The sequence below is a fragment of the Streptomyces sp. NPDC057099 genome (assembly GCF_042671245.1).
Classification (GTDB): Bacteria; Actinomycetota; Actinomycetes; order Streptomycetales; family Streptomycetaceae; genus Streptomyces; species Streptomyces purpurascens.
Map to the genome: position 1 here is coordinate 56,755 of NZ_JBHUTX010000015.1, position 57,671 is coordinate 114,425.

General features: G+C 70.2%; 46 protein-coding genes and 1 tRNA gene (2 of these 47 only partly in view). 22 read left to right on the forward strand and 25 right to left on the reverse strand.

Annotated features, from left to right (window positions below; genetic code table 11):
• From ACFT4A_RS20580 to ACFT4A_RS20605, 6 genes are all read left to right on the forward strand, one after another.
• A protein-coding gene (locus ACFT4A_RS20580; RefSeq protein WP_382832182.1) for a HEAT repeat domain-containing protein crosses the window boundary here: on the forward strand, positions 1–288 show its 3' end. The gene continues 933 nt to the left of window position 1, outside the view; the window shows 288 of its 1,221 coding nt (coding positions 934–1,221); its start codon lies off the left edge, out of view; its stop codon occupies positions 286–288.
• A 71-nt stretch (positions 289–359) separates the two neighbouring features.
• Positions 360–2,171: an ABC-F family ATP-binding cassette domain-containing protein gene (locus tag ACFT4A_RS20585; protein ID WP_382832183.1), complete on the forward strand. Its 1,812-nt coding sequence runs from the start codon at positions 360–362 to the stop codon at positions 2,169–2,171.
• Positions 2,172–2,363: 192 nt separating this feature from the next.
• On the forward strand, positions 2,364–4,139 hold the full coding sequence (locus ACFT4A_RS20590) for a PQQ-binding-like beta-propeller repeat protein (RefSeq protein WP_382832185.1): 1,776 nt from the start codon (positions 2,364–2,366) through the stop codon (positions 4,137–4,139).
• 61 nt (positions 4,140–4,200) lie between these two features.
• Positions 4,201–6,045, forward strand: coding sequence for a PQQ-binding-like beta-propeller repeat protein (locus ACFT4A_RS20595; protein ID WP_382832186.1), 1,845 nt, complete (start codon positions 4,201–4,203; stop codon positions 6,043–6,045).
• Positions 6,046–6,283: 238 nt separating this feature from the next.
• On the forward strand, positions 6,284–6,994 hold the full coding sequence (locus tag ACFT4A_RS20600) for a LuxR C-terminal-related transcriptional regulator (protein WP_382832188.1): 711 nt from the start codon (positions 6,284–6,286) through the stop codon (positions 6,992–6,994).
• 313 nt (positions 6,995–7,307) lie between these two features.
• Positions 7,308–11,837, forward strand: a complete 4,530-nt coding sequence (locus ACFT4A_RS20605; protein WP_382832190.1) for a ricin-type beta-trefoil lectin domain protein — start codon at positions 7,308–7,310, stop codon at positions 11,835–11,837.
• Between the two features lie 856 nt (positions 11,838–12,693).
• On the opposite strand, the gene ACFT4A_RS20610 is transcribed toward ACFT4A_RS20605, so the two are convergent.
• Together ACFT4A_RS20610 and ACFT4A_RS20615 are read right to left on the reverse strand one after the other, a co-directional pair.
• Positions 12,694–12,903 carry a DUF397 domain-containing protein gene (locus tag ACFT4A_RS20610; protein WP_382832191.1) on the reverse strand — a complete coding sequence of 70 codons (210 nt, stop codon included), beginning with the start codon at positions 12,901–12,903 and terminating at the stop codon, positions 12,694–12,696.
• The gene (locus ACFT4A_RS20615) at positions 12,900–13,772 is read right to left on the reverse strand and encodes a helix-turn-helix domain-containing protein (RefSeq protein ID WP_382832193.1); all 873 of its coding nucleotides are present in this window, start codon (positions 13,770–13,772) and stop codon (positions 12,900–12,902) included. The genes ACFT4A_RS20610 and ACFT4A_RS20615 overlap by 4 nt, the downstream gene beginning before the upstream one ends.
• An 848-nt stretch (positions 13,773–14,620) precedes the next feature.
• Between ACFT4A_RS20615 and ACFT4A_RS20620 the strand changes: the two genes are divergently transcribed.
• Positions 14,621–15,076 carry an ATP-binding protein gene (locus ACFT4A_RS20620; RefSeq protein WP_382832331.1) on the forward strand — a complete coding sequence of 152 codons (456 nt, stop codon included), beginning with the start codon at positions 14,621–14,623 and terminating at the stop codon, positions 15,074–15,076.
• A gap of 880 nt (positions 15,077–15,956) precedes the next feature.
• Complete coding sequence (locus ACFT4A_RS20625; RefSeq protein WP_382832195.1) at positions 15,957–16,361, forward strand: hypothetical protein; 405 nt, start codon at positions 15,957–15,959, stop codon at positions 16,359–16,361.
• Positions 16,362–16,406: 45 nt separating this feature from the next.
• On the opposite strand, the gene ACFT4A_RS20630 is transcribed toward ACFT4A_RS20625, so the two are convergent.
• Positions 16,407–16,727, reverse strand: coding sequence for a hypothetical protein (locus ACFT4A_RS20630; RefSeq protein ID WP_382832196.1), 321 nt, complete (start codon positions 16,725–16,727; stop codon positions 16,407–16,409).
• 21 nt (positions 16,728–16,748) lie between these two features.
• On the reverse strand, positions 16,749–18,428 hold the full coding sequence (locus ACFT4A_RS20635) for a sodium:solute symporter family protein (RefSeq protein WP_382832198.1): 1,680 nt from the start codon (positions 18,426–18,428) through the stop codon (positions 16,749–16,751).
• 164 nt (positions 18,429–18,592) lie between these two features.
• Here ACFT4A_RS20635 and galT point away from each other — a divergent pair, with 164 nt between their 5' ends.
• The 3 genes from galT (at position 18,593) to galK (ending at position 21,860) form a co-directional block, all read left to right on the forward strand.
• The gene (gene galT / locus ACFT4A_RS20640) at positions 18,593–19,654 is read left to right on the forward strand and encodes a galactose-1-phosphate uridylyltransferase (protein WP_382832200.1); all 1,062 of its coding nucleotides are present in this window, start codon (positions 18,593–18,595) and stop codon (positions 19,652–19,654) included.
• Positions 19,651–20,613: a UDP-glucose 4-epimerase GalE gene (galE, locus tag ACFT4A_RS20645; RefSeq protein WP_382832202.1), complete on the forward strand. Its 963-nt coding sequence runs from the start codon at positions 19,651–19,653 to the stop codon at positions 20,611–20,613. The genes galT and galE overlap by 4 nt, the downstream gene beginning before the upstream one ends.
• 80 nt (positions 20,614–20,693) lie before the next feature.
• Entirely contained in the window at positions 20,694–21,860 is a 1,167-nt protein-coding gene (galK, locus tag ACFT4A_RS20650; RefSeq protein WP_382832203.1) for a galactokinase, read from the forward strand.
• A 68-nt stretch (positions 21,861–21,928) separates the two neighbouring features.
• Here the strand turns inward: galK and ACFT4A_RS20655 are convergent, their stop codons facing one another.
• The 3 genes from ACFT4A_RS20655 to ACFT4A_RS20665 all read right to left on the reverse strand — a co-directional run bounded on the left by ACFT4A_RS20655 (position 21,929) and on the right by ACFT4A_RS20665 (position 24,143).
• The gene (locus tag ACFT4A_RS20655; protein WP_382832205.1) at positions 21,929–22,954 is read right to left on the reverse strand and encodes a hypothetical protein; all 1,026 of its coding nucleotides are present in this window, start codon (positions 22,952–22,954) and stop codon (positions 21,929–21,931) included.
• Positions 22,942–23,598, reverse strand: a complete 657-nt coding sequence (locus ACFT4A_RS20660) for a hypothetical protein (RefSeq protein ID WP_382832207.1) — start codon at positions 23,596–23,598, stop codon at positions 22,942–22,944. Before ACFT4A_RS20660 ends, ACFT4A_RS20655 begins: the two co-directional genes overlap by 13 nt.
• A gap of 86 nt (positions 23,599–23,684) precedes the next feature.
• Entirely contained in the window at positions 23,685–24,143 is a 459-nt protein-coding gene (locus ACFT4A_RS20665) for a GNAT family N-acetyltransferase (protein ID WP_382832208.1), read from the reverse strand.
• Between the two features lie 301 nt (positions 24,144–24,444).
• On the opposite strand from ACFT4A_RS20665, the gene ACFT4A_RS20670 reads away from it, so the two are divergent.
• Positions 24,445–25,212 carry a LuxR C-terminal-related transcriptional regulator gene (locus ACFT4A_RS20670; RefSeq protein WP_382832209.1) on the forward strand — a complete coding sequence of 256 codons (768 nt, stop codon included), beginning with the start codon at positions 24,445–24,447 and terminating at the stop codon, positions 25,210–25,212.
• Here ACFT4A_RS20670 and tamR read toward each other — a convergent pair.
• Positions 25,171–25,668, reverse strand: coding sequence for a MarR family transcriptional regulator TamR (tamR, locus tag ACFT4A_RS20675; RefSeq protein ID WP_382832332.1), 498 nt, complete (start codon positions 25,666–25,668; stop codon positions 25,171–25,173). The genes ACFT4A_RS20670 and tamR overlap by 42 nt on opposite strands.
• A 146-nt stretch (positions 25,669–25,814) precedes the next feature.
• On the opposite strand from tamR, the gene ACFT4A_RS20680 reads away from it, so the two are divergent.
• Positions 25,815–26,633: a trans-aconitate 2-methyltransferase gene (locus ACFT4A_RS20680; protein ID WP_382832210.1), complete on the forward strand. Its 819-nt coding sequence runs from the start codon at positions 25,815–25,817 to the stop codon at positions 26,631–26,633.
• 9 nt (positions 26,634–26,642) lie between these two features.
• Here ACFT4A_RS20680 and ACFT4A_RS20685 read toward each other — a convergent pair whose 3' ends face one another.
• The 4 genes from ACFT4A_RS20685 to ACFT4A_RS20700 are packed head-to-tail and all read right to left on the reverse strand — an operon-like array spanning position 26,643 to position 28,874.
• A complete protein-coding gene (locus ACFT4A_RS20685; RefSeq protein ID WP_382832212.1) occupies positions 26,643–26,891 on the reverse strand; it encodes a type II toxin-antitoxin system RelE/ParE family toxin in 249 nt (82 codons plus the stop codon).
• On the reverse strand, positions 26,888–27,139 hold the full coding sequence (locus tag ACFT4A_RS20690) for a type II toxin-antitoxin system Phd/YefM family antitoxin (RefSeq protein ID WP_382832214.1): 252 nt from the start codon (positions 27,137–27,139) through the stop codon (positions 26,888–26,890). Before ACFT4A_RS20690 ends, ACFT4A_RS20685 begins: the two co-directional genes overlap by 4 nt.
• Positions 27,140–27,180: 41 nt before the next feature.
• Positions 27,181–27,858, reverse strand: a complete 678-nt coding sequence (locus ACFT4A_RS20695; protein ID WP_382832215.1) for a TetR/AcrR family transcriptional regulator — start codon at positions 27,856–27,858, stop codon at positions 27,181–27,183.
• Positions 27,855–28,874 (reverse strand): acyl-CoA desaturase, encoded by a 1,020-nt coding sequence (locus ACFT4A_RS20700; protein ID WP_382832216.1) that lies wholly within the window; start codon positions 28,872–28,874, stop codon positions 27,855–27,857. Before ACFT4A_RS20700 ends, ACFT4A_RS20695 begins: the two co-directional genes overlap by 4 nt.
• Before the next feature lie 292 nt (positions 28,875–29,166).
• On the opposite strand from ACFT4A_RS20700, the gene ppc reads away from it, so the two are divergent.
• On the forward strand, positions 29,167–31,899 hold the full coding sequence (gene ppc / locus ACFT4A_RS20705) for a phosphoenolpyruvate carboxylase (protein WP_382832218.1): 2,733 nt from the start codon (positions 29,167–29,169) through the stop codon (positions 31,897–31,899).
• A gap of 76 nt (positions 31,900–31,975) precedes the next feature.
• On the opposite strand, the gene ACFT4A_RS20710 is transcribed toward ppc, so the two are convergent.
• From ACFT4A_RS20710 to ACFT4A_RS20735, 6 genes are all read right to left on the reverse strand, one after another.
• Entirely contained in the window at positions 31,976–32,479 is a 504-nt protein-coding gene (locus tag ACFT4A_RS20710; protein WP_382832333.1) for a hypothetical protein, read from the reverse strand.
• Between the two features lie 42 nt (positions 32,480–32,521).
• A complete protein-coding gene (pth, locus tag ACFT4A_RS20715; protein WP_382832220.1) occupies positions 32,522–33,124 on the reverse strand; it encodes an aminoacyl-tRNA hydrolase in 603 nt (200 codons plus the stop codon).
• 69 nt (positions 33,125–33,193) lie between these two features.
• Positions 33,194–33,790, reverse strand: a complete 597-nt coding sequence (locus ACFT4A_RS20720; RefSeq protein WP_382832221.1) for a 50S ribosomal protein L25/general stress protein Ctc — start codon at positions 33,788–33,790, stop codon at positions 33,194–33,196.
• Between the two features lie 186 nt (positions 33,791–33,976).
• Positions 33,977–34,957, reverse strand: coding sequence for a ribose-phosphate diphosphokinase (locus ACFT4A_RS20725; RefSeq protein ID WP_215120928.1), 981 nt, complete (start codon positions 34,955–34,957; stop codon positions 33,977–33,979).
• 147 nt (positions 34,958–35,104) lie between these two features.
• Positions 35,105–36,550 (reverse strand): bifunctional UDP-N-acetylglucosamine diphosphorylase/glucosamine-1-phosphate N-acetyltransferase GlmU, encoded by a 1,446-nt coding sequence (gene glmU, locus ACFT4A_RS20730; protein WP_382832223.1) that lies wholly within the window; start codon positions 36,548–36,550, stop codon positions 35,105–35,107.
• A 124-nt stretch (positions 36,551–36,674) separates the two neighbouring features.
• A tRNA-Gln gene (locus tag ACFT4A_RS20735) sits at positions 36,675–36,746 on the reverse strand.
• Between the two features lie 320 nt (positions 36,747–37,066).
• Between ACFT4A_RS20735 and ACFT4A_RS20740 the strand changes: the two genes are divergently transcribed.
• Positions 37,067–38,365, forward strand: coding sequence for a sensor histidine kinase (locus ACFT4A_RS20740; RefSeq protein ID WP_382832225.1), 1,299 nt, complete (start codon positions 37,067–37,069; stop codon positions 38,363–38,365).
• A gap of 13 nt (positions 38,366–38,378) precedes the next feature.
• Here ACFT4A_RS20740 and ACFT4A_RS20745 read toward each other — a convergent pair whose 3' ends face one another.
• Entirely contained in the window at positions 38,379–38,873 is a 495-nt protein-coding gene (locus ACFT4A_RS20745; RefSeq protein ID WP_382832226.1) for an SUKH-3 domain-containing protein, read from the reverse strand.
• Positions 38,874–38,961: 88 nt separating this feature from the next.
• Positions 38,962–39,582, reverse strand: a complete 621-nt coding sequence (locus ACFT4A_RS20750; RefSeq protein WP_382832228.1) for a YwqJ-related putative deaminase — start codon at positions 39,580–39,582, stop codon at positions 38,962–38,964.
• 346 nt (positions 39,583–39,928) lie between these two features.
• Between ACFT4A_RS20750 and ACFT4A_RS20755 the strand changes: the two genes are divergently transcribed.
• The 4 genes from ACFT4A_RS20755 (at position 39,929) to ACFT4A_RS20770 (ending at position 45,310) form a co-directional block, all read left to right on the forward strand.
• Positions 39,929–40,933: an SMI1/KNR4 family protein gene (locus tag ACFT4A_RS20755; RefSeq protein ID WP_382832230.1), complete on the forward strand. Its 1,005-nt coding sequence runs from the start codon at positions 39,929–39,931 to the stop codon at positions 40,931–40,933.
• An 8-nt stretch (positions 40,934–40,941) separates the two neighbouring features.
• Positions 40,942–43,638, forward strand: a complete 2,697-nt coding sequence (locus ACFT4A_RS20760; RefSeq protein ID WP_382832232.1) for an SUKH-4 family immunity protein — start codon at positions 40,942–40,944, stop codon at positions 43,636–43,638.
• Between the two features lie 163 nt (positions 43,639–43,801).
• Positions 43,802–44,263, forward strand: a complete 462-nt coding sequence (locus ACFT4A_RS20765; RefSeq protein ID WP_382832233.1) for a carboxymuconolactone decarboxylase family protein — start codon at positions 43,802–43,804, stop codon at positions 44,261–44,263.
• 144 nt (positions 44,264–44,407) lie between these two features.
• Positions 44,408–45,310 carry a cellulose-binding protein gene (locus ACFT4A_RS20770; RefSeq protein ID WP_382832235.1) on the forward strand — a complete coding sequence of 301 codons (903 nt, stop codon included), beginning with the start codon at positions 44,408–44,410 and terminating at the stop codon, positions 45,308–45,310.
• Positions 45,311–45,415: 105 nt separating this feature from the next.
• Here ACFT4A_RS20770 and ACFT4A_RS20775 read toward each other — a convergent pair whose 3' ends face one another.
• From ACFT4A_RS20775 to ACFT4A_RS20795, 5 genes are all read right to left on the reverse strand, one after another.
• Positions 45,416–47,029 (reverse strand): cation acetate symporter, encoded by a 1,614-nt coding sequence (locus tag ACFT4A_RS20775; protein WP_382832237.1) that lies wholly within the window; start codon positions 47,027–47,029, stop codon positions 45,416–45,418.
• Positions 47,026–47,460, reverse strand: a complete 435-nt coding sequence (locus tag ACFT4A_RS20780) for a DUF485 domain-containing protein (protein ID WP_382832239.1) — start codon at positions 47,458–47,460, stop codon at positions 47,026–47,028. Before ACFT4A_RS20780 ends, ACFT4A_RS20775 begins: the two co-directional genes overlap by 4 nt.
• Positions 47,461–47,530: 70 nt before the next feature.
• Positions 47,531–50,026, reverse strand: coding sequence for a hypothetical protein (locus tag ACFT4A_RS20785; RefSeq protein WP_382832241.1), 2,496 nt, complete (start codon positions 50,024–50,026; stop codon positions 47,531–47,533).
• Positions 50,027–50,107: 81 nt separating this feature from the next.
• Complete coding sequence (locus tag ACFT4A_RS20790) at positions 50,108–50,617, reverse strand: GNAT family N-acetyltransferase (protein WP_382832243.1); 510 nt, start codon at positions 50,615–50,617, stop codon at positions 50,108–50,110.
• Positions 50,618–50,637: 20 nt separating this feature from the next.
• A complete protein-coding gene (locus tag ACFT4A_RS20795) occupies positions 50,638–52,131 on the reverse strand; it encodes an MFS transporter (RefSeq protein WP_382832245.1) in 1,494 nt (497 codons plus the stop codon).
• A gap of 455 nt (positions 52,132–52,586) precedes the next feature.
• Between ACFT4A_RS20795 and ACFT4A_RS20800 the strand changes: the two genes are divergently transcribed.
• From ACFT4A_RS20800 to mfd, 3 genes are all read left to right on the forward strand, one after another.
• Positions 52,587–53,375 (forward strand): ABC transporter ATP-binding protein, encoded by a 789-nt coding sequence (locus ACFT4A_RS20800; RefSeq protein ID WP_382832247.1) that lies wholly within the window; start codon positions 52,587–52,589, stop codon positions 53,373–53,375.
• The gene (locus ACFT4A_RS20805) at positions 53,372–55,951 is read left to right on the forward strand and encodes an ABC transporter permease (protein WP_382832248.1); all 2,580 of its coding nucleotides are present in this window, start codon (positions 53,372–53,374) and stop codon (positions 55,949–55,951) included. Before ACFT4A_RS20800 ends, ACFT4A_RS20805 begins: the two co-directional genes overlap by 4 nt.
• A 328-nt stretch (positions 55,952–56,279) precedes the next feature.
• Positions 56,280–57,671 carry the beginning of a transcription-repair coupling factor gene (gene mfd / locus ACFT4A_RS20810; protein WP_382832249.1) on the forward strand. Its footprint extends 2,166 nt past the window's final position, so only the first 1,392 of its 3,558 coding nucleotides appear in the window; it begins with the start codon at positions 56,280–56,282; its stop codon lies off the right edge, out of view.

A 57,671-nucleotide genomic window follows, 5' to 3' on the forward strand; every position in this document is an offset into this window, starting at 1 on the left:
GCCCTGGCCCGTGACGAGGACCCCGGCGTACGCGAGGCGGTGTGCCACTGGCTCGCCCACCTGCGGGGGAGCGAGCCCGAAGTCGGGGACGCGCTGCTCGCCCTCACCCATGACGAGCGGCAGCCGATCCGCATCTGCGCCGTGTCCGGGCTGGCGTACCGCGACGATCCGCGCTGCGTGGAGGCCGAGCACCGGATCGGCCCCCTCGATCCGGAGCTGCCGTTCGACGAGAGGCTGATGGACGTGTGGCGCTACCAGCGCCGCCGGGAAGCCGCGGACGGCGGCTGACCGCCCCGGCTGGAGCACCCCCGCGCGCGACTACCCTGGAAAGTCGATCCATCCCCCTTGTCAGGAGAGTAATGGCCGTCAATCTGGTCAATGTCGAGAACGTCAGCAAGGTGTACGGCACCCGCGCCCTGCTCGACGGCGTTTCCCTCGGCGTCTCCGAAGGGGACCGCATCGGCGTCGTCGGCCGTAACGGCGACGGCAAGACCACCCTGATCCGGATGCTCGCCAAGCAGGAGGAGGCCGACACCGGGCGCGTCACGCACTCCGGCGGACTGCGCAGCGGCGTGCTCACCCAGCACGACTCGCTCGACCCCGAGGCGACCGTCCGCCATGAGGTCATCGGCGACATGGCCGACCACGAGTGGGCGGGCGACGCCAAGGTCAGGGACGTGCTGACCGGCCTGTTCGGCGGGCTCGACCTGCCGGGCTTCCCCGCGGGCCTGGACACCGTCATCGGGCCGCTGTCCGGCGGTGAGCGGCGCCGTATCGCGCTGGCCAAGCTGCTCATCGAGGAGCAGGACCTGCTCGTCCTCGACGAGCCCACCAACCACCTCGACGTGGAGGGCATCTCCTGGCTGGCCCGCCACCTCCAGGTCCGCCGGTCCGCCCTCGTCTGCGTCACCCACGACCGCTGGTTCCTCGACCAGGTCTGCACCCGCATGTGGGACGTCCAGCGCGGCGCGGTCTACGAGTACGAGGGCGGCTACTCCGACTACGTCTTCGCCCGGGCCGAGCGCGAGCGCATCGCCGCCACCGAGGAGGTCAAGCGGCAGAACCTCGTCCGCAAGGAGCTGGCCTGGCTGCGGCGCGGGGCCCCCGCCCGTACGTCCAAGCCGCGTTTCCGCGTCGAGGCCGCCAACGAGCTCATCAAGGACGTACCGCCGCCCCGCGACAGCAGCGAGCTGATGAAGTTCGCTTCCACCCGGCTGGGCAAGACCGTGTTCGACCTGGAGGACATCACCGTCCAGGCGGGCCCCAAGGTCCTCCTCAAGCACGTCACCTGGCAGCTCGGGCCCGGCGACCGGATCGGTCTCGTCGGAGTCAACGGCGCCGGGAAGACCTCCCTGCTGCGGGCCATGGCCGAGGCGTCCAGGACGGACGGCGAGGCGCAGCCCGTGGGAGGGCAGGTCAAGGTCGGCAAGACCGTCAAGCTCGCCTACCTGTCCCAGGAGGTCGCCGAACTCGAGCCGAGCACGCGGGTGCTGGAGGCCGTGCAGCAGGTGCGCGAGCGCGTCGACCTCGGCAAGGGCCGCGAGATGACCGCCGGGCAGCTGTGCGAGACGTTCGGCTTCACCAAGGAGAAGCAGTGGACGCCGGTCGGCGACCTGTCCGGCGGTGAGCGCCGCAGGCTCCAGCTGCTGCGCCTGCTCATGGACGAGCCCAACGTCCTCTTCCTCGACGAGCCCACCAACGACCTCGACATCGAGACGCTGACGCAGCTCGAGGACGTGCTCGACGGCTGGCCCGGCTCGATGATCGTCATCTCCCACGACCGGTTCTTCATCGAGCGCACCACCGACCGGGTGTTCGCCCTGCTCGGCGACGGCGCCCTGCGGATGCTGCCGCGCGGCATCGACGAGTACCTGGAGCGGCGCCGGCGCATGGAGGAGGCCGCGGCCGCCTCCGCACCCGCCGCCGCGGCGCAGCAGAGCGCCGCCCCGGAGAAGAGCGCCGCCGACCAGCGGGCCGCCAAGAAGGAACTCCAGAAGATCGAGCGGCAGCTCGACAAGGTCTCCGAGAAGGAGACCAAGCTTCACTCCCAAATCGCCGAAAACGCCACGGACTTCGCGAAGGTGGCCGAACTGGACGCCGAACTGCGCGAGTTGGCGGGTCAGCGCGAAGAACTGGAGCTGCGCTGGCTGGAACTCGCCGAGGACGCGTGAAGGGTGCGTGAAGGCGCATAACGGCGGCATCACGGGCCGGTCCTCCCTTGGGAACAGGGGGCGATACGGCCCGGTCCGTTGTTGGAACGGGGTGATAGAAAGAGCCGTCTTAGAACTTTATGAAACGACTCTGAGCCCATCGCGTACCTCAGGGCGTGGCTAAAAATCAGTGATCGAACGGGGGAGCCGCTGATGACTCAGCCGCCCAGTCAGCCACCGCACGGTGGCTTCGGAGCACCGCAGAACCAGCCGCCGCAGGGCGGTGGCTACGGGGCACCGCAGACCCCGCCACCGCCCCAGGGCCCGCCCCAGATGCCGCCGCCTCCGCAGGGCCCGCCGCAGACGCCGCCGCCTCCGCAGCCGGGGTACGGCTATCCGCAACAGCCCGGTCAGCCCGGGCCTTACGGACAGCCGGGCCCGTACAACTCCGGCCCCTACGGCCAGCCCCAGCAGCCGGGTCCGTACGGCCAGCCCGGCTACGGCTACCCGCCCCAGCCGCAGTACCCCGGCGCGCCCGGAACCCCGCCCGGGGGCGGCTCGGGCAACCCCTTCAAGGGCAAGCCCGCCCTGATCATCGGTGCCGCGGTCGCCGCGCTGCTGGTGGTCGGCGGCACGGTGTGGGCGGTCACCAGCGGCGACGACGGCAAGGGCAAGAAGAAGCCCGTCGCCCAGCAGAGCAACGGCAAGTCCGGCGCCTCCGACCCGGTCAACCCCGGTGACGGCCGAGGCGACGGCGGCGACGACCCGGAGAACCTCAACGAGGGCCGTCAGGCCGGCGAGTCCAAGGTCCTCTGGTACAAGGAGGCGCCCGACGCGCCCGGCTCCGGCGCCGACGCCCCCGGCATGTGGATCACCGAGAAGTCCGCGGTGAAGGCGGCGTACAAGCAGCTCTTCGCCTACAACGTCGGCGACGGCAAGCCGGCCTGGGACCCGATCACCTTCCCCCAGAAGATCTGCGCGACCACTCCGGAGCAGACGGCCGAGGGCAAGATCGTCGTCGCCTACATGAGCGGCAGCAGCGACCGCGCCAAGTGCAACCAGCTCCAGGAGATCGACCTCGACACCGGCGAGAAGGGCTGGAAGGAAGAGGTCGCCGACGGCGCCCTGTTCGACTCCACGCTCTCCGTCGAGCTGTCCGTCACCGGCACCACGCTGATGGTGGGCCGCTCCCAGTCGGGCACGGCGTACGACGTCACCAACGGCGACAAGCTCTTCGACAAGAAGCGCTACGGCGACTCCTGCTTCCCCGCCGCGTTCGCGGGCGGCGAGAAGCTGATCGCCGTCTCCTCCTGCGGTGCCGGCGGCAACAACGAGCACGACGAGGTGCAGCAGCTCGACCCGCGCACCGGCAAGGTCCAGTGGACCCAGAAGTTCGACAAGGGCTGGCGGGTCGCGCGCGTCTACTCCGTGAGCCCGCTGGTCGTCTACAGCACCAACGAGGAAAAGAAGTCCTGGAACATCTCCGCCTTCACCTCCGGCGGCAAGTTCCGCTCGCAGGTGGGCTTCGACGAGGACTTCGCCCCCGAGTGCGGCTGGGCCATCCTCGAGCGTGACCTCCAGGGCTGCCAGGGCGTCGCCGCCGACGACTCCACGCTCTACCTGCCGACCGAGGCGACCACCGGCGCCAACGAGATCGTCGCGATCAACCTCGCCGACGGCAAGGAGAAGTGGCGCGTCAAGTCCCCGGTGGACGAGTCGATGCTGCCGATGAAGACCGAGGGCGGAAAGCTCATCGCCTATGTGCAGCCGTCGTACGACTCGGGCGGCCAGGTCGTGTCCATCCCGACCGGCGGCAGCAGCCACAAGCCGGCCAAGCTGCTGCAGAACCCGCAGGGCGCGGCGGAGATCGAGGACGGCTTCTTCTCGAAGGACATCGACTGGGCCGGCGGGCGCTTCTACATCTCGACCACCCGGCTGAGCGGAAACGAGGAGACGAAGGAGAAGTTGATGCTCGCCTACGGCAAGTGACTCTTCCTCCCCTTCCTCCCTCTTCGTCGTCGTCCCTCCCCTTCCCCGAGGTGCTCACGTCATGACCCAGCCGCCGCCCCCGCCACCCCAGCAGCCCCCGCCCGGGGGAGGCTTCGGGCCGCCCCAGGACCAGCCCCCGCAGCCGGGGTACGGCTATCCGCAGGCTCCGCAGGCTCCGCAGGCTCCGCAGGCTCCGCAGGCTCCGCAGACGCCCCCGCCGGCGGCTCCGCAGACGCCGCCCCAGCCGCCGCAGGCTCCGCAGGGTCCGCCGCCGGGGTACGGCTATCCCGGTCAGCAGCCGCAGGCGCCCTACGGGCAACCGGGGTACGGGCAGCCGCCGCAGGCGCCTTACGGGCAGCCGGGGCAGCCGGGGCAGCCGGGCTATGGGCAGCCCGGTTACGGCTATCCGCAGGGGACCATGCCGCTCCAGCCGCAGCCCGGCCACCCGGGACAGCCCGGCGGCGGCAAGAAGTTCAACGCGCAGCTGGCGATCATCGTCGCCGCGGTCGTGGCGATCGCCCTGATCATCGGCGGCGGCGTCTGGTACTCCTCGTCCAAGGACGACGGCAAGAAGGACGACACCGCCAGCTCCGGCGGCAGCACCGGCGGTACGGACGACGACAACGGCGGCACCACCTCCGGCGGCAAGGAGAAGGCACCGTCCGACCCCGGCGCCAAGGTCCTCTTCCAGGTCCCGGCGCCCGAGGTGAAGAACGACAGCACGGTCGTCGTCTCCGGCTCGTGGCTCACCGACAAGACGTACGCCAAGAGCGGCATCGCCCAGATCGTCGGCTACGACCGCGACACGGGCGGCAAGCAGTGGACGATCCCGCTGGACGGCCCCGTCTGCCAGGCCAGCCGCCATGTCACCGACGACAACAAGACGGCGATCCTCTACCAGCCCGCGATGCCGACCAAGGCCGACCCGTCGCACGGGTGCAGCCAGGTCGCCGTGATCGATCTCGACGCGGGCAAGGAGCTGTGGAGCAAGACCGTCAAGACCGGTGACCAGCTGATCAGTTTCGACAACGTCACGGTCAGCGGCAAGACCGTCGCCGTAGGCAGCAGCAGCGGCGGCGCCGCCTTCGACATCTCCGGCAAGCCGCTGTGGAGCCCGAAGCCGAGCGACTCCTGCTACGACGCCGGGTACGGCGGCGGCGAGAAGCTGGTCGCGGTGCGCAAGTGCGGCTCGTACGAGCAGCGGCAGCTGCACATCCAGACCATCGACCCGAAGTCCGGGAAGGTGATCTCGGAGTACAAGATGGCCGAGGGCATCGAGTACGCCAGTGTCGTGTCGACCAACCCGCTCGTGGTGGCCGCCGACGTCGGCGACTCCGCGGGCGACGGCAGCGGCATCTCGGACTTCTTCTCCATCGACAACAAGACCGGCAAGCTGCGCACGCGCATCTCGGCACCGGGCGAGCAGTTCGCGGCGCGCTGCGAGGGCATCACGCGCATCGAGTACTGCAACCAGCTGGCCGTCGGCAACGACCGGCTGTACATCCCGACCGAGGAGCACGACGGCAAGGGCGAGTACAGCCAGACCAACGAGATCGTCTCCTTCGACCTCGCCACCGGCAAGCAGACCGGGCAGCGGGCCGACGCGGGGGACGGCTACACGATCTCGCCGCTGCGCATGGACGGAGGCAACCTGATCGCGTACAAGCGGCCGCCGTACGACAAGGGCGGGCAGATCGTGAGCATCGACGGGGGCAGCTTCAAGGAGACGAAGCTGCTGGAGAACCCCGCGTCGGAGCAGGTGCGCGACGTGGAGGCCAGCATGTCGCCGGACTACTCGGAGCTCCTGTACGCCGAGGGGCATCTGTACATGTCCAAGGTGTACGCGAGCAAGCGCTCTTCCACGGGTGACAAGGAGTACCTGGCGGTCGGGTTCGGTACGAGCTGATCGTCCGATGATCATCTGGTGATCGACTGAGGTTCCTTTCGGTCCCGTCCCTGTTCAGGGGCGGGACCGTTCGCGTTTGGCTCAGTCAACCTCGAATGAGAGGAATTTCGGCGATCCGGGGCGATTCTCGCGGGTAGGGGAGCGCAACGTCGAACAAGCGTGTAGCTTCCGGGGGCATGAAGGCGGGGGAGCCGGGGGGCTTCCATTGGGGGGACTGGGGTGACTGGGGGGTTGCTCGATGGGAGTGCGGCTCATGGTGGTCGACGACCACCGATTGCTGGCCGAGGCACTGGCCTCGGCGCTGAAGCTGCGGGGCCACCGGGTGCTGGCCGCGGCCGCGCCGGCCGCGGGGGCGGCGGAGCTGGTGATCACACGGGCGCCGGAGGTGTGCCTGCTGGGGACGGCCACGCCGGCGGAGCCGGGCATCTTCGACCCGGTGGTACGCATCAAGCGCGAGCGGCCGCAGGTGGCGGTGCTGGTGCTGGGGCCGGTGCCGAGTCCGCGCGGCATCGCGGCGGCGTTCGCGGCCGGGGCGGCCGGGTACGTCCGGCATGACGAGCGCATAGAGGGCGTCGAGCGGGCCATCATGAAGGCCCGGGCCGGGGAGGCGGCGGTGGCACCGCAACTCCTCCAGGGCGCCTTCAGCGAACTGCTGAACCCAGCGGCCCAACCGGACGACGAGGGCCAGCGCCTGCTCCAGATGCTCACGCCCCGCGAGGTCGAGGTCCTGGTCCGCGTAGCCGACGGCGAGGACACCCGCCTCATCGCAGCGGGCATGGGCATCGCACCGTCGACCGCCCGGACGCACGTCCAGCGGGTACTGATGAAACTGGGCGTGGGCTCCCGCCTGGAGGCGGCGGCACTGGCCGCACGGACGGGGTTGCTGGACAGGGCGGGGCCGGTGTCGCGGGCGGTGACGCCGGATCAGGGGACGGGGCGGGAGGCCTGACCTGAGCAGCTGCACTTGAACGTTGGGGCATCACGGGCTTACGTCGTCCGGTCTGGCGAAGTCCTGTGGCTCGTTTCGCGCTACGCCGTAAGAAACCCCCTGGCCTTATCGAACACTTGTACCTAAAGTGATCGTCGCGCCCGGCAGAGCTGACCACTCCGCCACAGCGCGCGTCAATCGGCGACCGGGGGGACACCGTCGCCACGGTGAGGGACGTGCTGTCACGCCGCGAAACCGGCTCTTCGCACATCTCCTCCGCCTCTTCTGACGGGCACCCCTTGATGCCTTCCTTTGCGATGAGGGGGATGCTTCCTTGCGCCCAAGACCAGGGCCCTTACTGCCCAGAACCCGTCTCGTTCCCAGATCCGGCAGGCCCGGGTTACTGACCTCCGTCGTCACGTCCGCGGCGGCCCTGGCCGTACTGGCGGGCCTGGCCGTCCAGCCCGAGGTGCTGGATCGGCTCACCGGCACGGAGGCAGCCGCCCCGGCGAACGACTCGAACGACTGGTCCGAGGACACGGCAGCCGAACAACTGCGGCAGGACCAGTGCCTGATGGCGGATGTGCTGCGCCTGGGCGGCACGAGCATGGCCGCCACCGCCCAGGACGGCCTCAACCAATCCCCGGACAGGCTGCATGCCTTGGCTGACCGCGACCGCTGGGAGGACACCCAGCTGGCCGTTGCATACCAACAGGACAGGGACGCGGCCTCGAAGGAACTCGATGCCGCCTACGCCCTTCGGAACGAATGGGCGAAGCCCCTCGACGGCCTGGAGACTCCAGGCGGGTTCACCGTCTCCGACTTCCACTGGCCGCCTGGAGGGCCAGGTGATGAGGAGAAGGACTTCCACACCCAGACCGGTCTGACCCAATGGATCGCCGACAGGTTCTGGAGGGACGAGGGCGACTTCTACGAGGACCCCACCCCCAAGGCCGATGAGAAGACTCTCAAGGTCATTACCGATCTGGGTGCCCCGCTCTACGGCGACAAGCCCTACGACCCGGACCTGCCTAGTGAGGAGCGGCAGCGCCAGTACGAGGAACGGCGTGCGTTCCAGGGGTTGTTCGACACCTTCGACGGCAACGGCGCTGACGACGCCCGTATGTTCCTGGCCGCCGGCGGATTTCCCCGCACCGCTCCAGAGCCCGGTACCGCCGAGCACCGGATCGCGGTCGAGGACATGAAGACCAGGTACGCGTCATGCGCCTGGCGGGACCCGATCGACCCGAGCAGGGTCCTGGGTGGCATAGCTGACACGGCCGCTTCGGAGTGGCAGCAGGAAATCACCTCGCAGGCCGTCCAGCGCAACCAGATCCTGAAGTTCAACCGAGACGCCACCAACGCACTCACCGCCGGAGCGAAGGCGTTGGGGAACATGCTGGGGCACTCGTGGGTCGCCGATCGCCTGACCCGTTGGCAGGACTATTGGGCTCCCGGCGGTGCGGGCTGGATCGGCGACTCCCCGGCAGTCATCCAGGTCGAGGCGGCCAAGGGCAAGTGCCTGGACGTGCAGGGAGGCAAGACGACCTCCGGCACCCCGGTGCAGATCTACACGTGCAACGACTCCTCGGCGCAGCAATGGCGGCTGCGCGGTTCCGGAGATGACTACGACCTCGTCAACGTCAAGTCCCAGAAGTGTCTGGACGTCGAGAACAGCAATCCTGCCAACGGCACGAAGATCCAGATCTGGACGTGCAACGACAGCAAGGCGCAGCAGTGGAAGTTCGATGTCCGAGCCGTCGGCGAGCTGCGCAACGTCGCCACGGACAAGTGCCTGGACCTGAACAAGTTCGATAACAGTCAAGATGCCTGGCTGTGGGGGTGCAACGGCACGAACCCGCAGAAGTTCCGGATCGTCCCGAAGGGCCACAGCGGCACGGACACCCAGTTCTACCCGGACAAGGCGCAGTTCGACCAAGCCAAGAAGAATGTCGCGGCGGCGCAGGCACAGGCGAAGAAGCAGCTCGACGTTCTCAAGGCTTATGCGGGCAAGGCGCAGAAGCTCGCCACCGCCACTGGCACCGCACAGAACACCGCGTACGCCATCGCCGACGAGGCCGGTGCCCCGCGCGGCCGCGGTCTGCTGGTCGGTCAGCAGAAGGCGCAGGTCACCAACGGCGCGGCAGCTGCTCTCGAAGCGATGGTGAAGGCCGGTACGACCGCCGAGGCGGCCACCCGCGCCTCAGCCGGTCACAGCGCGACCATCGCGCAGCGCGCCTTGGCCCAGGCCGCCCAGTCGAAGGCAGAGTTCCGCAAGGCCGCCGCAGCGGTGGCCGAGTCCCAGGCGAAGGCCGCGGCCGACGGCGCGAAGGTGCACCGCGACAACGCCAAGAAGGACAAGGAGACCGCGGAGGCCAAGCTCGCCGAGGCACTGAAGGCCGAGGGCGACGCCAAGTCCGCCGCCGCCGAGGCCCACGCCAAGCGCCTCGCCGCCGAGGCCGAGGAGAAGACGGCCGAGGCGGAGAAGAAGACGGCCGCGGCCAAGCAGGCCGAGGCCGCCCAGCACAAGAAGAACGCCGAGGCCGAGGCGACGAAGGCCAAGGACGCCAAGGACAAGGCCGAGGCGGCCGAGGGCACGGCGGTCGAGAAGAAGAACGACGCGGTCAAGGCCCGCGACAAGGCCAAGGCCAAGCGGGACGACGCATGGGAGGCCGAGCAGAAGGCCGACGCCGCCCGGGCCAAGGCCGACGCCAAGGGCGCCTACGCCGACTCGCTGGAGGCCGGGGAGGCAGCCGACGCCGCGCGCACCGCCGCCAACGCGGCGGACAAGCACGCGGATGACGCCGAGGCGGCCGCAACGAGGGCCCGTTCCGAGGCGGACGCCGCGACCAAGGCGGCATCGGACGCGGACGCCGCGGCCACCCGCGCCGAGGCAGCCGCCAAGCGGTCCCGCGCCCACGCGGACGGCGCTCAGGCGGCGAAGTTGAAGTCCGACGCCGCGGTGAAGACCGCGACCAGCGCGGCAGCCGAGGCGATCGACGCCTCTGAACACGCCTCCTCGGAAGCGAAGGCGGCGGTCGCGCTGGCCGATGAGGCGGAGAAGCAGGCCAAGACCGCCAAGTCCCACGCGGACGAGGCGAACAAGGAGGCCGCCAAGGCCCTGGCCGCCTCCGCGAAGGCCGCGGGCTTCGCCTACGTCACCGCCCAAGCCGCCGTCGACGCCGGCAACGCCGCCGCCCAGGTCGCCAAGCCGGCCAACGACGCGATCCAGCTCGGCTCCCCCTACATCGACACCGACTCGGCCGCCGGCCTGGTGGTCCTCACCGGCCAGGCGTCCAAGACGATCGCCGAACAGCAGAAGTCTGTCGCCGACGCCCACGCCAAGAACGCGGCGGCAGAAGCCTCAGCCGCCAAGAACCTGGCCGACCAGGCACAGGGCGACGCCAAGGCCGCCTACCAGCACGCCGCCAACGCCGCCGGACACGCCTCGAATGCGCGCACCTACGCCAAGGAAGCCCTCGGCTACGCCGCCGACGCCGCCAAGGCTGCATCCAAGGCAACAGCGTCCCTGGCCCGCACCATCGAATACAACCGCCAGGCGACCGAGGACGCCGAAGCCGCCGACAAGGCAGCCGGCCGCGCCGAAACCCACGCCAAGGACGCCCGCGACTCCGCCGACCAGGCCGCCCTCGACGCCGAAGCCGCCCGCACGGCCGCCGCGGCAGCCGAAGAGGCAGCCAAGGACGCCCGAGCAGCAGCCAACCGCGCCGACGCCGCGGCGACCGAGGCCGAGGAAGCGGCCAAGGACGCAGAGAGGTACGCCAAGGAGGCCCAGGAAGCAGCGACACGAGCCGAACAGAAGCAAGCCAACAAGCAGGTCTCCACGGGTGCCGGAACCGGTGTCGGCGGTGTGTTCTACGTCGTCGACGAGGAGAAGTCGAAGGTTCTCTCAGCGCAACAGATCGGCGAATGCCCCTCGAATGCGCCTCTTGTCGGCTGCAATGCCACCTATGCGGTGACCGTCGAACTTGTCGCCGACTTCTACCTGTGCACCGAGAGCGATGCACTGGCCACTCCGGAAGGCTGTCCGAAGTCGGCGTGGCACTACCTCGACACGAAGACAATCAGGCCCGACGAGCCCGTTGAGTGGAGCCACTTCTTCTCCGGACGGGACATTCTCAAGCTGGGCTGGCAGAGCCTCTTCGGAGACACCCTCGGCGGGGTCCTGTTCGAGGTCGTTCTCGGGGATTTCATCGACTGCTTCCACGGCAGTAAGTCCTCCTGCGCGTGGGCCGCCGCCATCTTCCTCCCTGTCGCCAAACCGCTCGCCGCTATCAGTAACAGCGTCAAGGCCCTGGATGTCGCCATCAAGACCGGCATCGGCTTCGATGACGCGTGGAAGGCCTTGCGCGCCGCCGGAGTCGCCGACCAGGTCATGGCCGGCCTCGGTGCCAAGGCGATCGCCAGTGGCAAGCTGCCTTGGGCCGAGCGTGGTGGTCCTGGCAGGTGGCAGGTGATCACCGGCGAGGTGAAGGATGCGACGAATGCCTCGGTCCTGTATGAGCAGCGGATCACTGGTATCCCCATCGGGTTCGGCTATGTCATCCACAACACCCCGAACGTCAAGGGATTCGTCAAGTTCGACGGGTTCAAGAACGGGGTCCTGCTCGACGCCAAGGGCTACGAATACGCGAAGTGGGTCAAGGACGGCAAGTTCGTGCCCTACTTCTCAGGGGCGGACGGGCTGGTGAAGCAAGCCAACCGCCAGCTCGATGCCGTGGCAGCGTCGGGAACGAAAACGCCGATTCGCTGGGAGATCGCCGAGCATGACGCGTATGTAGCCATGAAGAACCTCTTCTCCGAGAGGGGGGTTACCGGGATCACTCTCGTGCACACGCCGTAGCAGTGGTTCAGAGCCGGGGCGTCCGTCTGCGGAGGGGCGCCCCGCCTTCCAGGTAACGTCTTCAGGAACCTCGAACAAAGCGAGAGCCCGTTGAGCGAAACAATCCTTTACATCATTCCGTGCGACCCGTACTGGCAGCCGGATCAAGCGGCAGGAAACCGTGCAGTCGCACTTGTCGAAGAACTGTGCCCTGATGCACTCGGAGACATCGAAACGGACGAGAGTGACGCTCCGGCCTTCATCAATGGCGCTGGCCTGGACTCCCTGTCGTGTCCTCGATGCGGAACGCAGCTCGACTTTCACGGGTGGTGGATGGCCAGTATGGACGAGGCCTACCGAGACAGCAGTGTCTCGAGCCTTGCCGTGACAGTTCCTTGCTGCGGCACTGACACCACACTGAACGACCTCGTCTACAACGTTCCTTCCGGATTCGCCAGGTTCAGGGTCAGGGTGTGGAGCCCTAACAGACGCATGCTTGACGACGAGGAGCTGACCAGGATCAGTGACGCTTTGGGTCATCCGGTACGGCAGATCTGGTCCCTCATCTGAGACGGAGTATGGGCCGATCGCCGAGGTGGCGGACGCGATGGGATGACGTGTGGGATGTGATCGTCCTCGACACTTCGCTGCCGGACAAGGACGATGAATTTCCGGTGTGCGCATGGAATCCCGGGGTCCGTGCGGGCGGACTGATGGAGAAGGTCGCGGAGGACTTCGGATCCTTCGCCCTTGCTGAGTGCCGAGAAGCTCTGAGTCACTAGGGGAAAGGCTGAGGCGGGTGCGCACTATTTCGCCCGCCTCAGCATCCGGGCCGATGTGCTAGGCCCCGCCAGGTCTCAAGCTCAGGCCTGACCATTCATGCTTGCGCCACACCGGCGATGAACGCTGCGAAGGCTCCGGTCGAGACAGTGAGCGTGCTTCCACCGGGAAGCTTCGAATCTCGTAGAGCCACCCCCGTTCCGAGGTCGGCGATCTCCACGCACTCGTTGCCTTCGCCGCCACTGTGGCTGCTCTTGAACCACGCAACAGCCGTCGGCTCGTTCGGGGGAGTCACTATGCCGCTCATGAAGACAGCTCCTGTTTCGCTCCAGCGATCAGCCGCAGCGAGGAAGTCGTGTCTGCGGCCTGCGAGCGAAGGTAGTCGAAAGTCAACTTGTAGGCGCCTACGTCCTCTGCGTCATCGAGGTACAGCCCGCGACGGCGCATCTCGATGTACACGACTGCCATCGAGTTGAGAGGCTCCCGTTCGTCGTCCCGTCCGAGGATCACGAAGTGTCCGGCTCCTGCAGCGTGTGCGCCCGCACTGAACGGCAGGACCTGCACGTCGATGTTGGGGCTCATGGCTGCCTTGTGAAGGTGGTCGAGCTGCCGGATCAGGGTGTCGTTGTCTCCGACTGTCCTGTGCAGCACTGCCTCGTCCAGGACAACCCACAGATGCAACGCCGGATCACGCTGCAGGATGTCCTGGCGCTTCATCCGCGCTTCCACCATGCGCTCGATGTCGTCGTTCGAGCTGCGCACCTCACGTGCCTCATGGATGGCGAGAGCGTATTCCCTGGTCTGGAGCAGGCCGGGAATGACGGTGTTCGCGAACACGTGCTCGTACGCTGCTTCCTGCTCGAAGGACACGAGCGGGTCCATCCACCCCGGCACCGCGCTGTTGTTGACCCACCAGCCGTCGGCCTGCGATTTGGCGATGGCGACCAGGGCGTTCCTTTCCTGAGTGGTGGCTTCGCAGGCATCCGCCAGCGCCTTGACCGTGGCCCATCGAATGCGAGCGCGGTCCTGCCACGCCTCGTATCGGCTTACGGTTGTGGTGCTGACACCTGCACGCTCAGCGACTTGAGTCTGTGTCAGCCCGTGTCGCTCACGCAGCGAGATCAGGCCTCGCGCGATCTGCATACGTCCGGCAGGGCCTGTCTGCGTGGCGGTCATGCCAGATCCCTTCTGCCGCGGAGGGCGCTGCTCCGTTCGGCTTCCGTCGGTCAACGGCGCTGACTTTATGGGTTGTTGCGAAGTCTCGGACGCCGATTCGAAGCCTGTCACCCACACTGACGAACTCTCTCGGCGGGATCTCCATCTATGGGAATCCCATGGAAGGCTTCCCGTAGTTTCTCGATCGACCAACTGGAGAGTGAGAGCATGAGCAGAGTTGTACGGCACATCGCCAGTCGGCTCCGCTGGCCTGGCCACACCTCTGGGCGTCACCATGCAGGTCAGCCGCGCGCGATGCGAGATCCGTCCGTCTCGCCGCGCGAGGTCTTGACGCCTTCCCGTCCCGCAATCGCCTCGACCGTCCGAGCTTGGTACGAGCCCATCGACGGCACCCCGACCCTCCTCGTCCGCCCCTACCTCACCGCGTGCGAACGCGAGGAGACGGCCCGGCTGCATTGGCTCCGGCGCGACACCCGCGATACCCGTGACATCCACGCCTCCCTCCGGGAGACGTCATGAGCGACGAAGGGAACCGCGTACGAGTCCTGCCCTGGACCGGCACGCAGGGCCAGCCCTGCCTCCTCTTCACAGACGGCGACGGCCCTGCCTCCCGGCTTGCCGACCGAGTCGAAAGCACGCAGCTCGGGCTCGCGGACCGGCTTCTCAGCCGGACGCGGGTCCTGCTGACGGGCGAAGGAGCGCGGAGTGGTGAACTTGGTCCGCTCGCAGAGCAGTTGGCTGACGCGCTGTCTGACGTGCTGCTCATCGCCAGGTCGCGCGGTGCCCGGCTCGGGGCGGATGCGCCCGGCCTGGCCAGTGGAGTGCTGACGGTCCCAGCGCCCTCGGAGGTGGCTCACGACGTACTGACGTACCGTTCGCCCCGACTCCGGGCCCACGGCCTGCTCACCCTCCCCGGCCGCGACTTCGCCTCCGCGCCCGCCGCCCGGCGCCACATGCGAGACACGGCGCGGTCGTGGGGCCTGCCCCAGGGCGCGGCGGACGACCTGGAGTCCATCACCGGCGAACTCGTCGCGAACGCCCTGGAGCACGGCGACGGCAACACGATCACCGTCGCCTGGGCCCTCGCCGCCGAGACGATCACGATCAGCGTGACCGACCAGGGCGGCTACCGTGCGGCCCCCGTCCCCACGCCGCCGCACCTTCCACCGAACCCGGATCAGGAACGAGGCCGCGGCCTGCTGATCACCGACGCCCTCGCCGCCCGCTGGGGCACCTGGCAGAGCGGTGGCGGCCTGACCGTCTGGGCCGAGGTCTTCATCGGCGTGTCCAGCCGCAACGCCTGACCCTCGCCACCACCGCAGGACAGACGCATACCTCCGCCTCACTCCCTCGCTTCGGCTTGACCCTTCACCCTCATCGCCTGACGCCGCGCCCCTCCGGTCATGTGCCGGTGGGGCGTTGCCGGGGTCCGGCAACGAGTGGGGGTGTGGGGCTGCCACGCCGGGATCTGATGTGCGCGCCTGTGGGGCCGTACCTTCGCCTCACCGACCGGCCACCCGACCGAGGGAGGAACGTTGCCGAGAACGCCCCGTGGCTGGCAGACGGCGCTGCCCGTCGGCCTCGGCCTGATCGTGCTGCTTGTCTCCGTCTGGATGTTCGCCACCGTGCCCGTCCGCCAGGCCGAGGAGCGCGCGTACGACGCCGCCCGCCTGACCTCCGTACCGGCCACCGTCGAGGCCAGGGTCGACGAGCGCCGCGGCAAGAGCACCCGGCGCTGGCTGCACGTCGCCGAACGCGCCTCGGGCATCGAGCGACGGCTGCGGATGGATGACTTCGGCAGCTACGGCAGCGAGGCGGTCTACGAGTCCGTGCGCCCCGGCGACCCGGTGCTTCTCGAGTACTGGCGCGGCGAGGTTCGCGCCGTGACCTTCGACGGCCTCACCCAGCAGACCCACGCGTCCCCGCGTGGCGACTGGCGAATGCCGCTCGGTATCGGCCTGGGCGTTCTGCCCGTGGGGCTGCTCCTGGTGTGGACCGCATGGTGGTACCGCTACCGGTACCCGACCGCCCCGAGGGGACGGCACACTCTGGGGCCTGGCGCGCTGTGGGTGGCCGGCGTTGTGGAAGGCACCGTGGCCTTCTTCGCGAGCGCCGCCGGAGACGGGGTGACCGACGTCCTCCTGGTCGCCGCATGCGGTACCCCCCCCGGCCGTCGCGATCGGCGTGTTCAGCATGTGGCTGGTGTGGCGGCGCGTCCGCAGGGCGGACGACACCAGCGACATCCTGCCCGCCGTCCCGGCCGCGCGGCTGACGGTGAGCGCCACCGTCCACGGCGACGTGCCGTACAGCCGCCCCGGCTACGGCCTCCTGGTGCTGGGCGACGGACCGCCCGCCGCGACCCCCGACCCTGCCGGCCGCGTCGCCCGCGCGACCCTGCCGGAGACGCTCACCGTGGAGCGCGTACGGGGCTGGCGGCTCGGAGAGGATCCAGACGCCTGGCCCGCCGCATACAAGTACAACGGCGTGGTCATCGAGTGCCGCGACGGTGACCAGGAGGTCCTCATCGCCACGCGAAGGCGCGACGCCCCGGTGATCCTCGGAGCGCTGATCAGTTCCGTAGCCGCGTGAGGAAGTCGGCGCGGTCCAAAGCGGTACAGCCGCAGGCCCCCGCCGTCACTCCCTGGCTTCAGCCTCACCCTCCGCCCCCGGCTCAACCCCCGGCGGCGGAGCCGCCGGCCTCAGCTTCAGCCACGCCAGGAAGAACAGTCCGAGCAGCAGCATGCCGAGCCCGGTCCACAGGTTGATGTTGACCCCCTCCGCCTTGTCGATGTCGGCATCGGACGCCGTGAACCCCGCGATCGTCACGATCACGCCGTACACCACGAACAGCCCACCGATGATGCGCCGGATGTCGAACAGCCGCGCGGCCGTCGCCGACTTGCCCTGCAACTCGGTGACTTCCCGCTGCACGTCCTTGTCGGAGTACTCAGACATACCTCTTCAATCCTCCCTCGGTCAGAACGAGAACGGGATGTAGCAGGCCGCGGCCAGGACGATCGCGCCCCAGCCGAGCAGCGCCGGCTTGCGGTACCAGGCCTCGTCCCCCGGTGCCGGGGGCTCGGTCATGCCGGGCGAGGTCGTGCCGTAGACCAGCCCCTGGAGGTCCTCGGCCGGTTTCGGCGCGGTGAAGAGCGACACCGCCACCATGACGATCGCGCCCGCGACGAACCCGGCGATCGCCGAGACGAAGTTGGCGCCCTGGTCGGTGGGGATGTCGACGATGTCCTGCTTGTAGAGGACGAAGTAGTTGATCATCGCGGCGGTGGTGCCCACGAGCAGCCCCCAGAAGCCCGACTTCATCGAGGCGCGCTTCCAGAACATGCCGATGATGAAGACGACGAACATCGGCACGTTGAAGAAGGAGAACAGCGTCTGGAGGTAGGCCATGATGTTCGAGAAGGACCGCGCCAGGAACGCCGTGCCGATGGAGGCGAAGACACCGATCGCGGTGATGAGCCGGCCGAAGCGCACGTAGTACTCGTCCTCGCGGCCCCGTACGACGTACTTCGCCCAGATGTCCGTCGTGAACACCGTGTTGAACGACGACACGTTCGCCGCCATGCCCGCCATGAACGCCGCGAGGAGGCCGGTGACGGCGATGCCCAGCACGCCGTTCGGCAGCAGTTGGGCCATGAGGTACGGGATCGCGTCGTTGTACTGGAGGTCCGAGCCGGAGGTGCCGATCTTGGGGACCAGGACGGCGGCGACCAGACCCGGGATCATCACCAGGAACACGATGAAGATCTTCGGGAACGCGGCGATGAGGGGGGTGCGCTGGGCCGCCGAGAGGTTCTTGGCGGACAGGGCGCGCTGCACCTCGGCGAAGTTCGTCGTCCAGTAGCCGAAGGAGAGGACGAAGCCGAGGCCCAGGACGATCGTCAGCCAGTTCGCCCCCAGCGGGTTGTCGCTGCCGATGCCCGTACCGCCCCAGGACGTCATGAAGTCGGCGCCGCGGGAGGCGGTGAGGGAGTCGGACAGGCCGTCCCAGCCGCCCACCTTCTTCAGGCCGAGGACCGCGATCGGGATGAGCGCGGCGAGGATGACGAAGAACTGCAGGACCTCGTTGTAGATCGCCGAGGACAGGCCGCCGAGCGTGATGTACGCGAGGACGAAGAAGCCGGCGACGACGATCGCCACCCACTCCGGCCAGCCCAGCAGCGCCTCGACGACGATGGCCAGGGCGTAGAGGTTGACGCCGGCGATGAGGATCGCGGCGAAGGCGAACAGGATCGAGCTCAGCAGATGCGCCCCCTTGTCGAAGCGCAGCAGCAGGAACTCGGGGACCGAGCGGACCTTGGAGCCGTAGTAGAAGGGCATCATCACCAGGCCCAGGAAGACCATGGCCGGGATGGCGCCTATCCAGTACCAGTGCGTGGTGTAGACGCCGTACTGCGCGCTGTTGGCGGCCATGCCCAGGATCTCGGTGGCGCCCAGGTTGGCGGCGATGAAGGCCAGACCGGTGACCCAGGCGGGCAGGGAACGGCCGGAGAGGAAGAAGTCGAGACTCGTCTTCACCGAGCGGCGGGCGGCGAAGCCGATGCCGAGGACTACGACGAAGTAGATGCCGAGGAGCGAGTAGTCGAGCCAGTTCGTGGGGAGTCGCAGCTCGGCTGACAGATATGTGGGGGTCTGCATGAGCCCTCGCTTCGTTGCGCGAACCGATACGCCGCGGAATCTACGCCTCCGCGTTCAGTCATTGAACACGTCCGTTGATGGGCTTTGTTTGATTGTGATGTTGACGGGTGGGGGGAGTGATGTTTTTATATGTTGGGTTATGTTTGAAGGATGAGGAGTCCGGCGTGAAGAAGACCTCGACCCGGCTGGCCGACGGTCGCGAGCTCATCTACTACGACCTGCGGGACGACAGCGTGCGCGACGCGGCCGACCGCCGCCCCCTGGACCGCACCGTCACGACGTCCGAGATCCGCCGCGACCCCCTGCTCGGCGACTCCGTCGCCATCGCCTCGCACCGCCAGGGCCGCACCTACCACCCGCCGGCCGACGAATGCCCCCTGTGCCCCTCCGAGGGCGAGCGGCTGAGCGAGATCCCGGACTCGTCGTACGACGTCGTCGTGTTCGAGAACCGTTTCCCCTCGCTGGCCGGGGACTCGGGCCGCTGCGAGGTCGTCTGCTTCACCTCCGACCACGACGTCTCCTTCGCCGGCCTCACCGAGGAGCAGGCGGGCCTGGTGCTGGAGGCGTGGACGGACCGTACGTCGGAGCTGTCCCATCTCCCCTCCGTCGAACAGGTCTTCTGCTTCGAGAACCGCGGTGCCGAGATCGGCGTGACCCTCCAGCACCCGCACGGGCAGATCTACGCCTACCCCTTCACCACCCCGCGCACCGCCCTGATGCTCCGCTCCGTCGCGACCCACAAGGAGATGACCGGCGGGGAGAACCTCTTCGACGCCGTCCTGGAGCGGGAACTCGCCGACGAGCGGGTCATCCTGGAGGGTGAACACTGGGTGGCATTCGTGCCCCATGCGGCGCACTGGCCGTACGAGGTGCACCTCTACCCCAAGCGCCGGGTGCCCGACCTGCTCGGCCTGGACGAGGACGCGCGCACAGAGTTTCCCAAGATTTATCTGGAACTCTTGAGGCGCTTCGACCGGATCTTCGGTGAGGGCGAGCCTCCGACGCCGTACATCGCGGCCTGGCACCAGGCACCGTTCGGCGCGCTGGAGGAGTTCGACGGGGTCGTGCGTGAGGACTTCGCGCTGCACCTCGAGCTTTTCACCATCCGCCGCACTTCCGGCAAGCTGAAGTTCCTCGCGGGTTCCGAGTCCGGCATGAACGTGTTCATCAACGACGTGCCGCCGGAGCGCGCGGCCGAGCGACTGCGAGAGGTAGCGAGTTCATGAGCGGGAAGTACCTGGTGACAGGCGGTGCGGGCTACGTCGGCGGCGTCGTCGCCCAGCACCTGCTGGAGGCGGGCCACGAGGTCGTCGTCCTGGACAACCTCTCCACGGGCTTCCGTGAAGGCGTCCCGGCGGGCGCGACCTTCATCGAGGGCGACATCCGCGATGCCGCCAAATGGCTGGATTCCTCGTACGACGGCGTTCTGCACTTCGCCGCGTTCTCGCAGGTCGGCGAGTCGGTCGCGAAGCCGGAGAAGTACTGGGACAACAACGTCGCCGGCACCATGGCGCTGCTGGCCGCGATGCGCGAGGCGGGCGTGGCCAGGCTCGTCTTCTCCTCCACGGCGGCGACGTACGGCGAGCCGCAGCAGGTCCCGATCGTCGAGTCGGCGCCCACGTCCCCGACCAACCCGTACGGCGCCACGAAGCTCGCGGTCGACCACATGATCACCGGCGAGGCGGCGGCACACGGCCTGGGCGCGGTCTCGCTGCGCTACTTCAACGTGGCGGGCGCCTACGGCGAGCACGGCGAGCGCCACGACCCCGAGTCCCACCTGATCCCGCTGGTCCTCCAGGTCGCGCAGGGCAGGCGCGAGGCGATCTCCGTCTTCGGCGAGGACTACCCGACGCCGGACGGCACCTGCGTGCGCGACTACATCCACGTGGCGGACCTGGCCGAGGCCCACCTGCTGGCGTTGCGGGCCGCCACCTCCGGCGAGCACCTCATCTGCAACCTCGGCAACGGCAACGGCTTCTCGGTCCGCGAGGTCATCGAGACGGTCCGCAGCGTGACCGGCCACCCGATCCCCGAAGTGGTCGCCCCCCGCCGGGGCGGCGACCCGGCGGTCCTGGTGGCCTCGGCCGCCACGGCCCGCGAGAAGCTGGGCTGGAACCCGTCCCGCGCGGACCTCGTTGGAATCGTCGCGGACGCGTGGGACTTCGCGCAGCGGCGCGGCAACTAGCAGGTCCAGCAGGTCCAGCAGGTCCAGCAGGTCCAGCAGGTCCAGCAGGACCAAAGGCACGGAAGGGTCAGGGGTCAGGCATGAACGAGGCTGTGGCGGAGACGGTGGCCGCACGGTTCGGCGAGCTGTACGGCGCGGAGCCGCACGGGGTATGGGCGGCACCGGGCCGCGTCAACCTCATCGGCGAGCACACCGACTACAACGACGGCTTCGTCATGCCGTTCGCCCTGCCGCACATCGCGGTGGCGGCGGTGTCACGCCGCGAGGACGGCGTCCTGCGCCTGCACTCGGCGGACGTCGAGGGCGGGGTTGCCGAACTCCGTCTGGACGACCTGTCCCCGGAGTCGGACAAGAGCTGGACGGCGTACCCGGCGGGCGTGGTCTGGGCCCTGCGCGAGGCCGGACACGCGGTCACGGGCGCGGACATCCACCTCTCCTCGACGGTCCCGTCGGGCGCGGGCCTCTCCTCCTCGGCGGCGCTGGAGGTGGTGGTGGCCCTGGCCCTGAACGACCTCTTCTCGCTCGGCCTGCGCGGCTGGCAACTGGCCCGCCTGTGCCAGCGCGCGGAGAACGTCTACGTCGGTGCCCCGGTCGGCATCATGGACCAGACGGCGTCCGCCTGCTGCGAGGCCGGCCACGCGCTCTTCCTCGACACCCGCGACCTCTCCCAGAAGCAGATCCCCTTCGACCTGGCGGCCGAGGGCCTGCGCCTCCTCGTGGTCGACACGCAGGTCAAGCACTCCCACAGCGAGGGCGAGTACGGCAAGCGCCGCGCGGGCTGCGAGAAGGGCGCGGCGCTGCTCGGCGTGAACGCGCTCCGGGACGTCCCCTACGACGACCTGGACGCGGCGCTGTCCCGCCTCGGCGACGAGGAGGAGGTCCGCCGACTGGTCCGCCACATCGTCACGGAGAACGAGCGCGTCGAACGGGTGGTGTCACTTCTCGAGTCGGGCGACGACACCCGAGCGATCGCCCCGATCCTGATCGAGGGCCACGCCTCCCTCCGCGACGACTTCCGCATCTCCTGCCCCGAACTCGACCTGGTCGTCGACACGTCCCTCGCCTCCGGCGCCCTGGGCGCCCGCATGACCGGCGGCGGCTTCGGCGGCTCGGCGATCGTCCTCGCGGAGGAGACGGACGTCGACGCCATCACCAAGGCGGTGACAGAAGCCTTCGCGGCGGCGGGCTTCACGACACCGCGCGTCTTCGAGGCGGTCCCGTCGGCGGGAGCGCGGCGGGTGCGCTGACCTCCCTGACGCAGCTCGGGCGCCCTCACCTCGGAGAGGAAGGGCGCCCAAGTCGTTCTTCCGGGACTTCAGCGGTTGACGGCCTGGTACTCCTGGACCGGCACCTGGGTGGTCGTGGCGAACGTGCCGTTGGGCAGGTCACCGCCCGTGCCGCCCGAGCCTTCCCAGGAGATCTCCCAGGTGAGTGTCGCCTCCAGGGCGTAGGAGTCGCCCGCCGACGAACGCAGATACCGCACCCCGCACGGCGGCGTCAGCTCCGCCTTGCCCCTGGCGTACGGCTCGCCGATCGAACCGTCGTCGTTGATCCCGCACTCGCCGGACGCCGGCAGACTCTCCGCGTCCTCCGTCCCCGGATCGATGTGCAGACTCACCGGCTTGGCGGTCGTGGTCGCCCACAGCCCGGTACCGGGCAGACTCGCCGTGACCGAGACCGGCTTGAAGGCGCCCTTGTCCAGCCAGATCCAGGTCGGGGCGTTCACCGTCGACTTGCCGTTCGGGGCCAGGGAGACCTTGGTCGGAGGCACGACGGTCCGCTGATGCGCGAGCCCGGCGAGGGTCTCGGTGTCGATGGCTTGCGGGACGTCGGGGGTCTCGCCGTTGTCCACCCAGAAGGGCTTGCGCCTGCAGTCGTTGGCGCCGGGGTCATCCTTCATCTTCGGGTTGGTGACGGCTATCCACCACATGCCCTCGTCGTTCTTGTCGACGTTGAAGTCCTTGTAGGGGTGGCCGCCCTTGTAGCGCGCCTTCTCATCCGCGTGGTCCTTGGGATCGCCGCCGACGGACTCGGACATCGACCACTGGGCCTCGCGGACCTTCTTGAAGTTCTCGGCCTTCCAGTACGGCTCGTACCAGCAGGGCGGCGGCTCCCAGTCCACGGCGGTGGAAGCGACCGGACCGCTGCCCTTCGACGGGGCTTTGCCCTTCACATCGAAGCTGACGTGCGACTCCAGCAGCCTTTCCGAGGCATCACCGGAAGTCTCCGAGGTCTGGATTCCGTTGTCACCGATCCCTCCAGCGACAGCTGTGCTCACCCCGCAGAAGAGCGCCGCGGCGGTCAGGGCCGCGAGCGCCGAGCACCGCGTCACGGCTGGCACCTCTCGGAACCGCGGTCCTCGTGGAGCTGCCAGATCTGCCAGACGCCCTTTTCGTCCTTCCTGATGCCGGTGTTGTAGTAGACGTAGCTGTCGGGAGAGGTCTCGGTCACCTTCACCTTGTTCGTCTTGAGGTTCTTGACGTTTGCTTTGCTCTCGTCCACGCAGTACGTCACGGCTGCCGACGTCTTGTCGAAGACCGTCACTCGGCGGTCGAAGTAGCGCAGGGAGCCGGCCCAGCTGGTCTTGTTGGCGTTGTTGTTCTTCGCGTAGTTGTAGACGCCCGTCAGCGCGGAATCCGTGTAGTAGGAGCCCATGCCCGACTTCTTCAGATCGCCGTAGGCCACGGCCTGCCATACGGTGCTGACGGCCCGCTCGTTGTCCGCCAGAATCGCGTCCTTCGTGGCATCCCCGGTCTGCCGCCCCTCAAAATCCAGCTTCATGTCCGAGGGCAGCTTGATCTCCGGCCGATCGATCCCATCCGCCGACGCGGACACCGACGGCGAAGCAGACGACTTCTCAGCCGAGTCCGCTCCCGCGATCTTGTCGGACGACGACTCGTCACCTCCCCCCGAGCCACAGGCGGTCAGCAGCAAGGCCGCGGATGCGGTGAGCGCGGCCGTCACGAGCCGAGCGGGGCGGTTCACTGGTGCTCCCGTTGATGTCGAAGTGGGGGGACAATTCAAGCGAACCCACGCTATCGAGGGGCCGAACAGCGACGGCAACCAGGTCGTCAGCCCAGCCTCTTCGTCAGCGAGTACTCCGTGATCCCCGGCGGATAGTCCGGGATCACGCACACCACCTCGTACCCCTGCTTCTCGTAGAACCGCGGGGCCTGGAAGTCCCAGGTCTCCAGGCGGGAGGAGACGCAGCCGCGGTCCTGGGAGGCGATGCGTTCCGCCTCTCGGAGCAGGGCGGTGCCGAGGCCCGTGCCGCGGTGGCGTTCGTCGACCCAGAGGTAGTTGACGTGGAGCCAGGTCGCCCAGGTGTAGCCGACGAGGCCGCCGGCCAGGGCGTCGTCCGAGTCGTTCACAGCCCACACGTGCAACGGGACGTCCCTTTCGTCCGGGGTTCCGCGCAGGGCCCGCAGGATCGGGGAGGCGTTTGTGTTCGCTTCCCGCAGGCGTGTGCGGAGCAGATCACGTCGGGCCTTGTCGACTTCTGTCTCAAGACGGAACATGCGGCACACCATAAACGTGCTGGACAGTCAGTTCTGCAAATAACCTTCCGCTCCCGGCCCCCGGCCGTACCCTGATGAACAGCACCGGTGGGGGCCGGTGCAGATCAGGGGGCGAGACAGCCGGGTACGACGCCCGGGGTGGGGGTAGCGGTGTCTGCACGGCGGCGGCCGTGCGGCTGCGGCGACCCGGTCGGGCTGCTGCGAGACGGACGAACGGACGCAGCGGCCGGGCACTCCGGCGTCGTACCCGTGCGGTGTCGTGTTCCGACGATGGGGAATCCCCTGCTCTCAGGAGCCTGGGGAAGGGGGTTACGTGGTTCGCATCCGAGTCCTGGTCGTCGACGACCATCGCATCTTCGCCGAGTCACTCGCCGCGGCCCTGGCCGCCGAGCCCGATGTCGACGTCTCCGCCGCCGGCAGCGGTCCCGCCGCGCTGCGCAGCCTGGAGCGGGCGGTCGCCGAGGGGCGGCGCTTCGACGTGCTGCTCGTGGACGCCGATCTGGGCGGCATGGTGCCGGGCATACGGCCGGCCGTGCCGGTGCAGGAGAGCAACGAGGACGGGCTCGTCGACGGCATCTCCCTCGTCACGGGCGTGCGGTCCGCGCAGCCGAACGTACGGATCGTGGTGCTCGCCGAGAAGGACGACCCGCGGCGGGCCGCCCTGGCTCTGCAGGCGGGTGCCTCCGGGTGGGTGGCCAAGGACTGCTCGCTGTCCCGGCTGCTGACCGTCATCCGAGGGGTGCTGCGCGACGAGACCCATCTGCCGCCCGCCCTGCTGACCGGCGTACTGCGGGAGCTCACCGCCGCCCGCAAGCACCGCACCGAGAGCGAGCGGCTGGTCGAGTCGCTGACGCCGAGGGAGCGGGAAGTGCTGCGGTGCATGGTCGCCGGGCTGGGCCGGAAGGCCGTCGCCGAGCGGCTGTATCTGTCGCCGCACACCGTGCGGACCCATATGCAGAACGTGCTGGGCAAGCTGGGCGTGCATTCCACGCTCGCCGCCGTCGCCCTGGCCCGGCGGGCCGGGGTCGGGCCCGCCGACCTAGCCGGGGATGTTGTCGAACGGGGCGGTCAGCTGGCGTAGCAGCCCCGCCAGGTCGCCGCGCTGGGCCCGGGAGAGCTCCGCGAGGATCGCGCGCTCCTGGTCCAGGAGTCCCGCCAGGGCCTGGTCCGCGCGGTCCCTGCCCTCGTCCGTCAGCCGGACCAGGACGCCTCGGCGGTCGCTGGGGTCGGGGAGGCGTTCCACCAGGTCCTTCTTCGCCAGGCGGTCGATGCGGTTCGTCATCGTGCCCGAGGTGACCAGGGTCTGCGTGAGGAGCTGCCCCGGCGAGAGCTGATACGGCGTGCCCGCGCGGCGCAGGGCCGTCAGGACGTCGAACTCCCACGGCTCCAGGCCATGCTCCGAGAAGGCCAGCCGACGCGCCCGGTCCAGATGCCGGGCCAGTCTGCTCACACGGCTGAGCACCTCGAGCGGTTCCACGTCGAGGTCCGGGCGCTCCCGGCGCCATGCTGCGACCAGCCGGTCGACCTCGTCCTCCATGGCGATCAGTGTAGTGGTTGTGTCGACGTAGAGTCTCTTGACGTCCATTTTCTTGACGTCGAGATATTTAAGCTGCCACGGTGGGTGTGCATCCCGCGTCCCGACGGTCACCCACCAGTCACCCACCAGGACATCCGGAGGAGTTCATGCCCGCTGCCGTCCCCACCTGGGACCCCGCCCAGTACCTCCGTCACGCCGGCCACCGCGCCCGACCCTTCGCCGATCTCCTCGCCCGTGTCCCCGAGCCGCCCGGCGGCGCACCCCGTATCGCCGACCTCGGCTGCGGCCCCGGCAACGTCACGCGGTTCCTCGCCGATCGCTGGCCCACCGCCCGGATCACCGGCTACGACAACTCGCCCGAGATGCTCGACAAGGCCCACGTCGATCACCAGGGCCCCACCGAGGGCGGGGGGCGCCTCGACTTCGCGCACGCCGATGTGCGCACCTGGGCGCCGGCCGAGCCGTACGACCTGATCGTCAGCAACGCGACGCTGCAGTGGGTGCCGGGGCATGTCGAGCGGTTCGCCGACTGGGTGGCCGGGCTGAAACCGTCCGGCACGTTCGCCTTCCAGGTGCCCGGGAACTTCGACGCCCCCAGCCACCGGCTCATGCGCGAAATCGCCGGCTCCCCGCGCTGGCGTGACCGGCTCGCCGACACCCTGCGGCATGCCGACGCCGTGCTCCCACCCGAGGCCTACCAGGAGCACCTCACCGCCCTCGGCTGCGCCGCCGACGTCTGGGAGACGACGTACATCCATCTGCTCCAGGGCGAGGATCCGGTGCTCGACTGGGTGAAGGGGACCGGCCTGCGGCCCGTGCTGACCGCCCTCGCCGACGACCCCGGGGCGCGGGAGGGCTTCGTCACCGAGTACCGGGCCGCCCTGGGTGAGGCCTATCCGGCGGGGCCCCACGGCACCCCGTTTCCGTTCCGCCGGGTTTTCGCGGTGGCCCGGAAACGGGGGTGAGGTGGTGGTTCAGGTGGTGCGGCCGAGGTGGATGACGAGGATGTGGATCGCGTCGTCGTCGATGGCGTAGAGCACGCGGTAGTCGCCGACGCGGAGTCGGCGGAAGTCCCAGCCGTAGGGGGTGGAGGCGGAGGGGCGTGGAGTTTCGGCGAGTGCGTCGACGGCCTCGTAGACGGCGGCAAGGCCGGTCGGGTCGTCCTTGAGGAAGCGTACGGCCGCGTTCGTGGCGTTCGGCTCCCAGATGATGCGGTAGGTCACGGACGCAGCCCCAGCATGCGACCGACCTCTTCGTGCGGGATGCCTTCGCCGAGCGTCCCCTCCGCCTTGCGCCGCTGGTAGTCGGCGACGGCGAGAGCGTCCTCGAGATCCTCTATCACCTGGGGAGACACGAGCAGCGCGGCCACATGGCCGTGGTCGGTGATGGCGATGGTCTCGCGGCTGTGGGCCGCGCGCCGGACCAGGTCGCCGAGCTGGGAACGGGCGGAGCTGATCGTGATCTCAGTCATGCTCGCATGATGACACAAGGTTAATGTTGTGGGCGCCTGTGTCAGCTTTTGCGGCGCCCTATCAAATGCGGCTTCGGCTCCAGCCCGTCCAGGCCGTGCCAGGCCAGGTTCACCAGGTGGGCGGCCACCTCGGCCTTCTTCGGCTTGCGGACGTCCAGCCACCACTGGCCGGTCAGGGCGACCATGCCGACCAGGGCCTGGGCGTACAGCGGGGCCAGCTTGGGGTCGAAGCCGCGGCTCTTGAACTCCTTGCCGAGGATGTCCTCGACCTGGGTGGCGATGTCCGAGATCAGGGAGGCGAAGGAGCCCGTCGACTGGGGGATGGGGGAGTCCCGGACCAGGATGCGGAAGCCGTCCGTGTACTCCTCGATGTAGTCGAGGAGGGCGAAGGCCGCCTGTTCGCAGAGTTCGCGAGGGTGACCGGCCGTGAGGGAACTCGTCACCATGTCCAGCAGGCACCGCATCTCGCGGTCCACGACCACCGCGTACAGCCCCTCCTTGCCGCCGAAGTGCTCGTACACCACCGGCTTGGAGACCCCGGCCTTCGCCGCGATCTCCTCCACCGAAGTGCCCTCGAACCCCTTCGCCGCGAAGAGCGTGCGACCGATCTCCAGCAGTTGTTGGCGGCGCTCGGCACCGGTCATCCGCGTGCGACGCGCTCGCCGCGGCTTGTCATTGCTGGGGGTGCTGCTCGAGTCGGTCGCCACAGCGACCATCATGCCGCCTCGACGGGCTCCTTCCCGCGCCGGGAGCCGCCTTCCCCGTCGTTACGGCGCGAATCGATACGCGAGCGTGACGGCCAGCGCACGTCGTACGCCCAGCCGGCCATCTCGAACCAGCGGATCAGCCGCGCGGAGGAATCCAGCTGGCCGCGCATCACCCCGTGCCGTGCCGAGGTGGGGTCGGCGTGGTGCAGGTTGTGCCAGGACTCGCCGCAGGACAGCACGGCCAGCCACCACACGTTGCCCGACCGGTCGCGCGACTTGAAGGGGCGCTTGCCGACCGCGTGGCAGATCGAGTTGATCGACCACGTCACGTGGTGCAGCAGGGCCACCCGGACGAGCGAACCCCAGAAGAACGCCGTGAAGGCGCCCCACCAGGACATCGTGACCAGGCCGCCGATCAGCGGCGGGAGCGCCAGCGACAGGGCCGTCCACAGGATGAACTGGCGGGAGATCGCGCGGAGCGTCTTGTCCTTGATCAGGTCCGGGGCGTACTTCTCCTGCGACGTCTGCTCTTCATCGAACAGCCATCCGATGTGCGCCCACCAGAGGCCCTTCATCAGGTCCGGGACGGTCTCGCCGAAACGCCACGGCGAGTGCGGGTCACCCTCCGCGTCGGAGAACTTGTGGTGCTTGCGGTGATCGGCCACCCAGCGGACCAGAGGACCCTCGACCGCCATCGAGCCCGCGATGGCCAGCGCGATCTTCAAGGGCCGCTTGGCCTTGAAGGAACCGTGCGTGAAGTGGCGGTGGAAGCCGATCGTGATGCCGTGGCACCCCAGGTAGTAGAAGAAGACCAGCAGACCGAGGTCCAGCCAGCTCACGCCCCGGCCCCACGCCAGCGGCACGGCCGCCAGCAGCGCGAGGAACGGAACGGCGATGAAGAGGAGGAGAGCGATCTGCTCGATGGACCGCTTCTGCTCGCCGCCCAGCGTGGCGGAGGGGGCTGCGGCGTCGGTGTCCTGACCGGGTGCCTCGTGGGCGTCCTCGATCACGTCGGAACTACTGGTCATACGCGTCCCCTGGGGGGTATGAGGAGGGAGAAGGGGTGCCGGGGCACGGGAACCCCGCAGGACTTCCTACGGTTCCGTAACCTACGGCATCGTAAGTATGGCAGTGCGCCGCCCGGCGGCAAGAGCCCGAGAGCCTGCGCGTCCCCGCCGACACCTATCCTGGAGTCGGTCGGACAGCGCGGTCCGCTCTGATTTCTTCCCGGATGTCCGTCCCGTATGCGGCGCACGCCGCGCGAGACGCCGTCCGGGTTCCCCTCCCAGACGAGCTTCAACACTGCAAGGAGCCGCACCTGTGAGCAGTGCCGACGACCAGACCACGACGACGAGCAGTGAGCTGCGTGCCGACATCCGCCGACTGGGTGACCTCCTCGGAGAGACCCTTGTCCGGCAGGAGGGCCCCGAGCTCCTGGACCTCGTCGAGAAGGTCCGCCGCCTCACCCGTGAGGACGGCGAGGCCGCCGCCGAGCTGCTACGCGGCACGGAACTGGAGACCGCGGCCAAGCTGGTCCGCGCCTTCTCCACCTATTTCCACCTGGCCAATGTGACCGAGCAGGTCCACCGCGGCCGCGAGCTGCGCGCCCGGCGCGCCGCCGAGGGCGGACTGCTCGCCCGTACGGCCGACCGGCTCAAGGACGCCGATCCCGAACACCTGCGCGAGACGGTTCGGAACCTCAATATTCGTCCCGTGTTCACGGCCCACCCGACCGAGGCAGCGCGCCGGTCGGTCCTGAACAAGCTCCGGCGCGTCGCCGCACTCCTCGACACCCCCGTCATCGAGTCCGACCGCCGCCGCCTCGACATCCGGCTGGCCGAGAACATCGACCTCGTCTGGCAGACCGACGAACTGCGCGTCGTCCGCCCCGAGCCCGCCGACGAGGCCCGCAACGCCATCTACTACCTGGACGAACTGCACGCCAACGCCGTCGGCGACGTCCTGGAGGACCTCACCGCCGAGCTGGAGCGCGCCGGGGTCAAGCTCCCCGACGACACCCGCCCGCTCACCTTCGGCACCTGGATCGGCGGCGACCGCGACGGCAACCCCAACGTCACCCCCCAGGTGACCTGGGACGTCCTCATCCTCCAGCATGAGCACGGCATCAACGACGCCCTCGAGACGATCGACGAGCTGCGCGGCTTCCTGTCCAACTCCATCCGCTACGCCGGCGCCACCGAGGAACTGCTGACCTCCCTCCAGACCGACCTGGACAACCTTCCCGAGATCAGCCCCCGCTACAAGCGCCTCAACGCCGAGGAGCCCTACCGGCTCAAGGCCACCTGCATCCGGCAGAAGCTGGAGAACACCAAGAAGCGCCTCGCCAAGGGCACCGCCCACGTCCCGGGCCGCGACTACCTCGGCACCAGCCAGCTCCTCGACGACCTGCGGATCATCCAGAGCTCCCTGCGCGAGCACCGCGGCGGCCTCTTCGCCGACGGCCGCCTCGCCCGCACCATCCGCACCCTGGCCGCCTTCGGCCTCCAGCTCGCCACCATGGACGTACGCGAACACGCGGACGCCCACCACCACGCCCTCGGCCAGCTCTTCGACCGGCTCGGCGAGGAGTCCTGGCGGTACGCGGACATGCCCCGCGACTACCGCGCCCGGCTGCTCGCCAAGGAACTGCGCTCCCGCCGCCCCCTCGCGCCCACCCCGGCGCCCGTGGACGCGCCCGGCGAGAAGACCCTCGGCGTCTTCCAGACCGTGAAGAAGGCCCTGGAGGTCTTCGGACCCGAGGTCATCGAGTCGTACATCATCTCCATGTGCCAGGGCGCCGACGACGTCTTCGCCGCCGCCGTCCTCGCCCGCGAGGCCGGACTCATCGACCTGCACGCAGGCTGGGCGAAGATCGGCATCGTGCCGCTGCTGGAGACGACGGACGAGCTCAAGGCCGCGGACACGATCCTGGAGGACATGCTCTCCGACCCGTCGTACCGCAGGCTCGTGGCGCTGCGGGGCGACGTCCAGGAGGTCATGCTCGGCTACTCCGACTCCTCCAAGTTCGGCGGCATCACCACCAGCCAGTGGGAGATCCACCGCGCCCAGCGGCGCCTGCGCGACGTCGCCCACCGCTACGGCGTCCGGCTCCGGCTCTTTCACGGCCGCGGCGGCACCGTCGGCCGCGGCGGCGGCCCCACCCACGACGCCATCCTCGCCCAGCCCTGGGGCACCCTGGAGGGCGAGATCAAGGTGACCGAGCAGGGCGAGGTCATCTCCGACAAGTACCTCATCCCGGCCCTGGCCAGGGAGAACCTCGAACTGAGCGTCGCGGCCACCCTGCAGGCATCCGCCCTGCACACCGCCCCCCGCCAGTCGGACGAGGCCCTGGCCCGCTGGGACGCCGCGATGGACGTCGTCTCCGAGGCCGCCGAGGGCGCCTACCGCAGGCTCGTCGAGGACCCCGACCTCCCGGCGTACTTCTTCGCCTCCACCCCGGTCGACCAGCTCGCCGACCTCCACCTCGGCTCCCGCCCCTCACGCCGCCCGGACACCGGCGCCGGCCTCGACGGGCTGCGGGCCATCCCGTGGGTGTTCGGCTGGACCCAGTCACGGCAGATCGTGCCCGGCTGGTTCGGTGTCGGCTCCGGTCTGAAGGCGCTGCGCGAGGCGGGCCTGGACACGGTCCTGGACGAGATGCACGGCCAGTGGCACTTCTTCCGCAACTTCATCTCCAACGTCGAGATGACCCTGGCCAAGACCGACCTGCGGATCGCCCAGCACTACGTCGACACCCTCGTCCCCGACGAGCTCAAGCACGTCTTCGACGCCATCAAGGCCGAGCACGAACTGACCGTGCGCGAGGTGCTGCGCGTGACCGGCGAAGAGGAACTCCTCGACGCCGCGCCCGTCCTCAAGCAGACCTTCGCCATCCGCGACGCCTACCTCGACCCGATCTCCTACCTCCAGGTCGCCCTGCTCAAGCGGCAGCGCGACGCGGTCGGCGCCGCCGAACAGCCCGACCCGCTGCTCTCCCGCGCCCTGCTCCTCACCGTCAACGGCGTGGCAGCCGGCCTGCGCAACACCGGCTGAGCCACAACACGACGAAGGTGCCCCCGGGTTCGTATCCGTACGAACCCGGGGGCACCTCTCGTATGCCTGACAGACCTCACACGGCGAAGAACGCCGCCGTCAGCAGCCCGAACCCCGACAGCGCCAGCACCCACGCCACCCGCGTCCGCAGCAGCCCGCCCGCCACCACGACCGACGCCAGCAACAGCGCACCGCCCAGCGGAATCCACGCGTACAGAATCCCCGCCGGGCCCGAACGGACCGCGTGGTCACTGCCGGGCTTCAGGACCACCGTGTAGGTCCGGCCCCGCTCCACAGCGACCGACTTCTCCAGCTCCACCTTCGCCCGCGGCTGCGCACCCTCCGACAACGGCGTGAACGAACCCGTGCACAGCTCCGGCCCGCACCGCGTCACATCGACCGTGCCGCGCTCCCGGCCCTTCGTCAGCATCACATGCTGCGCCGTACCCCATGACGCCCACACACCCGCGATCAGGATCAGCGCGGCGACCGTACCCATCGCCGCGAACCGACCGAGCCGCAGCACGGCATGAGAGCTCTGGCGAGAAGCGGTGGCAGTGGGGGGCATGGCCGGGATCATTGGCCATACCCGCACGACGGGTCAACTCCCCGGGGTGACAAGTCAGGAGTTGTACGTACTCTGCGCCCGCTCCAGCCCCTCGATCACCAGACACTCCACGGCGTCCGACGCACGGTCCACGAAGTAGTCCAGCTCCTTGCGCTCCGCCGACGAGAAGTCCTTCAGCACGAAGTCCGCCACCGGCATCCGCCCCGGCGGCCGCCCGATCCCGAACCGCACCCGGTGATAGTCCGCCGAGAACGCCTTCGTCATCGACTTCAGCCCGTTGTGGCCGTTGTCCCCGCCGCCCAGCTTCAGCCGCAACGTCCCGTAATCGATGTCCAACTCATCATGAATCGCCACCACATGGGCGACCGGCACCTTGTAGAAGTCCCGCAGCGCGTTCACCGGCCCGCCCGACAGATTCATGTACGACATCGGCTTCGCCAGAATCACCCGGCGGTTCGCCGGCCCGGGCGGCCCGATCCGCCCCTCGATCACCTGCGCCTGCGCCTTCCCCGCCCGCTTGAACCTCCCCCCGATGCGGTCCGCCAGCAGATCGGCCACCATGAAACCCACGTTGTGCCGGTTCCCCGCGTACTCCGGCCCCGGATTGCCCAGCCCCACGATCAGCCAGGGAGCGGCGGCATCGGTCGTCACGTCCATGTCTCCTTCATACGCGTCGGCCGCTGCTCCGCACGGGAACAGCGGCCGACGAAACGACGACGAAGAGGATCAGGCCTCGGCGGACTCTTCGCCCTCGGCCTCTTCACCCTCCGGGGCCTCCTCGGCCTGCGCGGCCAGGACCTGCAGGACGACGGTGTCCTCCTCGACGGCCAGCGTCGTGCCCTTCGGCAGCGTGATGTCCTTGGCGAGGATGGAGTCACCGGCGGACAGACCCTCGATGGAGACCGTCACGGACTCGGGGATGTGCGTGGCCTCGGCCTCGACCGGCAGCGCGTTCAGCACGTGCTCGAGCAGGAAGCCACCCGGGGCCAGCTCGCCCTCGGTGTGGACGTAGATGTCGACGTTGACCTGCTCGCCACGCTTGACCAGCAGCAGGTCGACGTGCTCCAGGAAGCCCTTCAGCGGGTCACGCTGCACGGCCTTCGGAATCGCCAGTTCCTTGGTCTTGCCGTCGATGTCCAGCGCGATCAGGACGTTCGGCGTACGCAGCGCCATCAGCAGGTCGTGGCCCGGCAGGGTCACGTGCAGCGGGTCCGAACCGTGCCCGTACAGGACACCCGGAACCTTGTCTTCACGACGGATACGGCGCGCGGCACCCTTGCCGAACTCGGTGCGCGTCGCGGCGGAGATCTTCACCTCGGACATAATCACTCCTCGAAGTCAGGTACGGACGTGGTCACCCGGCCACGAACGGCCTGCTACGAAGAGCGCGTCGATAACGGACCACCGATCCCACAACGGGAAACGGCCTCCCTCGCCGAGCAACTGCAGCAGTCTACTCGGCCAGGGAGGCCGCACCCAAAACGATCTACCAGGACTCCGGAAGAGCCCTCACTGCTCGTCGAACAGGCTCGTCACCGAACCGTCCTCGAACACCTCACGCACCGCGCTCGCGATCGTCGGCGCGATCGACAGCACCGAGATCTTGTCCAGGTCCCCGCTGAGCTCACCCGGCGTCGGCAGGGTGTTCGTGAACACGAACTCGCTCACCCGGGAGTTCTTCAGACGGTCGGCCGCCGGACCCGACAGCACACCGTGCGTCGCCGTCACGATCACGTCCTCCGCACCGTGCGCGAACAGCGCGTCGGCAGCGGCACAGATCGTCCCACCGGTGTCGATCATGTCGTCCACCAGGACACACACGCGACCCTTCACCTCACCCACGACCTCGTGGACGGTGACCTGGTTCGCGACGTCCTTGTCCCGACGCTTGTGCACGATCGCCAGCGGCGCGCCCAGCCGGTCGCACCAGCGGTCGGCGACCCGCACCCGGCCCGCGTCCGGGGAGACGACCGTCAGCTTCTCCCGGTCCACCTTCCGGCCCACGTAGTCCGCCAGCAGCGGCAGCGCGAACAGGTGGTCCACCGGACCGTCGAAGAAGCCCTGGATCTGGTCCGTGTGCAGATCGACGGTGAGGATGCGGTCAGCGCCCGCCGTCTTCATCATGTCCGCGATCAGACGTGCCGAGATCGGTTCACGTCCGCGGTGCTTCTTGTCCTGCCGCGCGTAACCGTAGAACGGCACGATGACCGTGATGGACCGGGCCGACGCGCGCTTCAGCGCGTCGATCATGATCAACTGCTCCATGATCCACTTGTTGATCGGAGCCGTGTGGCTCTGGATCAGGAAGCAGTCGGCGCCACGCGCCGACTCCTGGTAACGCACATAGATCTCACCGTTGGCGAAGTCGAAGGCCTTCGTCGGGACAACCCCGACACCCAGCTGGTGGGCGACCTCCTCGGCAAGCTCGGGGTGGGCGCGGCCGGAGAAGAACATCAACTTCTTCTCGCCGGTCGTCTTGATCCCGGTCACAGCACTGTCTCCTCAGAGGTGTCGCAGCTGGGGTTTCGATCTGGGGTCGAGGGACCTCTCAGCGGGCTCGCGAGAGGGCGTCTCAACTGGTGGGGGTGCGGGTGTGCACTTATCACCGTACGCCGTGTTTGAGGCACCGGTTTCCGGTCAGCCCTCGTCGGCCGACTCCCGGGAAGCCGCCTCCGCCGCCTTCGCGGCCGCGCTCCCCGGACGCTTGCGAGCCACCCAACCCTCGATATTCCGCTGTTGACCACGGGCCACGGCCAGCGAACCGGGCGGCACGTCCTTCGTGATCACGGATCCGGCGGCGGTGTAGGCACCGTCCCCCACCGTGACAGGCGCCACAAACATGTTGTCCGAGCCCGTACGGCAGTGAGAGCCGATGTTCGTGTGGTGCTTCTCCTGGCCGTCGTAGTTCACGAACACGCTCGCGGCGCCGATGTTCGACTGCTCACCGATCGTCGCGTCACCCACGTAGGAGAGGTGAGGCACCTTCGTCCCCTCCCCGATCGTGGCGTTCTTCGTCTCGACGTACGTACCGATCTTGCCCTTGGCACCCAGCCGGGTCCCCGGACGCAGATACGCGTACGGCCCCACGGACGCCGCGGCGCCGACCTCCGCGCTCACGGCCACGGTGTTGTCGACGCGGGCACCCGCCCCGACCCGGGTGTCGGTCAGCCGGGAGTTGGGCCCGACCTCCGCGCCCTCGCCGAGGTGCGTCGCGCCGTGCAACTGCGTGCCCGGGTGGACGACGGCGTCCTGCTCGAAGGTGACGGTGACGTCGATCCAGGTCGTCGCCGGGTCCACGACGGTCACGCCGGCGAGCATGGCCTCGGTCAGGAGCCGGTCGTTGAGGATCCGGCGGGCCTCGGAGAGCTGCACACGGTTGTTGATGCCGGCGATCTCCCGGTGGTCGCCGGCCACGGAGGCCCCGACCCGGTGCCCGGCCTCGCGCAGGATCCCGAGCACGTCGGTCAGGTACTCCTCGCCCTGGCTGTTGTCCGTACGCACCTTCTTCAGGGCGTCGGCGAGCAGGTGGCCGTCGAACGCGAACACACCCGAGTTGATCTCACGGATCGACCGCTGGGCGTCGGTGGCGTCCTTGTGCTCCACGATCGCGGTCACGGCGCCGGTGTCGTCGCGGACGATCCGGCCGTAGCCGGTCGCGTCCGGTACCTCGGCGGTCAGCACGGTCACCGCGTTGCCGTCGGCGGAGTGGGTGGCGGCGAGGGCGTCGAGGGTCGAGCCGGTGAGCAGGGGAGTGTCCCCGCACACGACGACAACGGTCCCGTCGACGGAGCCGCCGAGCGCTTCGAGTCCCATCCGTACGGCGTGCCCGGTGCCGTTCTGCTCCGCCTGTACGGCGGTGCGGACTGCGGGGGCGATCTCGCCGAGGTGGGCGGTGACCTTCTCACGGGCGTGGCCGACCACGACGACCAGGTTCTCGGGGTGCAGCTCGCCCGCGGCGGCCAGCACATGCCCGACGAGACTGCGACCGCAGAGCTCGTGCAGGACCTTGGGTGTGGCCGACTTCATACGGGTGCCCTCACCCGCTGCGAGAACGACGACGGCTGCCGGGCGGTTGGCGCTCACGGGATGCCCTTCGGCTGTGGATGGGGTGGGGTTTCATCCGCAGGATACCGGGGGGTTTTCTGGGGGACACGAGAGCGGGCCCTGACGTGGCTGTCGCCGACCAGGGCCCGAATGTGAGCGTGTGCTCCCCCGCCAGGACTCGAACCCGGACAGATGGCACCAAAAGCCACAGTGCTGCCAATTACACCACGGGGGAATAAACCCGAGCTGAACCGGACATTCCGTCAGGTCGCCGGGCGGCGCCTCCTACTATGCCGTACCGGGCGCCTTCCATGCGACGGTACAAGTCGGCGCTCTTGATCACGTGGACGATCGGGCAGCCGAGGTATGCCTCCGAGGTGGTGCCATACGCGGACCGTCCGGGCGGAATGAGGGCTTCCGGGGTCGAACGGTGAGCGATTCAGCAGTTCGAGGGATATCGGGTGGTATGGCGTCTGAACGGTCACGGAGTGTGGTGTAGGCCAGTCCGGGAAACTCACCGGAAAACCGGCGGCGGGCGCCTTTAGGCTGGAGGGCATGACCGCGACGGGGGAAGACCATGTGACGGCCCGGGGAGGGCCGTGGTGGTGGGCCAGGCGGCGCAGTGCCGTGTTCGATGTGAGTCTGGCCGTGGCGTCCGCACTGGAGTGCGGGTTCGAGGGCATCCCGTTCGCCAGGGATGCGGGGATCCCGGTGGCGGCGGGAGTGGTGTTCGGCCTGCTGGCCGGCTCCGTGCTGCTCGTGCGGCGGCGGTGGCCGATCGCGGTGGTGCTGGTGTCGATCGCCATCACGCCCGCCGAGATGGGCTTCCTGATGGGCATCGTCGGCCTGTACACGCTGGCCGCGTCCGAACTGCCCCGGCGGATCCTCGCCTCGCTGGCGGGGATGTCGCTGCTGGGGACGCTCATCGTGACGTTCGTGAAGACCCGGCAGGACATGTCGCGGGGGGACCTGGACATCGGGGACTGGTTCGTTCCCTTCGCCGCCATCACGATGTCCGTGGGGTTCACGGCGCCTCCCGTGCTGCTCGGGCTGTATGTGGGGGCCCGGCGGCGGCTGATGGAGAGCCTGCGGGAGCGGGCGGACAGTCTGGAGCGGGAGCTGCAGCTGCTCGCCGAGCGGGCGGAGGAGCGGGCCGAGTGGGCTCGGAACGAGGAGCGGACCCGGATCGCCCGGGAGATGCACGACGTGGTCGCGCACCGGGTGAGTCTGATGGTGGTGCACGCCGCGGCGCTGCAGGCGGTGGCGCGGAAGGACCCCGAGAAGGCCGTGCGGAACGCCGCGCTCGTGGGGGACATGGGGCGGCAGGCGCTGACCGAGTTGCGGGAGATGCTCGGGGTGCTGCGCAGTGGCGGGGACGAGCGGCGTGAGCGGGCGGCGTCGGTGCCGCTGGCGGCGGTGGGGGCGGCCGCGGCCGCGGCGGCCTCGCGGGCCGTCGACGACGAGGGGCCGTGCCTGGCGGAGATCGAGGAGCTGGTCGGGCAGTCGGCCGCCGCGGGGATGGTGGTGGATCTGTCCGTGGAGGGGGACGAGCGGTCGTACGCGCCGGAGGTCGAGCAGACGGCGTATCGCGTGGTGCAGGAGGCGTTGACGAACGTCCACAAGCACGCGGCCGGGGCGAAGACCTATGTGCGGCTGGCGCATCGGGTGTCGGAGATCGCGATGCAGGTGGAGAACGAGCCGGCCGAGGAGGCGGCGTCGTCGGCTCGGTTGCCGTCCGGGGGGAACGGGCTGGTGGGGATGAAGGAGCGGGTGTCCGCGCTGGGCGGGGTGTTCGTGTCGGGGCCGACGGACGCGGGGGGTTTCCGGGTGTCTGCGGTGATTCCGGCGTCGTAGGGCCCGGTGGGCGTCAGCTCGCTGTCAGGCGGGTCGGTTCCGTGCCGGCGATGAGGGTGGACAGGGCCTGGTCGATGTCCTGGCCGAGGTACCAGTCGCCGGTGTGGTCGAGGGTGTAGACGCGGCCGTCGGTGTCGATGGCGACGAGGGACCGGCTGTCGGTCTCGGCGCCGAGGGGACAGACCTCGGTGCCGAGGGCGCGGCCGAGATCGCCGAGGGTGCGGGCCATGTGGAGGCCGTGCAGCGGGTCGAGGTGCAGGGTGGCGGGGGCGACCTGGCGGCCGGGGCCCGTGGGGGCGATGTGGAGTCCGCCGAATTCGGCCCAGGCCTCGACGGCGGCGGGGAAGACGGAGTGCCGGTGGCCCGCGGGGGAGACGTGGTCGCGCAGGGCGTCGGCCCAGTACTCGGCCTGCTTGATGTCCCAGCGTCCGGGTTGCCAGCCGGCGGCGCGCAGGGCGGCGTCGACGGGTACGCCGAAGCGGGTGGATGAGGTGCGGTCGGTGTGCATCTGCCCGTCGTCTCGTCGAGGTCCTGGGAGTGGCGGGCGTGAGGTGCGCGCCGTGGTGCCGGGTGCTTCGGGGTGGGTCGGGGTGGCGTCAGCCGTTCTGGGTCGCCGGGTCGACTATGCGGACCCCGAAGTGGGCGCTGAGCGCGGTGCAGGCGCGACAGGGGGCGGCGAAGGTGCCGTGGAGGGGGTCGCCGTCCTCGCGGATGTGGCGGGCGGTGAGTTTGGCCTGCTTGAGGGCTTTGCGGGCCTCGCCGTTGGTCATGGGTTTTCGTGCGGCGCGTTTGCTGCGTGCGGTGTCGGCGGCGGCGATGTGCCGGGAGATGAGGATGGTCTCGGCGCAGCGGCCGGTGAAGCGGTCGCGCTGGGCGCTGGTGAGGGTGTCGAGGAAGTCCTGGACGAGGGGGTGCAGGGCGGGGGGTGTGTCGCCGCGGACGGCGGTGCCGGTGAGGGTGGCGCCGCGGACGGAGAGGGCGGCGGCGACGGTGGGGAGGATGCCGTCGCGGCGGTGGTGGAGGACGGGGGCGTGGGCCGCTTCGGTGGCGCTCCAGCCGATGCGGGGATCGCCGTTGCGGGGGTCGCCGGCCCTTGGGTCGCCGTTGCGAGGATCGGTGCCTCGTGGGTCGCCGTGCCGCGGGTCGCCGTGCCGGGGGTCGCCGTTTCGTGGGTCGGCGGACCTGCCGGTGTGTGGTCCCGTCTGTGTCGCGTTCATGATCGTCTACCCCTCCGTGCATCCCCCCGGGGGTCACAGACTGCCAAATGCCGTGGCTGGTGCGGAAGCTGGGGCGCGGCGACACGCCCGTTCCGGGGGCAGCCGTCACGATGGGGTGACGGCTGGTCACGGAAGCGGAGGGGGCGCCGACCGGTGCCGGTGACCGGTGTCGCCGTACCGCATAGGCTGTCGGCACCGCGGGCGATGCGGTGATCCGTTCGGAGATCGATGCAGTGAACCGGAGGGTGATCCGCGGGTCGGCGCGTGCAGTGACAGTCGATACGGGTCGTAGTGCGCCAAGGGTGGTCAATACGGTTCGTACAGAGTGCCGCAGGGGGCAACCGCCATGACGACAGGTCGGCTCGGGCAGCAAGCCGCGCCGCCGAACGCGGCCTACGCCGGGCAGGTCGTGCATTTCCCGGACCCGGTCCGGGCGGCCCGTCACCCGAGAGGGGTACGGGTCGACGAGCGTGGCTACCCCGACTTCTCGCCCTACGCGCGCGCGATCGCGGAGATCGCGGAGCCGCCGGAGGGTTTCGGCGTCGACGAGTTGCGGCTGACGGACTACGTGTCGGCGAACAGCGCGCTGTCGGCGTCCGGGCACGAGCTGTGGGACACGGTGCCGGCGGTGGCGACGCCGCACGGCTGGACCTGGCACCACGCGGTCGCCTCGCGGCGGCTGGAGCTGGTCCCGGTCGAGGTGAAGGCGCTGCTGCGGCATCACGGCGGCGTGTCCACGTCGGGTGTCGACCACGGCAAGCGGGGCACGCGGCCGCTCCAGGAGACGCGTCCGGCGCACTTCGGGCTGCCGAAGTCGGGTGTGGCCGTGACGGAGTCGCAGGTGCAGGGCGTCGAGGAGGAGCTCGGCTACCGGCTGCCGGGCGCGTACCGGTCGTTCCTGAAGGCGGCGGGCGGCTGCGCGCCGGTGGGTGCCGCGCTCGACGCGGAGCTGGGGCTGCTGGTCGACCAGCCGTTCTTCACGGTGCGGGACGAGGCCGCGGTCAATGACCTGGTGTACGTCAACAAGTGCCTGCGGGACCATCTGACCAAGGACTACCTGGGCGTCTCCTTCGTCCAGGGCGGGCTGCTCGCCGTGAAGGTGAAGGGCGAGCGGATCGGCTCCGTGTGGTTCTGCGCGTACGACGACGCGCGGGACGTGGATCCCTCGACGCCGCCGGCGGAGCGGGTGGAGCGGCTGCTGCTGCCGTGCGGGGACGACTTCGACGTCTTCCTGTCGCGGCTGGCCGGCAATCCGCCGGAGTTGGAGACGGTGGCGAACCTGATGGTGGACGGCGGGTTCGCGCGTGTGGTGCCGGTGGGTGCGGTGTCGTCCTCGGCTGTGGGGGAGTGACTTCGGCGATGGTGACCTTCGCTCAGGCGCAGGAGCGCGCGGAAGAGTGGATCAACGGCGACCTGCCGTCGTACCAGCATCGTGAGGTGCGGGTGCGGGAGTTCGACCTCGGGTTCGTGGTGTGGGCCGAGGACCGCGCGGACGGGCCCCGCTCGGACGGGGGCGCGCAGCGGCTGGTGATCGCCCGGGACAGTGGCGAGGCGACGCTGTGGCCCGGGTTGCCGGTGGGTGAGGTGATCCGCCGGTACGAGGAGGAGTACGGCCGTCCGGACGCGGTGGACGAGCCGGCGCCGGCGCCGCCCGCGCGGGTGGATCTGAACCAGACGTCCTTCCTGCTGACTCCGCCGGAGTGGTTGCAGGATGCGGCGGACAAGCTGGGGATTCCGGATCGGCGGAGCGCAGATCCGGCTGCTTCTGCTTCTGCTTCTGCATCTGCATCTGCATCTGCGTCTGCTTCCGGTTCCGCTTCGGCCGGTGATTCCGCTTCCGGGAGCGGGGCGTCGTGGCCGGCCGCCGGGGGGAGCGACTCGGACGCGTCCGGTGCTCCGGGTGGTCCGGTGGCTCCGGCCGCGCCTGCCGGGGCGACGCCCTGGGCCGGTACGGACACCAACGGCGACGGCGGTGACGACCGTTCCGTACCGCTGCCCGCGACGGTCTTCGCGCCGCCGCTGAGCGAGTCCGACGACAGCACGCCGCCGCCCGCGACGACATCCGACGCCAAGACGGCGCTGATCTCGGGCGGGAGCCGGCTTCCGCGGACGGCGGTCACGCCGGCGGTGGACGGGCCGGCGGTGGACGGGCCTCCTGCTGATGCGCCGAACGCGCAGGGTGCCGGGGCTCCGGCCGGTCCGGGGTACGGCTACCCGGGTGGGCCGGGTACGCCGCCCGGTGGGGTGCCGCAGGGGAGTACGCCTCCGCCCGCGCCGGTTGGGCAGCCGTACGGCTATCCGCAGCCGCCGGCCGGGCCGGGTGCGCCCGAGCGGCCGCTCGCGCCGAACGCCGGGGACATCGCCGACGCCGCGACCAGCAAGGCGACTCCGCCGCCGGGGCGTGGCCGGGGCACCGGTCCCACCACGCCGCCTCCGCCGGGCGCACCGGGTACGCCGGGTGCGAGGCCGGGCGATACGCCTCCGCCGTCGGGGCCCGGTGCGCCGGGGACTCCGGCGGGTGGGTATGTGCCGACGCAGATGGTGTCGGCGCTGGGTCCTGAGGGGCCCGGGGGCCCCGGTGGTCCCGGGGGTTCTTCGGGGGCCGGGGTTCCGACGGGCCCGGGTGCGCCGCTGCCTCCGCAGCAGCCGCCGGGTGCGCCCGGTGCTCCGCAGCCTCCTGGGGCTCCCGGTGGTACGCCCCCGGGTGGGGTCCACCATGCCGCCACGATGTTCGCCGATCCCGGTCGGCCGGGCCCGGGCGCGCCTCAGCCTCCGGGGCCTCCGGGTGCGCCGGGTGCGCCGGGTGCGCCTCAGCCTCCGGGACCGCCTGGTGTACCTGGTGTGCCCGGTCCCCCCCAGCCCCCGGGCGCTCCGAATGCGCCCGGCACCGGACCCGTGCACCATGCCGAGACCATGCTGGCCGCGCCGCCCCCGGCGGGCGGCCCCGGCGTGCCTCCGCCGCCGCAGGCGCCCGGCGCACCACCCGCCGCGCCGCCGATGCCGCCCGGCGCGATGCCGCCGCCCGGCCAGCCCGTCCCCGGGCCGCCGCCGGCGTACGGCTATCCGCAGCCGCCCGCCGGTCAGCCGACGGTCGGTCCCGGCTACCAGGCCGTGCTGCGCTACCGCGCGCAGGACGGTTCCGAGCAGCAGCTGATCCGGCGTTCGGCGCCGGGTACGCCGCACCCGGAGTGGCAGATCTTCCACGAGCTGCGGGCCATGAACGTGCCCCCGGACCAGGTGCTGGAGCTGCACACCGAGCTGGAGTCGTGCGAGCTGCCGGGTGCGTACTGCGCGCGGATGATCCGGGAGCAGTGGCCGCAGGCGCGGATCACGAGCATCGCGCCGTACGGCACGGACCACGCGAGCCGGCAGCAGGGCATGCAGCAGCTGCTGGCCCACCAGGGCGAGTTGCACCAGGTGGCGGACGGTCCGGCGCGTCCGGCTCCGGTGCGTGCTCCGCTGCCGCCGGTGCAGGCGGCGCCGCCGGTCCCGCCGGAGGCCGTCGCGCAGGAGCTGGGGGCCGCGTTCGGGCCGGGTGTGTTCCGGTTCGAGCAGGCCGCCGTGTCCCGCCAGGGGGTGCCGCCGATCGTGGCGCACACGCTGGTGGCGGCCGGTCTGCCGATGGACATGGGCCCGTTCTTCTGGGCGCAGGCGCAGCCGGGCCGGCCCGTTCCGACGCTGGCGGAGCTGGCGGCCGAGCGCGGGGTGCAGCCGGCCTCGGACGCGGGTTCCTATCTGGTGATGGGCAGCGACTTCGGCAAGGCGATCTGCGTGCAGTACGGCACGGCCAACATCGTCGCCGTGCCGGTGGAGGCGGGGCCGGGCGGGGCGCCCGTGCCGCCGCAGTTCGTGAACACCGGGCTGCCGGAGTTCGCGCGCTGCCTCGCGCTGCTCGGGCGGATGTGGCGGCTGCGGTTCGGGCTGAACCAGGAGCAGGCGGGCCGCTGGACCGTCGACTTCCAGGCCCAGCTGGCCGCGCTCGACCCGGCGGCGCTGGGGTCGCCGGAGAGCTGGTGGTCGGTGCTGCTGGAGCAGATGTGGGACGGACTGCTGTGACACGTAGCCGCCGCTGACGTGCGGTGGCAGAAGCCGGGCCCGGTCGTGCGACCGGGCCCGGCTTTTTCCTGCCGGGTTCGTGCCGGGCCGGCTGTCACATCTCCTCGCGCCGCTTCGTCAGTGCGGTGACAGCGACGCACCGCCGACACAGGAGGCAGAGATCATGCAGGCACGGATGACGAACCCGGCGTACGTCCTTCCCGGCGCGATGAAGGGCATCGGCACCCTCTTCCAGGCGATCGGGGAGGGCGGTCTGGGGCAGGAGCTGGCGGAGATGGTCGGGCTGCGCGCCAGTCAGATCAACGGCTGTGGCGCCTGCGTGCACGGGCACACCGTCAACCTCCGCAAGGCCGGGGTGAGCGAGGAGCGGATCAGTGCCGTGGCGGCCTGGCGTCACGCCCCCTTCTTCTCGGACGCCGAGCGGGCGGCGCTGAAGCTGACGGAGGCCGTCACGCGGCTCGCGGACCTCTCGGAGGAGTCGGTTCCGGACGCGCTGTGGGACGAGGTGGCCGATCACTTCGACGAGAAGGAGCTCTCCGGGCTGATTCTCACCGTCTCGCTCACGAACATGTTCAACCGCATCAACACGACCATCCAGGAGCCCGTCGGCACCACTTGGGGCTGACGGCCGTACGGTCCGGTCGTGGGCCCGTGACCTCTGTGCGGAGTGTCGCGTTATGAACACTTCTGCCTGATCCACCAAGATGTGCGCGAAATCATCCCGTTTCTTGTGCGGCTTCGCGTCGGTGAGGTGGAGAGGGGTTCCAGGATGAGCAGCGCGTCGGTGTCGCCGCACGGCTTCGTGGCCGGGCGGGGGCGCGGCTACCGTCCCGAGCAGGTGGACAGATACGCCGAGGCCGTCTCCCAGAATCGTGACGCGGCCTGGGAGCGGGCCGCCCGGCTGACGGTGCTGGCCCGGCAGATGGACGCGGAGCTCGCGCTGCTGCGGGAGACCGTGGCGGGGCTGGCCCCGCAAAACTACGAGTCCCTCGGCGAGGGGGCGCGGCGGCTCTTCGCGCTCGGCCAGGAGGAGGCCGAGGCCGTACGGGACAGGGCGCGGGAGGAGGCGCGGCGCCTCGTGGAGGAGGCGCGGGCTTCCGCGGCCGAGCTGTGCGAGTCCGCGCAGGCGGATGCCGACGCCGTACGCGCCGACGCCGATGAACGGGCCCGGCAGCGGCTGCTCGTGGCGAGTGCGGAGGCCGACGAGATCCGTGTCTCGGTCCGGTGCGGGGCGAAGGAACAGCGGGGTGAGGCGCTGGCCGCGCTGCGGGAGATGCGGCAGCGCTCCTCCGGGATGCTCGCCGAGCGGGACAAGGAGCGCGCCGAGCGGTGGGCGGAGGTGGAGCGGGAGGAGACCGACCGGGCGGAGGCGCTGGACGCGCGGCACGCGGAGGCGGTGGCGTTGGCCGAGCGGGCCCTGTCCGAGGCGGAGCAGGCCTTGGCCGACGCCGAGGAATCGGCCCGGGCCCGGCAGGAAGAGGCACAGGAGCGTGCCGGGGAACTGGTCGCCCAGGCCCGGGAACACGCGGACCGCGTCGAGGAGGAGACCGAGCGGCTCCTGCGCGCGCACGAGGAGCAGGGCGAGGACGTGCGGGCCCACATCGACCGTGTACACGCCAGCCTGGCGGCGTGGGCGGGCCCGGCGGCACCGACGGGGCCTGCGGGGGAGTGACACCGGCCGGCGTGCGGCACGGTCGCGGGTGGGTCGCGGGTGGGTGACGCCCCGGCCGCCGCTCGTTCGCGAGGCCGCCGGGGCGTCGTACCCGTGCCGTTCCGGTCAGCGGTTCCTTCGTACCGCGCCGGCGAGGATCCAGCCCTCCACCGCCTCGTACTGGTGGCGTTGTTCCTCCGACTTGCGGCGGCCGGAGGCCACCGTGCCCAGCCAGCCGCAGGCGAAGCCCAGGGGTATGGAGAACAAGCCCGTCGTGGTGAACGGCAACCAGTTGAAGTCGGCGTCGGGGAAGGCCGACACGGGCGAGCCGGAGACCAGGTTGGTGCCCGGCATCAGCAGCAGGACGGCCAGCGAGCCGCCGATGAGGGTGCTGAGCAGGCCCGTCCGGGTGTAGCGGCGCCAGAAGAGGCTGTAGACCAGCGCGGGCGCGATGGCCGAGGCGCCCAGGCAGAACGACAGCGTCACCAGGGGCTGCAGGCTGCGGTGCTGGACGAGCGTGGCCAGCAGGATCGCCGGGATGCCCACCCCCAGCGCCGAGAGCCGGGCCAGTGTCATCTCGCGGCGCGGTGACATCTCCTGCACCCGGGCCGCGAACACGTCGTGCGCGAGGGAGTTGGCGCAGGCGAGGATCATGCCGGCGACGGAGGCGAGCAGGGTGAGGAAGACGGCCGTGGTGACGGTCGTGAACAGGAACGTCTCCGCCGTCGACACCTCCGCGCCGAACGCCGCCTGCGAGCCCAGCAGATAGGCCGTGTTGCCCTGCGGGTCGACCTGTGCGATCGCCGCCCGGCCGACCAGCGCGGTCGCGCCGAAGCCGATGACCGTGATGACGAGCACGAACAGGGTCACGCCCGACACCGCCCAGGACATCGACCGCCGCACCTGCCGGGCGCTGGAGGCGGTGTACATGCGCATGGTGACGTGCGGCAGGACGCCACCGCCGAGGACCACCGTCAGTTGCGAGGTGATCATGTCCAGGCCGGGGCTGGTGCCGCCCGCGAACTGCAGGCCGGACGAGAGGAACGCCGAGCCGACGCCGCTGTTGTCGGCGGCCGCGCCGAACAGGGCCCCCGGGTCCCAGTCGAACCGGTGCAGGATCAGCAGCGCGACCACCATGCCCGAACCGAGCAGCATCACGATCTTGAGGATCTGGATGAGGGCGGTGCCCTTCATGCCGCCGATCGCCGCGTAACTGATCATCAGCGCGCCGACGCCGATGATGCAGCCCGTCTGCATCGACTCGCCGGAGAAGCCGAGGATGAACGCCATCAGCTGCCCGGTCCCGGCCAGCTGCACCAGCATCAGCGGCAGCAGCGCCGCCAGCGTCACCGCGCAGGCCGCGATCCGCACACCGCGTCCTGGCATCCGGCGGGTCAGCGCGTCGCCCATGGTGAACCGGCCCGCGTTGCGCAGCGGTTCCGCCAGCAGGAACATCAGCAGCATCAGCGACAGGGCGGTGCTCAGGGCCAGTACGGTGCCGTCGTAGCCGAAGAGGGCGATCACGCCGCCGGTGCCGAGGACGGTCGCGGCGGAGATGTAGTCGCCGGCGATCGCCAGGCCGTTGCGCATGGGGGACAGGGAGCTGTAGCCGGTGTAGAACTCGTCCAGGTCGTCCCGGTCCGGGCCCGTCATCACACACAGCAGCAGGGTGATCGTGGCCACCGAGGTGAAGCCCACCAGGGACATCGCCTGGGCGTTGCCGCTGAACTCGCTGATCACCGTGCACTCTCCCGCTTGGCGTCCAGCTCGGCCTGCTTGCGTATCCGGTCCGCGATCGGGTCGACGCGACGCCGGGCCGTCTGCTCGTACAGGGCGATGGCCAGCCATGTCACGGGGACCTGGATGAGCGCGAGCAGCAGGCCGGTGGGCAGGCCGTCGGTGACGGTGCTCGTCATGAACGACGGTGCGAACGCCGACAGGATCAGGAACAGGGTGAAGTAGCCGAGCGCCGTGAGCGTGGCCACGCGCCGCTGCCAGCGGTAGGCGCTGCGCAGGACCCGCAGGTCGCTGTGGTGCCCGAGCGCGGTGTGGCGTTGGGGGCGCCGCTCCGGGGGTTCGGGCTGCTGCTGAGGCTGCCAGGGGTAGGTGTCGTAGGAGGGCGAGGAATCGGGTGGTGGGTACGGATAGGACGGTGACGGGTCGAAGGACATCCCGTACTCCTTGCGAGGTTGGAACCGGTGCGGCGGACCGCAGGGAGGTGGGGGGCGGGAGCCACGCACGTTACTTCGCAGTACCCGGGCAGCGCGAGGGTTTCGCCAAACTGATCAGTCGGTATGCGCTTACCTTTCCGACCTCGGGCGTTACCCCCGTTGACCCAGGTTTTTCAGCCTGCTCAGCGGGCTGCTCGAGATGGATCAGCGCCACGGACGCCGGCACCTCGGAGTGATCGTCCAACGTCGCGCCGAACGCCAGCCGACGGTCGGTCCGGCGCGGAACCGAACTCTCCGCGCGGACCGTGAAGTTGACCCCGGTCCGCCCTCCGGCCGGGACGCGTATACGGGTCGTCTCCCGGCCCTGTTCCGCCCGCACGGTCCATCCACTGCCCACCGGCTGTGCCGCGACGGTCACCTGGCGTGCGGTGTCGCCGAAGTTGTAGACGTCGAGGGTCATCCGCGTACGGCGGCCGAGGCGGTAGCCGTGCGGCGGCGGCGCGTCCCCGTCGTCCTTGCCGGGGGCGGCGTCGCGGGCGGAGAAGCGCTGGGCGAGGACGATGTGTTCGGCGGGGGAGAGACGGGTTCTCGGGCCGGTGGTCGCCGGCGGGGCGGGCGGGTCCGCGGGGGCGACGATGTACAGCGGATCGCGTGAGGCGGTCTCCGGCCGGCCGGTGGGAAGGCGGCGGCCCATCATGTCGTAGGCCGTGCCCGTCACATACCGGTCCAGGCGCACGGGCCGCTCCGCCCACACCACCCTGACCCGCTCGCCGCGCCCGCTGTCGAAGGCGTAGCCCCGCACCCCGTCCGGCAGCCGGGGCACAGGGCCGGTGAAGTGCGCGGCGCCGAGCAGCGAGGTGAGGGCCGCGAACGCGCTGTAGGCGGGCAGGGGCCGGAAGTCGCGGTCGAGCAGGCCGAAGTAGACGCCGTCGTCGTGCAGCGGCGGGCCGGCGAACCAGAACTGCCGGTCGTTCCCCGCCGCCAGGCCCCCCACCGTCGAGCGCACCACGTACCGGGCCTGCGCGATCTCCTGCCCGGGCGTCAGGTCCTCGCCCGGCCGCGCCCTCTGGAACGCGCCGCACTCCGTCATCCACAGCGGTACGTCCGCCTGGTGCCGGCGTGCCAGTTCGTGCTGTTCGTCCGCGGCGCCCGGGAAGCTCGGTTCGCCCGGTTCGGTGGGGTCCGGGTAGCCGTGGAAGGCCCAGACGTCGGCGTACCGCACCACGTCGTTGGCGAGCATCAGGTCCTGGAAGGGGCCGGTCTGCGCGATGCCCGGCAGGACGACCAGGCAGGGCTTCGGCGCCGCGTCCTTGATGCCGAGCGCGGCGGCCTTCACGAACGCGGCATGGGCGTCGCCGGTGCTGCGGGTGGTGTCGACGTCGGGTTCGTTCGACAGCTGGAGGGCCTCGGGGGCGGCAGCGGCCAGACGGCGGGCGTAGCGGTAGGCATGCCTGAGGTCCGCCGGGAGCGGCAGCGACGCCTCGGTCATGGCCCACTCGGGGGCGGGGGAGAGCACGTCGAGGACGGCCAGGCCGTGAGCGCGCAGGGTGCGGGTGCGGCGGTCGTGCTGTGCCGTGTCGTAGCCGCCGGGCGCCGGTTCGGCCGCGGGCCAGGACTGGCCGTCCCGTACCCAGCCGGCTCCCATGTCCCGCAGGGCGGCGGCGAAGTCCGCGAGCCGGGACGGCGGGACGAGGGACGACGCCCAGACGTTCACGCCGAAGCGGCTGGCGGGGCCGGTGACGGCGGGCCGGGCCGGCAGACGCGCGAACCGGCCCGTCACGCCGTGCGCCCTCAAGCCGTCCGCCCTCACGACGTAGTGCCCCGGCGGCAGATCGGGGAGCGTGACCGTCGCGCTCGCGTCACCGGCGGCGATGGCGGCCTGGCCGGTGGCGACTCGGCGGCCGTGGTGGTCGCTGACGGCGTACCGCACGCCGTACGCGTGCGTGGCGTGCCCGTCGAGGGCCAGGCACAGCCGGGCCGGTTCACCCACGCGGTGCCGGGGAACCGACAGTTCGCGCAGGGCCGGGTGCCCCTCCAGGCGGCGCAGGGTGAAGCGGTCCAGGGTCAGGACGTACGCGGTCGTGTCGTCGACGACGGTCGGTTCGCTGACGCGGAAGGTGAGGGTGTCGGTGCCGCCCCGCAGTTCGACCACGCCCAGGTCCAGGACGGACAGGTCGCCCCAGGCCGCCGGTGACTCGTACCAGTGCGGCTGCGAGCGGGCGATCTCGGTGAACGGGCCGTCGTTCACGGACAGATGCGGGTAGGAGGCGACGGCTTCCGTGTGCGGCGTCTCGACCGGTGCCGTGGCCACGGCGGTCAGCGCGTAGACCCCGGCCCGCGGGACGTGCACGCAGCCGGTCCTGGCCGGGGGTTTCTCGGCCGTCCGTAACCCCAGATATCGCCCTCCGGAGGCCCTGCGGTCCCGGCGGACGGGGATGTTCGTCCGCACCGCGGCCTCGCCCTGCACCGTCACCGTCGTGGGCGTGGCCGCCGAGGCCGTGGCACCGCTCGCCGCCACCACCGCTCCGAGTCCCGCCGCCATCGCCGTACGCCTGTTGAAGTCCATGCCACCAGCAGACACGCACCGCCCACCGCCGCGCGTCACCCGCAAGAGTGCCCGGCCCCGGAAACGGGTCGGGGTCGCGCCCTAGGGGCCGTCGGGGGTGGTGCCGAGGTGCCGGAGTGCGTAGCGGACTCCCGGGCGGCCACCGACGGTTGCCTCCTCCACCCGCGTGAATCCGTTGCGGGCCAGGACCCTCATGGAGGCCGGGTTGTCCAGTGTCGTGCGCGCGGTGAGGGACGTCAGCCCGTAGTCGGTGGCGGCCAGCCGGCACACCTGCGCGACGGCCGCCGTCGCCACGCCCCGGCCCGCCGCCTGTTCGCCGATGCGGTAGCCGAGTTCGGCGCTGCCGTCCGCCACGTCGATCAGGTTCACCCGGCCGATCAGGTTCCCCTCCTCCCCGAGGACGACATGGAAGCGGCACACGCGCGCGTGCTGCTCCGCCAGGAGTGAGCGGTGGCGCTCGGCGAACCCCGTGGGCGTGAAGAAGACGTCCCCGCGGTCCGGCACCGTACGGGCGAAGTACGCGCGGTTCTCCCGCTCGAAGGCCAGCAGCGCGTCCGCGTGATCGGCCCGGAGCGGTTCCAAGGTCAGCATGGGCGGGAGGATACGGACGCTCAGTCCCCCAGCACCGGGAATTTCCGGGGCGCGAGGAACAGCAGCACCAGGAACGCCAGCGCCGCCGCGCCCGAGGCGCCCAGGTAGACGGCGTGCACCGCGTCGGCGATCGCCCGCCGGGTCGCCTCGGGCGCGCTGCCCGAGTCCAGCGCCCGGGTCACCGAGTCGAGGTCGCTCGCCCCGCCGAGCCTCGCGGCCAGCACCCCGTTGGCGACCGCGCCGAAGAGAGCCGCGCCGATCGTCTGGCCGGTCTGGCGGCAGAACAGCACGGACGCGGTCGTCGTACCGCGCTCGGCCCAGCCCACCGTCGACTGCACCCCGACGATGAGCGGCAACTGGAACAGGCCCAACGCGGCGCCGAGCAGCAGCATCAGCAGCGTCGGCTGCCAGGCCTGCCCCGGGTAGGGGAGGAAGGGGAACGCGAACAGGATCAGCGCCGCCGCGCCGATGCCCAGCATCGCGGTGTTGCGGAAGCCGATCCTGCGGTACACGTGCTGGCTCAGGGCCGCCGATATGGGCCAGCTCAACGTCCATACGGAGAGCACGAATCCGGCGGCCACGGGCGCCAGACCCAGCACGCCCTGGGCGTAGGTGGGCAGGAACACCGTCGGAGCGACCATCAGCAGGCCCAGCGCGCCCAGGGCCAGATTGACCGCGGCGATCGTGCGGCGCCGCCACACCCAGCCGGGGATGATCGGCTCGGCCGCCCGCCGCTCCACCAGCACCACCACCGCGACCAGGGCGAGTCCCGTACCGAACAGGGCGAGCGAGGGCGCCGACAGCCACGGCCACGCCACCCCGCCCTGCACCAGGGCCGCGAGCAGGACACCGCCGCAGGCGAACACCGCGAGCGCGCCCGCCCAGTCCACGCGCGTGCGCGCACGGGTTTCCCGCTCCGGCTCGTGCAGATGACGCACGATCAGCCACAACGCGACCGCGCCGATCGGCAGGTTGACCAGGAAGATCCACCGCCAGTCCGCGTACGCGGCGAGCACCCCGCCGAGCCCCGGCCCGGCGACCGCGGACACCGCCCACACCGTGGAGAGCTTCGACTGGATCTTGGGGCGGTCCTTCAGGGGGTACAGGTCGGCGGCGAGCGTCTGCACCGTGCCCTGGAGGGCGCCGCCGCCCAGGCCCTGCACGACACGGAAGGCGATGAGCGCCTCCATGTTCCAGGCCAGCGCGCACAGCAGGGAGCCGAGGAGGAAGACCACCGAGCCCACGACGAGGACCGGCTTGCGGCCGAAGGTGTCGGAGAGCTTGCCGTAGACGGGCAGGGTGACGGTCACGGCCAGCAGATAGCCGGAGAACAGCCAGGAGAAGACGGAGAATCCGCCGAGGTCCCCGACGATCTGCGGCACGGCGGTCGAGACGATGGTGGAGTCGAGCGCCGCCAGCGCCATCGAGAGCATCAACGCGGCGACGACGGCTCCGCGTCGGCCGGCCGACGCGGGACGTGCTGCCTCACGTGCCGCGGAACTGGTGCTTCCCACCCCGGGTGCCTTCCCCTCGCGCCTGCCTGCCCCTTGCACCTATTTACCGAAGGACAGCTTCCCACTTGGCCCGCCCGTCGCCCGACCGCCACCCCTCAACGACGCGCTTCGCGCGACCCCAGTCTGATTCAAGTCACGGGAGGGTGGAGCCTGACTGGGCCGTGAGGTGGAGCCGACCCTGAGAAGGACTCCACCCTTCGGTGGACTGCCCCTAGGGGTACCTCCGTACTACGACCTGGGGAGGGTTCGTACCGGCGGAGGACGAGACGCGGAGGGGTCCGTCCTTAACCTGGCTTTACGCCGTCGGGGGGCGGTGTTCCACACCGGCGGGGTGGGGTTTTCCACAGGAAGAAGACGGCGCTCACCACCAGGGCGCGTGACCCCTCCCCACCGAAAGACTTGAGGCACATCACCTTCTGCTGATCGACATTGCTGACCGACATAGGAGACATACCGTGACATCGGCTGTAACCATTCCCAGGCACGGGGGTACTGGCGGGCGTACGGCCGTTGCCGCGCGGGCGCGGCAGGTCGTGAAGGCGTACGGATCCGGTGAGACCCGAGTCGTCGCCCTCGACCACGTCGACGTGGACATCGCACGCGGCCAGTTCACCGCGATCATGGGCCCCTCGGGGTCCGGCAAGTCCACGCTCATGCACTGCCTCGCCGGGCTCGACACCGTCACCGACGGGCAGATCCACCTCGACGAGACCGAGATCACCGGTCTGAAGGACAAGAAGCTCACGCGACTGCGCCGGGACCGGATCGGCTTCATCTTCCAGGCGTTCAACCTGCTGCCGACGCTCAACGCCATAGAGAACATCACGCTGCCCATGGACATCGCCGGCCGCAAGCCGGACAAGGAGTGGCTCGGGCGGGTCGTGGAGACCGTCGGGCTCTCGGACCGTCTCAAGCACCGGCCCACCCAGCTCTCCGGCGGCCAGCAGCAACGCGTCGCCGTGGCGCGGGCGCTCGCGGCCCGGCCCGAGATCATCTTCGGGGACGAGCCGACCGGAAACCTCGACTCGCGCGCCGGCGCCGAGGTGCTCGGCTTCCTGCGCCGCTCCGTCGACGAGCTGGGCCAGACCATCGTGATGGTCACCCACGACCCCGTCGCCGCCAGTTACGCGGACCGCGTCCTGTACCTCGCCGACGGCCGGATCGTCGACGAGATGTACAAGCCGACCGCGGACGCCGTCCTCGACCGCATGAAGGACTTCGACGCCCGGGGGCGCACGTCATGACCGTCATGAAGACCTCGATGCGCAACTTCCTCGCGCACAAGGGCCGCATGGCGCTGTCGGCGATCGCCGTCCTGCTGTCGGTCGCCTTCGTCTGCGGGACGCTCGTCTTCACGGACACCATGTCCACCACGTTCGACAAGCTCTTCGCGGCCACCTCCTCGGACGTGACGGTGAGCCCCAAGGGCGCCTCCGACAGCGGTGAGACGACCGCCGACAACGGCAAACCGCCGGTCATGCCCGCCTCCGTGCTCGCCGAGGTCCGCAAGGCCGACGGCGTGAAGTCCGCCGAGGGCACGGTGTTCTCCACCTCGGTGACCGTCGTCGACGCCGACAAGAAGAACCTGTCGCCTTCCAGCGGCGCCCCGACCATCGTCGGCGGCTGGAACAGCAACGAAGCCCGCACCATGAAGATCACCTCCGGTGCGGCACCCGCGAGCGCCGACCAGATCATGGTCGACGCCGACACCGCCGACAAGCACGGCCTCGAGCTCGGTGACCCGATCGGCGTGATCAGCGCGATGGGCACCCACACCGCGAAGATCTCCGGCATCGCCGACTTCACCGTCACCAACCCCGGTGCCGCGATCTTCTACCTCGACACCAAGACCGCCCAGCAGGCCCTGATCGGCGAGAGCGGCGTCTACACCAACGTCAACGTCACCGCGGCCGCCGACGTCAGCGACGCGCAGCTGAAGAAGAACGTCGCGGCCGCGCTCGGCGCCGACTTCCAGGTGAAGACCGCCAAGGAGACCGCCGACGCCAACCAGAAGGACGTCGCGGGCTTCATGAACGTCATGAAGTACGCGATGCTCGGCTTCGCCGGGATCGCCTTCCTCGTCGGCATCTTCCTGATCATCAACACCTTCTCCATGCTGGTCGCCCAGCGCACCCGGGAGATCGGCCTGATGCGGGCGATCGGCTCCTCCCGCAAGCAGGTCAACCGCTCCGTGCTGGCCGAGGCGCTGCTGCTCGGTCTCGTCGGCTCGGTGCTGGGCGTGGCCGCGGGCGTCGGCCTCGCGATCGGCCTGATGAAGCTCATGGGCCAGATGGGCATGGAGCTGTCCACCGACGACCTGACGGTGGCCTGGACGACCCCGGTGGTCGGCCTGGTCCTCGGCGTGATCGTCACCGTCCTGGCCGCCTACCTGCCCGCCCGGCGCGCCGGGAAGATCTCCCCGATGGCCGCGCTGCGCGACGCGGGCGCCCCCGCGGACGCCAAGGCCGGCTGGATCCGCGCCGCGATCGGCACCGTCCTCACCGGCGGTGGCGCCGTCGGCCTGTATCTGGCGACGGCGGCCGACCAGGCCAAGGAGGGCTCGCTGTGGCTCGGCCTCGGCGTGGTGCTGTCGCTGATCGGCTTCGTCGTCATCGGCCCGCTGCTCGCCGGCGGTGTGGTCCGTGTCCTCGGTGCCGTCCTGCTGCGCATGTTCGGCCCCGTGGGCCGCATGGCCGAGCGCAACGCCCTGCGCAACCCGCGCCGCACCGGCGCGACGGGCGCCGCGCTGATGATCGGCCTCGCCCTGGTGGCGTGCCTGTCCGTGGTCGGCTCCTCCATGGTGGCCTCCGCCACCGACCAGCTCGACAAGACCGTCGGTACGGACTTCATCATTCAGTCCGACAGCGGCCAGCTGATCACCTCGCAGGCGGTCAAGGCCGCGAAGTCCGCGTCGGACGTGGAGCGGGTCACCGAGTACAAGTGGACCCAGGCCGACTTCACCACCCCCGACGGCAAGACGCTCAAGGACACGGCGATCACGGCCGCCGACCCCTCGTACGCGACCGACCTGCGCACCGAGACGGTCGCCGGCAAGCTCCCCGACGCCTACAAGCCCGACTCGATGTCCGTCCACGAGAAGTTCGCCAAGGACCATGGCATCAGCCTCGGCTCCAAGGTCTCCGTGGCCTTCAAGGACGGCCGTACGGCCGACCTGACGGTCCGGGCGATCACCAGCAGTGACGTCGTGATCGACGCGGGCGCGATGTACACGTCCATCTCGACGATGGCCAAGTACGTCCCCGCCGACAAGATGCCGCTGGACACGCTGCTCTTCGTCACCGCCAGGGACGGGCAGCAGGACGCCGCCTACACCTCCCTGAAGTCGGCCCTGCACGACTACCCGCAGTACACCGTGCGCGACCAGACCGACTACAAGGAAGCCCTGAAGGACCAGATCGGCCAGCTGCTCAACATGATCTACGGCCTGCTGGCCCTGGCGATCATCGTCGCCATCCTGGGTGTCGTGAACACCCTGGCCCTGTCGGTGGTGGAGCGCACCCGGGAGATCGGCCTGATGCGGGCGATCGGCCTGTCCCGCCGCCAGCTGCGCCGCATGATCCGCATGGAGTCCGTCGTCATCGCCCTCTTCGGCGCCCTCCTGGGCCTCGGCCTCGGCATGGGCTGGGGCGCCACCGCGCAGCAGCTGCTCGCGCTGGAGGGCCTGATGGTCCTGGAGATCCCCTGGCCGACGATCATCGGCGTCTTCGTCAGCTCGGCGTTCGTGGGCCTGTTCGCGGCACTCATCCCGGCGTTCCGGGCGGGCCGCATGAACGTCCTGAACGCGATCGCGACGGAGTAGCCGAGCGGTCATCACCGAGAACCACCGCACACGGGGGTTGCGGGGGACCGGCGCCGGGGAGTCCAGGACTCCCCGGCGCCGGGTGCTGTTGCGGACCCGCGAGCCCGGCTTCCTGTCCGACCGCTTCGGGCGGCGGGTGGGCATAGGTCCCGGGGGTCCAGAGGGCGGAGCCCCCTGGCAGGCCAGGACACCGATGCCGAGCACCTGACACGGGGCGTTATCCACAGGCCCCGCCGCCCAGCCGCGCAGCGACGTACGCTGGAGACCCCCGGCCCGCGGCGCGCGTCGGGCCAGTCGTGTTGCCCACCCCTGGACGGAAAAGACCCGTATGAGCCTGCACGGTCTGCTCGACGCCGTAGTCAGAGACGCCGCCCTCGCGGAAGCGATCAGCGCGGCCGCAGACGGCAACCGCATGCACGTCGACCTGGTCGGCCCCCCTGCGGCCCGCCCCTTCGCGGTCGCCGCCCTGGCCCGGGACACGGGCCGCCCGGTGCTGGCGGTGACGGCGACGGGCCGCGAGGCGGAGGACCTGGCCGCGGCCCTGCGCTCCCTCCTCCCGCCGGCGGGCGTGGTGGAGTACCCCTCCTGGGAGACCCTCCCGCACGAGCGGCTCAGCCCGCGCAGCGACACCGTCGGCCGCCGTCTGGCCGTGCTGCGCCGCCTGGCCCACCCCCGCCCCGACGACCCCGAGACCGGCCCGGTCTCCGTCGTCGTGGCGCCCGTCAGGTCCGTGCTCCAGCCGCAGGTCAAGGGCCTCGGTGACCTGGAGCCGGTCTCCCTGAGCCCGGGGCAGACCGTCGACCTGGAAGAGATCGTCGACGCCCTCGCGGCCGCCGCGTACGCGCGCGTGGAGCTGGTCGAGAAGCGCGGCGAGTTCGCCGTGCGCGGCGGCATCCTCGACGTGTTCCCGCCCACCGAGGAACACCCCCTGCGCATCGAGTTCTGGGGCGACGACGTAGAGGAGATCCGCTACTTCAAGGTCGCCGACCAGCGCTCCCTGGAAGTCGCCGAGCACGGCCTGTGGGCGCCGCCGTGCCGTGAACTGCTGCTCACCGAGGACGTGCGCGAGCGGGCGCGTGCCCTGGCCGAACAGCACCCCGAGCTGGGCGAGCTGCTCGGCAAGATCGCCGAGGGCATCGCGGTCGAGGGCATGGAGTCCCTCGCCCCGGTCCTGGTCGACGACATGGAGCTGCTGCTCGACGTGCTGCCCAAGGGCGCCATGGCCGTCGTCTGCGACCCGGAGCGGGTCCGTACGCGCGCGTCGGACCTGGTGGCCACCTCGCAGGAGTTCCTGCAGGCGTCCTGGGCGGCCACCGCCGGTGGCGGCGAGGCGCCCATCGACGTCGGCGCGGCTTCCCTGTGGTCCATCGCGGACGTCCGGGACCGGGCCCGCGAGCTGGACATGATGTGGTGGTCGGTGTCGCCGTTCGCCGCGGACGAGGAGCTGACGGAGACATTTGCCGCTGACGCGGCGGGGGACACCCTCAAGCTCGGCATGCACGCCCCCGAGACCTACCGGGGCGACACCGCCAAGGCCCTCGCCGACACCAAGGGCTGGCTCGCCGACGGCCGGCGCACGGTGTTCGTCACCGAGGGGCACGGCCCGGCGGCCCGTACGGTCGAGGTGCTGGGCGGCGAGGGCATCGCGGCCCGCCTCGACGCCGACCTCGCCGAGATCTCCCCGTCCCTGGTGCACGTGGCGTGCGGCTCGATCGAACAC

Bases quoted from the DNA above. Each gene is read 5' to 3' on its own strand.
- ACFT4A_RS20585 (WP_382832183.1), top strand. From the start codon at position 360: ATGGCCGTCAATCTGGTCAATGTCGAGAACGTCAGCAAGGTGTACGGC.
- ACFT4A_RS20590 (WP_382832185.1), top strand. From the start codon at position 2,364: ATGACTCAGCCGCCCAGTCAGCCACCGCACGGTGGCTTCGGAGCACCG.
- ACFT4A_RS20595 (WP_382832186.1), top strand. From the start codon at position 4,201: ATGACCCAGCCGCCGCCCCCGCCACCCCAGCAGCCCCCGCCCGGGGGA.
- ACFT4A_RS20600 (WP_382832188.1), top strand. From the start codon at position 6,284: ATGGGAGTGCGGCTCATGGTGGTCGACGACCACCGATTGCTGGCCGAG.
- ACFT4A_RS20610 (WP_382832191.1), bottom strand. From the start codon at position 12,903: ATGAGCGGCATAGTGACTCCCCCGAACGAGCCGACGGCTGTTGCGTGG.
- ACFT4A_RS20615 (WP_382832193.1), bottom strand. From the start codon at position 13,772: ATGACCGCCACGCAGACAGGCCCTGCCGGACGTATGCAGATCGCGCGA.
- ACFT4A_RS20630 (WP_382832196.1), bottom strand. From the start codon at position 16,727: ATGTCTGAGTACTCCGACAAGGACGTGCAGCGGGAAGTCACCGAGTTG.
- ACFT4A_RS20635 (WP_382832198.1), bottom strand. From the start codon at position 18,428: ATGCAGACCCCCACATATCTGTCAGCCGAGCTGCGACTCCCCACGAAC.
- galE (WP_382832202.1), top strand. From the start codon at position 19,651: ATGAGCGGGAAGTACCTGGTGACAGGCGGTGCGGGCTACGTCGGCGGC.
- galK (WP_382832203.1), top strand. From the start codon at position 20,694: ATGAACGAGGCTGTGGCGGAGACGGTGGCCGCACGGTTCGGCGAGCTG.
- ACFT4A_RS20665 (WP_382832208.1), bottom strand. From the start codon at position 24,143: ATGGTGTGCCGCATGTTCCGTCTTGAGACAGAAGTCGACAAGGCCCGA.
- tamR (WP_382832332.1), bottom strand. From the start codon at position 25,668: ATGGAGGACGAGGTCGACCGGCTGGTCGCAGCATGGCGCCGGGAGCGC.
- ACFT4A_RS20680 (WP_382832210.1), top strand. From the start codon at position 25,815: ATGCCCGCTGCCGTCCCCACCTGGGACCCCGCCCAGTACCTCCGTCAC.
- ACFT4A_RS20690 (WP_382832214.1), bottom strand. From the start codon at position 27,139: ATGACTGAGATCACGATCAGCTCCGCCCGTTCCCAGCTCGGCGACCTG.
- ACFT4A_RS20695 (WP_382832215.1), bottom strand. From the start codon at position 27,858: ATGATGGTCGCTGTGGCGACCGACTCGAGCAGCACCCCCAGCAATGAC.
- ACFT4A_RS20700 (WP_382832216.1), bottom strand. From the start codon at position 28,874: ATGACCAGTAGTTCCGACGTGATCGAGGACGCCCACGAGGCACCCGGT.
- ACFT4A_RS20710 (WP_382832333.1), bottom strand. From the start codon at position 32,479: ATGATCCCGGCCATGCCCCCCACTGCCACCGCTTCTCGCCAGAGCTCT.
- pth (WP_382832220.1), bottom strand. From the start codon at position 33,124: ATGGACGTGACGACCGATGCCGCCGCTCCCTGGCTGATCGTGGGGCTG.
- ACFT4A_RS20720 (WP_382832221.1), bottom strand. From the start codon at position 33,790: ATGTCCGAGGTGAAGATCTCCGCCGCGACGCGCACCGAGTTCGGCAAG.
- ACFT4A_RS20740 (WP_382832225.1), top strand. From the start codon at position 37,067: ATGACCGCGACGGGGGAAGACCATGTGACGGCCCGGGGAGGGCCGTGG.
- ACFT4A_RS20745 (WP_382832226.1), bottom strand. From the start codon at position 38,873: ATGCACACCGACCGCACCTCATCCACCCGCTTCGGCGTACCCGTCGAC.
- ACFT4A_RS20750 (WP_382832228.1), bottom strand. From the start codon at position 39,582: ATGAACGCGACACAGACGGGACCACACACCGGCAGGTCCGCCGACCCA.
- ACFT4A_RS20755 (WP_382832230.1), top strand. From the start codon at position 39,929: ATGACGACAGGTCGGCTCGGGCAGCAAGCCGCGCCGCCGAACGCGGCC.
- ACFT4A_RS20760 (WP_382832232.1), top strand. From the start codon at position 40,942: ATGGTGACCTTCGCTCAGGCGCAGGAGCGCGCGGAAGAGTGGATCAAC.
- ACFT4A_RS20765 (WP_382832233.1), top strand. From the start codon at position 43,802: ATGCAGGCACGGATGACGAACCCGGCGTACGTCCTTCCCGGCGCGATG.
- ACFT4A_RS20770 (WP_382832235.1), top strand. From the start codon at position 44,408: ATGAGCAGCGCGTCGGTGTCGCCGCACGGCTTCGTGGCCGGGCGGGGG.
- ACFT4A_RS20780 (WP_382832239.1), bottom strand. From the start codon at position 47,460: ATGTCCTTCGACCCGTCACCGTCCTATCCGTACCCACCACCCGATTCC.
- ACFT4A_RS20785 (WP_382832241.1), bottom strand. From the start codon at position 50,026: ATGGACTTCAACAGGCGTACGGCGATGGCGGCGGGACTCGGAGCGGTG.
- ACFT4A_RS20790 (WP_382832243.1), bottom strand. From the start codon at position 50,617: ATGCTGACCTTGGAACCGCTCCGGGCCGATCACGCGGACGCGCTGCTG.
- ACFT4A_RS20805 (WP_382832248.1), top strand. From the start codon at position 53,372: ATGACCGTCATGAAGACCTCGATGCGCAACTTCCTCGCGCACAAGGGC.